Below are 57,671 nucleotides of genomic sequence, written 5' to 3'. Positions count from 1 at the left end.
GCGAGCACGACACCGCGCGCCCGGTCCCGTACCGCCGTCAGGCTCTGCGCGAGCTCGCGGTGGAAGGCCACCCCGGCGCGTTCGCAGGCGAGGAGGAGCGCGGCGGCGAGCCGGCGCGGATCGACCTGGTGGTCGCCGTCCACCCGGAGCCCGCCGCGCACTCCCGGGGCCAGCATCGGTTCGAGGCGGCGGCACTCGCGGCCGCTGAGCCACTCCGAGGTGAGTCCGCAGCGGGTCTGCAGGGCGTGCAGTTCGCGCAGGTGGGCCCGGTCGTCGGCGTCGAGGGCGACGGCGAGGGTGCCGCAGGCGCGGTAGCCGACGTCGTGGCCGGTGATCTCCTGGAGCTCGGCGACGAACGCGGGATAGCGCGCGGCGGAGGCGAGGTTGAGCCCGAGGAGGGTCTCCTCGCCGTAGTGGAGTTCGGTGACGGCGGCGAGCATCCCGGCCGCGACGTGGGCGGCGCCGCCGCCCGGGGCCGGGTCGACCACGGCGGTGCGCAGGCCGCGTCGCGCGGCCCGCCAGGCCGTGACCAGGCCGATGATGCCGCCTCCGACGACGAGGACGTCGGCGCCGCGGGCAGCGGCCCCGCGGCCGTCGGACGCCGCGGCGGACCGACCCGCGTCGGGCGTGGTGGCATCCGGTGCGTCCGTGTCGGGCGTGGTGGCATCCGGTACGTCCGCGTCGGGCGCGGTGGCATCCGGTGCGTCCGCGTCGGGCGTGGTGGCATCCGGTACGTCCGCGTCGGGCGCGGTGGCATCCGGTGCGTCCGAGGCGGGCACAGCGGTGCCCGGCACGTCCGCCGCGGATGCGGTGGTGTCCGGTGCGTCCGCCCCGGACACCCGGCCCTCGGACACATGGACTTCGGAAGAACGCATGGGCGTCCAGCCCCTCCCTTCGCCGGCATGACCCGGATCAGGTTCGTACGGTCGGAGGCCGTTCCAGCCTCCCTCTCAGCCCGGTGCGTCCGGGCTCCCGCGAGTGCTTTACGCCCGCCACACTAGCTTCCGCCTCCGGGGGGCCGCAGACCCCTCCCTTCCTGACGGTTCGTCAGATGCGTAAGGTGGTCGGGTGAGCGAGCAGAAGCAGGCACAGCAGCACGTCGTGATCGTCGGCGCCGGCATGGCGGGCGTCCAGACCGCCGTCGCCCTGCGCGAACAGGGTTTCACCGGCACCGTGACCCTCATCGGGGCCGAGCCCCACCAGCCCTACGACCGGCCCCCGCTCTCCAAGGCCGTCCTCCTCGGCAAGGCCGAGGGCTCCGCCTTCGACATCGACTTCGAGGAGCTCGGCATCGAACTCCGCCTTGGTCTCGACGTCACCGGGCTGCGCGCCGACGACCACGAGATCGACACCGAGGCCGGGCCCGTCGCGTACGACGTCCTGGTCGTCGCCACCGGCGCCCAGCCGGTCACCCTGCCCGGCACCGAAGGCGTCCCCGGGGTCCATCTGCTGCGGACCCTCGACGACGCCGTCCGCCTCGGGCCCGTCCTGGAGCGCCGGCACAGCGTCGTGGTCGTCGGCGCCGGCTGGATCGGCGCGGAGTTCGCCACTGCGGCCCGCGAGGCCGGCTGCGCCGTCACCGTCGTCGAGGCCGCCGACCGCCCCCTCGCCGGGGCCCTGCCCGCCGAGGTCACCGCCCCCATGGCCGAGTGGTACGGCGAGAACGGCGCCGAACTCCTCACCCACGCGCGCGTCCGCACCGTCGAGCCCGGTACGCCGGGCAGGGTCGTCCTCGCCGACGGCCGCGAGCTGCCCGCCGACGCCGTCGTCGTCGGCATCGGCGCGGTCCCCGCCACCGGATGGCTCACCGGCTCCGGGATCGCCCTCGACCCGAGCGGCGCCGTCACCGCCGACGAGCGGCTGCGCACCAGCCTGCCCGATGTGTACGCCGTCGGGGACTGCGCCTCCTTCCCCTCCGCCCGCTACGGGCGGCGTCTCCTCGTCCACCACTGGGACAACGCGCTCCAGGGCCCCCGCACGGTCGCCGCGACGATCACCGGTGCCGGTACGGGGGCCGAACCCGGGCCGTACGACCCCGTCCCGTACTTCTGGTCCGAGCAGTTCGGCCGCTTCGTCCAGTACGCCGGGCACCACGCGGACGCGGACGAGCTGCTCCGGCGCGGCGACCCGGCCGAGAAGACCTGGTCCGTGCTGTGGCTGCGGGCCGGGGTCCCGGTGGCCCTGCTCGCGGTCGGCCGCCCCCGCGACCTGGCCCAGGGCCGCAAGCTCATCGAGACGGCCACCGCCGTCGACCCCGTGCGCGCGGCGGACCCGTCCGTCCCCCTGAAGGCGGCGGTCGTCTAGGGCCCGACTACCGGCTGTCGGTCCGGGATGGCAGGCTTGTCCTGTGACCGAGATTGACGTAAAGATCGATGCGCTCGTCCCCGCCTGGCTCTACGTGCCCGACATCGCGGAGATGCTCGATGTCGAGGTGACGCGCGTGCGGCAGCTGATCAAGGACGGTCAGCTCATCGCCGTGCGCCGTGGAGAGAACAACGCCCTGCAGATCCCCGCCGCCTTCATCCAGGGCGACAAGATCGTCAAGGGCCTCGTCGGGCTCCTGACCGTGCTGCGGGACGACGGCTTCACCGACGAGGAGATGCTGGAGTGGCTCTTCACTCCGGACGAGAGCCTGCCGGGCACGCCCGCCCAGGCGCTCAACGAGAACCGCGGCACGGAGGTGAAGCGCCGCGCCCAGGCGCTCGCCATCTGACGCGCCACCGAAGGACACCATGAGCGGGTGTCGCGGCGCCCGGCCCCACCGCCGGGCCGCCGCGGCCCCCGTGCCACCGGTGCGGGAATCCCCGCGCCGCACCGCCGGGGTACCGCCCCGCGACACCCACGGGGAGCGCCCCCGTGCCACCGACGGGGGGAACCATCCATGCCCACGCCTCGTGAGCTGCTCGCCGACGCCCGGCTCTACCTGTGCACCGACGCCCGGAAGCGCCAGGGCGACCTGCCCGCCTTCCTGGACGCCGTGCTCTCCTCCGGCGTCGACATCGTGCAGCTCCGCGACAAGGGCATGGAGGCGGGCGAGGAGCTGGAGCACCTCGCCGTCTTCGTCGAGGCCGCCCGCCGGCACGGCAGGCTCCTCGCCGTGAACGACCGGGCCGACGTCGCCCACGCCATCGGCTCCGACGTGCTCCACCTGGGCCAGGGCGACCTGCCCGTGCCCGCCGCCCGGGCGATCCTCGGCGACGACATCCTGATCGGCCGCTCCTGCCACGCCGAGACCGAGGCGGCCGCGGCCGCCGTCGAGCCCGGCGTCGACTACTTCTGCACCGGCCCCTGCTGGCCGACCCCCACCAAGCCCGGCCGGTACGCGCCCGGCCTCGACCTCGTGCGGTACGCGGCGGGCCTGGCCCAGGACCGCCCCTGGTTCGCCATCGGCGGTATCGACGAGACGAATCTGGACGAAGTCCTGGACGCGGGCGCGCGCCGGATCGTCGTCGTCAGGGCCATCACCGAGGCCGACGACCCGGCCGCCGCGACGGCCGCCCTGGCCAAGCGGGTCCGGGAGCGCGCGGGCGAGTAGGGCCTCCGTCCGGCGGCTCGGGGGCCGTGGGGCGGCCCGGGATCCGTCGGAGGTTCGTCCAGCGATCCGCCCCGCCGACTGTCCAAAACCGTGTCCACCACTCGGACAGCGTTCACGCACCTCCGCGCGGCCCGTCTAACCTGCCCGTATGGCCCTTGGTACCGCTTCCGTCCGTTCGGACCGCGCCCGCACGGTCCGCGAGATCCTCGCCTCCGGCGGCACGTCGTACTCCTTCGAGTTCTTCGCGCCCCGGACCGAGAAGGGCGAGCAGGTCCTCTGGAACGCGATGCGCCGCGTCGAGGCGGTCGGCCCCAGCTTCGTCTCCGTGACCTACGGCGCCGGCGGGTCCACCCGGGGCGGCACCGTCAAGGCCACCCAGAAGATCGCCTCCGACACCACGCTCACCCCGGTCGCGCACCTGACGGCCGTCGACCACTCGGTCGCCGAGCTGCGCAACGTCCTCGGCCAGTACGCCGACGCCGGCATCCGCAACATGCTCGCCGTCCGCGGCGACCCGCCGGGCGACCCGCTGGGGGACTGGGTCGAGCATCCCGAGGGCGTCAAGTACGCCGCCGACCTCGTCCGGCTGATCAAGGAATCGGGCGACTTCTGCGTCGGCGTCGCCGCCTTCCCCGAGATGCACCCCCGCTCCGTCGACTGGGACACGGACATCCGGCACTTCGTGGACAAGTGCCGCGCCGGTGCCGACTACGCGATCACCCAGATGTTCTTCGACCCCGAGAACTATCTGCGGCTGCGGGACAGCGTCGCCAAGGCGGGCTGCGAGACCCCGATCATCCCCGAGGTCATGCCCGTTGTGAACGTGAAGACCCTCGGCCGGCTGCCCCAGCTGAGCAACGCCCACTTCCCCGCGGATGTGAAAGAGCGCATCCTCGCCGTCAAGGACGATCCCGCCGCTGTACGCTCCATCGGTATCGAGTTCGCGACGGAGTTCTGCGCGCGGCTGCTCTCCGAGGGTGTCCCCGGACTGCACTTCATCACGCTGAACAGCTCCACCGCGATCGAGATCTACGAGAATCTCGGACTGCACCAGCAGTCGTGACCGGTCGTACCCGCCCCGACCCGCGGCGGTGACCGTGGAGAGGGGCGGCGGGGCATGGGGTGGACGGTCCTCTACATCGCATTCGGCGTGGTCGCGCTGTGGCTGCTGGGGGAGGTGCTCCTCCAGTACAAGGCGCGACTGCGCTGGCGCGTGCTCGCCTTCTGCGGCTTCCTCGGCGTGGTCCTCGGCGTCCTGATGTCCCTGGTGGCGGTCATCATCGTCGGGGCGGTCGCCTTCGCCGTCGGCCAGACCTATGTGACGCTCTCCTTCCGCCGCGGCTTCTCCACCGGCTGGGCGCTCGGCGGCAGCCCCGGCGCGAGCCGTCGCCGCAGGTCCGGCGCCCCGCCGCAGGCCGGACCCACCCTCGAGGTCACCGAGCTCTCCTACGAGGCCCAGGACGCCCCGTACGACGGACCTGAGGGGACCGAGGCTCCGTCTCCCGCGGAGACCACCGCGGTCTACGAGCCCCTGCCGATGCCCGAGGACACGGGCCAGTACGGCGTCTACAACGGGGGCCAGGACGCGGCCCACGGCGCCTCCCAGACCCCCGGCACCGGCTACGAGACGGGCTACCAGACCGGGTACGACCCCTACGCGCCCGCCTACGACCAGCAGCAGCCCGCCTACGACTACGGTCAGCCCGCCGGGCAGCAGCAGTACGCCGCCTACTCCGACCCGTACATCGGCCCCGGCACCGACGGCCAGCAGTACGGCTCCTACTACGGCGACCCGTACGCCCCCTCGTACGCCTACGACACCCCGCCCGGCGGGGTCTGGGTCCCGCAGCAGCGCGACACCGACCAGCCGCCCCAGCCGCAGCAGCAGCCGCAGGGACCGGGACAGTACGGCTACGAGCCGCACCCGGACGACCAGCAGCAGTACCGGTACTGACCGACCGTGGGGCCCGGCACGTCCGCCGGGCCCCACGTCCGTCCCGCCCCGCGCCCGACTACTGGGAGCCGCGGAAGTCCGCGCCCTCCACGATGAACCCCGCCACCAGCGCGCCCGACATGCCCGCGTGGGCGAGCCCGCCGCCCGGGTGGGACCAGCCGCCCGCGAACCAGAGGCCCGGCAGCGGCGAGCGGTTGCCGGCCGGGAGCAGCCGTCCGCCGGCCCCGGCCAGCGCGGGCCCCGGCACCTCGGCGGCACCCGTGTCCCGCCGCACGTCCTCCGGGGTGCGGACGTGCCGCCACGACAGCCGCTCCCGCAGCCCGGGGACCGCCTGCCCGGCCGCTTCGGCCATCCGGTCGGCAAAGGCCTCCCACGCGGCCGCGTCCCGCTCGGGAGACGTGGGGACGGTCGCCGTGACCGTCACCGACTCGTGGTCCGCGTCCGGGCGCAGCGCCGGGTCGTCCGGGCGCAGCACCGTCACCGTCGGCCGCTCGCCCGCCGCGTGGACGACGGTGCGGTGGACCGCGTCCGCCTCCCGGGGGCCGCGCAGCGCCAGACAGACCGTCACCCGGCCGGTCCCGGTGACCTGGTGGTGCGGCCAGTCGTCGCCGTGGTCCCACTCGACGACGTGATCACGGTAGAGCGCGGGCACCGGGGCCCCCGAGACGACATGGTCGGCCTCGACGGTCTCTCCGCCGGCCAGGCGCACACCGACCGCCCGGCCGTCCTTCTCCAGGACGTCCTCCACGGGCGTGTCGAAGACGAACTCGACCCGCCGCTTCCGGCAGCGCTCGTACACCGCGTCGGCGAGCGCCCGCAGGCCCCCGCCCACGTACCAGCTGCCGAAGGTCTGCTCCATGTACGGCAGGACGGCGGCCGAGGCCGGGGCCGTCGCCGGATCGAAGCCGTACGACCACGCGTACGCGTCGAGGAGGGCGGCGAGCCGGGGGTCGCGCAGCTCCCGCGCCCCGACCTGCGCGAGGGTCGTCGTCGGGCGGCGCAACAGGCCCGCCTTCAGGGCCGGGTACGGCTCGCGGGCCAGCGGCGCCGGGTCCGCGGGCTGCGGCTCCTCGAGGAGCGGGCGGCGGGTGCGGTCCCAGGCCTCGCGGGCGCGGACCAGGAAGTCGCCCCAGCGCTCGCCCGCGCCGGCGCCGAGCGCGGTGTCCAGGGCGGCGACCGTGCCGGCCCGGGAGGCGTTCGGCAGGTCGACCCGGGTGCCGTCGGCGAAGACGTGCCGGCTCGCCGGGTCGACCTGCGTCAGCGTGACGCACTCCTCCAGCGGTTCCTTGCCGGTCTTCACGAACAGGTCCCGGTACACGGCGGGCAGATGCAGCAGCCCCGGGCCCGTGTCGAACGCGAACCCGTCGCGCGCGAAGCGGCCGACCGCCCCGCCGTACGTCGTCCCCCGCTCGTACACCGTCACCCGGTGGCCCGCCACGGCCAGCCGGGCCGCCGCCGCCATGGCGCCGAGTCCCGCGCCGATCACCACAATCCGTGCCATGTCAGCGACCCTATCCGGCGCCCCGGACAGTCCCGAACGGGCTCAGAAGTGTTCCGAACCGTCGCCGGACGGCGGCCGGGCGCGGGCGCGGGCCTCCATGTCGGCGAGCCGTCTCTCCTCGCGCCGCTGCGACCTGCGGCGCAGGAAACGACGGATCCGCTGGGCGAGGAAGATCAGTATCACCAGGCCGCCGATGAGCAGCACGCCCGCGATGCTCGCCGCCGCCACCGGATGGAAGAGCGCGAAGGTGACGATGGCCGCCACCCCGAGGTCCTCCGCCAGGCTCAGCGCGACATTGGAGAACGGCTCGGGCGTGGTGTTGACCGCCATCCTCGTCCCGGCCTTCACGAAGTGGCTCAGCAGGGCCGTCGAACCGCCGACCGCGCCCGCCGCCAGCTCCGGCAGCGAGCCGTTCTGTCCGGCGAGCAGGGCGCCGACCACGGCCCCCGCGATCGGCCGGATCACCGTGTGGACGGCATCCCATATCGAGTCGACGTACGGGATCTTGTCCGCCACCGCCTCGCACAGGAAGAGCACGCCGGCCGCGACGAGGACATCGGTGCGCTGCAGGGACTCGGGCACCTCGTCGGTGAGCCCGGTCGCGCCGAACAGGCCGAACAGCAGGACCACCGCGTACGCGTTGATCCCGCTCGCCCAGCCGCTGGTGAACACCAGGGGGAGTACGGACACGCCCGCGATCGTAACCAGTCTGAGTATCCGTACCTAGGGGGCGAGATGAGTAGGTACGCGGATGAGCCAGGGCCGCGGAGACGGAAGAGTGGAGTCCACGGAAGGGGCGCGGCCCCGGGAACCGCCGACACGGGGCGGCGGAACCGGGGCCGCGTGCCTGCCGCAACGGGGCACGGGGGTGTCACGGGGGACGTACGGCGAAGGCCGGTCCGGCGAGGCTCGGGGGGATCGAGCCTCGACGGACCGGCCTTCGCCGTGCCGTGGGACCGGGCCTAACGGCCGCCCACCCGGCCGTGCAGCAGTCGTGAGAGCGCCGCGTGCACGTCGTCGAGCGAACGCTCGCTCTGGAAGGCCTGCCAGTCGAGCGCCGCCACGAGCACCATCCCGACGAGCGCCGCCGCCGTCAGCTGGACGTCGATCTCGTCGCTCAGCTCACCGGCCGCGACCGCCTCCCGCAGCACCCCCTCGACCACCGCGACGGCCTCCTGGCGGACCACCAGGAGCGTGGAGTTCCAGGCCCGGTTGGTGCGCCAGAGCTCGGCCACGTACAGCTGGGTGAAGGCCGGATAGCGGTCGATGAAGACGAGACCCGCCCGGATCATCGCGTCCAGCGCGTCGACCCGGCTCCCGCCGCGCACGGCGGTCTCCTCGGCCGCCGTCCGCAGCGAGGCGGTGAGCAGCGACACCCCATGGCGCAGCAGCTCCTCGAAGAGCTCGGTCTTGCTCTTGAAGTTGTAGTAGACCGTGCCCTTGGCCACGCCGGCCCGCTCGGCGATCTCGTCCACCGTCGTCGCGGAGAAGCCCTGCTCCGCGATGAGGGTGACGGCCGCCTCGTAGAGCTTCGCGCGCGTGGCCTGGCGTCGGGTGCTGCTGCTGTCCATGGGGTCGATTCTCACAGGTGTCGCGGGTGTCACCGGCCCCGTCTCACAGGGTCAGTTCGGGGTGGAGCCGGTCGAGCGTCCAGACCTGCTTCTTGCGGGCGGACACGGCGGTCAGCGCCAGGGCGCCCAGGGTGAACGCGGCGAGCACCGCGCAGGCCTGCCAGACGGGCCCGATCCCGCCGCCCGAGATCAGCCGGCGCAGGGCCTCGACCACGTAGCTCATCGGCAGGAAGGGATGGACGGCGTTGAAGAAGCCCGGACTGGTCTGGACGGGGTACGTGCCGCCCGCCGAGGTCAGCTGGAGCATCAGCACCGCGAGGACCAGGATCCGGCCGGCCGCGCCGAAGCGGGCGTTGAGCCACTGGATGATCGCCGAGAAGCAGCAGGTGACCAGGGCGAGGAAGCCGACGGTTCCGGCGGCGCGGTCCATCTGGAGGCCGAGGCCCCAGTGCAGGACGGACATGAGGGCCGCGACCTGGAGGACGCCGATGGCCGCCACCGGGAGCCAGCCCGCGAGGGCGATCCGCCAGGCGGAGCCGCCGGCGGCCAGCGCGCGCCGGTTCAGCGGCTGGATGATCATGTACGCGACCATCGCACCGACCCAGAGGGAGAGCGGGATGAAGTACGGGGCGAAACCGGTGCCGTAGTTCGGCGCCTTGTGCAGCGACTGGGAGGCCAGCTGCACGGGGTCGGCCATGACCTCCGTACGCCGGTCGCGGTCCTGCTCGTCGTAGTCGGGGATCCGGTCGACCCCGTCCTTCAGGCCGGAGGCGAGGGTGCCCGAGCCGTCGGCCAGCTTGAACAGACCGCCGTCGAGGTCGCCCGCGCCCTTCTTGAGCTTGCCGACGCCGGTGTCGAGGTTCACGGAGCCGGTCTTGGCGCCGGAGATGCCGGTGTGCAGCTTCTCCGCGCCGGCGGCGACCTTCTTCGCGCCCGCGTTGAGCTCGTTGATCTTCCGGATGGCGTCCTCGACGTCCTCGTCGAGGTGCGGGGCGCGGCGGGCCAGCTCGTCGGCCTCCCGCGTGAGCTTCGCGAGCCGCGCGTCGAGCGTCTTGAGGTCGCCCGTGCTGCCCTTGGTCAGCTCGTGGACGTCGTCCGCGATGGTGGCGACGTCGCCGGCCGTGACCGAGGCCTCCTTGAGCTTGGCGCAGACGGTGGGGAACTCGGCGGCGGCCTCCGGGTTCGCCACGCACTCCTCCTGGTGGGCCTTGGCCAGCTCGTCGTCGGCCAGGTGCGCCGCGCCGCGGACCACCGGGGCGCGCTTCACCAGGTCGTCGAGGTTGTGGCGGACCGCGGTGGCGGAGTCCGAGACGAGCCGGGCGGTGTCGCGGATCGACCTGCCGTTGTTCGCCAGATAGGGGCGGACCTTGTCGGCGGTGCCGTTCACCTTGTCGGCGAGCGACTGCGTGCCGTTCGCGACCTTGCGGGAGCCGCTCTGCAGGTCCTTGGCGCCCTTGTCGAGCTTCTTCAGGCCGGCGGCCAGGTCGCCGCTGCCGGTCTTGGCGTCCTTGAGGCCGTTCGCCAGGTCCTTCGAGCCCTTCTTCGCCTTGTCCACGCCCTGCTTGAGGTCGCCCGCACCCTTGGCGGCCTTCGCGGTCGCGTCGTGGATGTCGGAGAAGGAGATGAAGATCTTGTCGAGGAAGGTGCGGGAGGACTTGGTGGAGGCCGCGGTGCGGACCTCGGAGAACACCGTCCGGGAGATCTGGCCGACGATGTAGTTGTTGGCGTCGTTCGTCCGCACCCGCAGGGCACCGGTCTCGGGGGAGTCGCCCGAGCTGGAGGCGATGCGCGAGCTGAAGTCGCCGGGCATGGTCAGGGACAGGTAGTACGTGCCGTCCTCGACGCCCTTGCGCGCCTCGGCGTCGCTCACCCGGTGCCAGGCGAAGGTCTTGCTGTCCAGCAGACCCTTGGTGATGTCGTCACCGGCGTTGATCTTCTTGCCGTCGGTGGTGGCACCCCGGTCCTCGTTGACGAGGGCGACGGGGATCTTGTCGAGCCTGCTGTACGGGTCCCAGAACGAGTACAGGTACAGGGCGCCGTACAGCAGGGGCAGCAGCAGGATCGCGACGAGCGCGGCGCGCGGCAGCTTTCCCCTGCCGAAGCGCTTCAGCTCAAGCGCGGCCAGTTTCGGCGAGCGCATCGGCCGCCCCCTCCTCGGTCGTGTCTTCGGTGAGATCGCTTTCGGCCTTGCCGGCCTTGTCGGACTCGGACGCCTTGCCGGACGCCGGGGCCTCGATCGCCTTGGTGCCGGCGCCGGTGCCGGTCTCGTCGGCGTCGGCGTCGGCGTCGGCAGTGGCAGCGGCCGCTGCCGCGGGCTCCGCGTCGTCGGTGCGGGCCTCGGTGGCTGTGGCGTCGGCGTCGGCAGTGGCCGCGGCTTCCGTGTCGTCGGTGCGGGCCTCGGTGTCCGTGGCGGTGGCGGCCGCCGTGGCGGCGTCGAGGGTGGTGATCCGCAGGGCGCCCTCGGGGGCCTCGCTGCAGACGGCCAGGACGGTGGTCCCCGCGTCGGCCACCGAGCGCAGCAGCGCCCAGGCCTCGGCGCGGTCGGCGTCCGAGAGCTTCAGATCCGTGTCGTCCACGGCGAGCAGCCGGGGCCGGCCGATCAGGGCCAGGGCGATCGAGAGCCGCAGGGCCTCAAGACGCTCCAGATCCCGTACGGAGGTCCGCTCGCCCTTCGGCAGGGCGGCCAGGTCGAGCCCTGCGGCCGCCACGGCCTCGTCGATCCGGGCCCGGGCCGACGCGCGCCGCTCGGACGGGCGGCGCAGGAAGGTCCGGACGGAGCCGTCGAAACGGCGCTGGAGCAGGGCCCGCTCGCCCAGGTGCTCGGCCACCGTGAAGGCGGGATCGAGCTCGCTGACGCCCGGGACGTGCCCGAGGGCGCTGATCCGGCGCACCGCGGCCATCCTCTTGGGGAGCGGCAGTCCGCCGACCTCGGCGGTGCCCTCCTTGGCCTTCATCCGCCCGGTGAGGGCGAGCAGCAGGCAGGTGCGGCCCGAGCCCGAGGGCCCCTCGATCGCCACCAGCGTGCCCGGCCCGGCGCGGAACGAGACCTCCCGGAAGGCCCAGCCGCGCGGCCCCTTCAGTCCGAATCCGTCCACGACGACGGCGGCGCCGTGCGGTCGCTCATCGGCTTCCGCTCCCACGGGCCCACCCCCCGATTCCCCTTTTGAACTGACTGGTCAGTGCAAAAGTTACCCCCGAGTCGGGTTTCCAAGCAAAACCCCAGGTCAGAAGTGCTGGGAGGGGGATTGTCAGTGGGGGCGGGCACGATGGACACATACGGCCACGAAGCCGTCACGCGACGACAGGAGGACTCGTCATGGCAAGCCCTTCCGCAGCAGCCGCGCCCCGCCGACGCCCCACCCCCGCGCAGGCGGGACCCGCGTCCGACATCCACCCCGTCCCGCGCGCCGCCGCCGCCCCGCCGGCCGCCCTCGACCTCCTCGCCAAGGCGCACGCCGGCCTCGCCGAGGCCGCCGCGCTCGACCGCCCCCACGAGCGGTTCGCCGCGGCCCACCTCGCCGCCCTGCGGGCCGCCGCCGCCGTGCTGGCCGCCCGGGCCAGGCCCGAGACCGGGTCCCGCCGCCGACAGCGGATACGGAGCGCCTGGGAGCTCCTGGCCGAGCTGGCGCCCGAGCTGACCGAGTGGTGCGCCCTCTTCGCCTCCGGAGCCGAGCGCAGGGCCCGCGCCGAGGCCGGGATCGCCGGCGCGGCGACCCGGCGCGAGGCGGACGACCTGCTCAGGGACGCCGCGTACTTCCTGCGCCTGGTCGAGCGGCTGCTCGTCCTCCAGCCGGTGCTGCCCCGGCAGCCCGGCCCGGACGAGGCCGGCGACTGACCACGCCGCGGGCCCGGGGGTGCGCCGCCGATCGAGCCGGGCCCGCGGCGTGATCGGCAAGCCACCCCCCAGGCCATAGGGTGGGGGCGTCCGTACCCGTCACCGAGGAGTCAACAGCCGTGCCGGACCCTTCCCCTGTCTTCGGTCGAGAGGCGACCTCGCGCCCGTCGCGCGCCTCCCTGCGTACCGCCGTCGTCTGGGACGTCCTCAAGGACGCCCTCGACCGCCGGGTCGAGGCCACCGGGAAGGACAGCCTCGACGTCCTCGACACCGGCGGCGGCTCCGGGAACTTCGCGGTGCCGGTCGCCCGCCTCGGTCACCGGGTCACCGTCGTCGACCCCAGCCCCAACGCGCTCTTCGCGCTGGAGCGCCGGGCCGCCGAGGCCGGGGTCGCCGACCTCGTCACCGGCGTCCAGGGCGACATCAGCGGCCTCTTCGACGTCGTCGGGCGCGAGAGCGCCGACGTGGTGCTCTGCCACGGGGTCCTGGAGTACGTCGACGACCCCGCCGAAGGCGTGCGGAACGCGGTCGCCGCGCTCCGGCCCGGCGGCAGCCTCAGCCTGCTCGCCGCCGGACTCGGCGGCGCGGTCCTGGCCCGCGCCCTCGCCGGACACTTCACCGAGGCCCGGCACGCGCTCTCCGACCCGGCGGGCCGCTGGGGCTCGGGCGACCCCGTACCCCGGCGCTTCACCGCCGAGCAGCTCGCCGAACTGGCCGACGGGGCCGGTCTGGACGTCGGCGCGGTACACGGTGTCCGGGTCTTCGCCGACCTCGTTCCCGGCGTCCTCGTCGACACCGAACCCGGCGCGGCCGAGGCCCTGCTCAAGCTGGAGGCGGCCGCCGCGGAGCTGCCCTCCTTCCACGCCATCGCCACCCAGCTGCACGTACTGGGCGAGAAGCGGGCCTGAGCTGGACGGCCACCCGTTCGGTGGTGCGGGCCGCGGCACTCCATGGAGTACGCCACAGCCCGCCCGATAACGGGCTCTGCCCCGTATGATCGGGGGACAGCATCCGGCATGACGGAGGAGGGCCTGGGGAATCAACGCCTCAGCAACCGATCCGCATGGCGGCCCGGATTGGCTATTCGGCATTGAGGGCGGGTTTCACGGGGGCGATTCCCTGCCTATCCTGAAAGGGCCGCAAACCGGTCGCCCCCGCGACCGACGACTAGGAGGACTCCGTGCCGCTCTCGGAGCACGAGCAGCGAATGCTCGAGCAGATGGAGCGAGCGCTGTACGCCGAAGATCCCAAGTTCGCGACAGCGCTCGAGGGAAGCGGACTGCGTACGTACACCCGGCGACGGGTCTACCAGGCAGTCGCCGGCTTCCTGGTGGGTATCGCGCTCCTCATGGCCGGAATGGTCGCACAGCAGATCTGGATCAGCGTGGTGGGATTCCTCGTCATGCTGGGCTGCGCGGTCCTGGCGGTCACCGGATGGCGCAAGGCGCCGAAGCCGGGTGAGCAGCAGGCCACCAGTGGTGGGACGACGGCCGGTGGCCGTCAGACCCGGCAGCGACGTTCCATGATGAACCGGATGGAAGAGCGGTGGCAGCGCCGCCGCGACGAGCAGCAGGGTGGCGGCCACTGACGGCCCCCTGAGCGGAGGCCCCGCGCAACGAATCCGACCGAGCCCTGTGGTGCCGACCACGGGGCTTCGTCGTGCCCGCCCCCTGGCCGCGTGCTACTCCGCCGAGCCGCCCCCCGGGCTTCCGCCCGCCGCCCCCCGTTGCGGGCTACTCCGCCGGGCCGACGCCCGCCCGGGCTTCCGCCCGCCGGCCCCCCACGGTGGGTGGGCGCGGGGGCGCGGCGCCGCCGGGTGGGGTGGAGGCTCGGAGGGGCCTCCACCCCACCGGGGTCAGTCGCGGCGTGGGCGGAGGGTCGCGCGGGACAGCAGGGCGTCACGGCGCCTCGACCAGCTCGTCGCCGTCTCCGACCACCGCGCCGCCGTCGACCACCGCAGCCGCGCCGCCGACCGTGGCACGAGCAGCGCGCGCAGGCGCGTCCCGCGGTCCGCCGTCGCGTGGAAGCCCGCCCGGATCCGGGCCGCCTCCTCCGCCAGACCCGAGGCCGGCCGCGGGTTCGGCGCGTACAGCGTCTCCTCCACCGCCCGGGCCACCCGGTGCACCGCGTCCGCGGCCTCGCCGCCGAGTTCGCCCAGGCGGACGATCCGGGCCGCCGTACGCCTCGGGGTCTGCGACTCGTCCGGTTCGACCCCGTAGTCCCAGGCCGTGTCGACGATCTCCTGCCAGACCGAGAGCGTGGCCCCGGCCGTACCCAGCCGGCGTGTCCGTACCCGGGTACGCCACAGCAGGGGGAGGAGGGGGACGGCGAGGACCGCGAGGACCCCGACGACGATCAGGACCACCGTCAGGGGGTTCGGGCCCCCGCCGGACGAGTCCGCGCCGGCCACCTCCTCCTCCGGGCCGCAGTCGCCGAGCCGGCGCTCCTGCGGCGTGCAGCTCGCCGAGGCGCTGGGCGCGGCGGACGGCTGCGCCGAGGCGCTCTGCTGCGGCTGGGCGGGACCGGTGGCCGTGCCCGAGGGCGTGTTGTCCTGCGTGTACGAGGGGGTGGAGCCCCGCGAGGGGGTCGGCTCGAACCGCGTCCAGCCCGCACCCTCGAAGTACAGCTCGGGCCACGCGTGCGCGTCCCGGATGCCGACCGAGACCGAGCCGTCGGTCTGCGTCGTGCCCGGCATGAAGCCCACGGCCACGCGGGCCGGGATGCCCAGGGAGCGGGCCATCGCCGCCATCGAGAAGGAGAAGTGGACGCAGAAGCCCTCCTTGTCCTTCAGGAAGCGGGAGATCGCCTGCACACCGGTGCCGGACTCGACGTCCACGTCGTAGCGGAAGCCGCCGTCCCGGGCGAACCACTCCTGGAGCTTCACCGCCTGCTCGTAGTCGTTGCGCGCGCCCTTGGTGACCTGGAGCGCGGTCGCCTTCACATCGGCCGGCAGCGAGGCCGGGATCTTGGTGTACTCGCGGAGGAGCTTCTCCGGCGCGTCCCCGGCCGCGGCCAGCTGCGCGGACGTCGGCTGGACCTCCAGGCTGGAGACGGTGTAGCGGGCGCCCTTGGTGGTCTGCTTGTCGTCGCCGACGAGCATCCGGCCGGCCGGCTCGTACCGCCAGCGGCCGTCGATGTCGACGCGGCCGGCCGGGTACGGCATCGGCAGCCACTTCTGCTCGTACCCCTCGGAGGCGACGAAGTTGCTGGTCACCTCGGTGATCCGGACGCTCTGGGAGAGTCCGTCGGGCCAGGGCAGCTGCTTGGGCACGGCCTCGATCGGGCGGGCCGATGACTTCCACGAGGTGCCGTCGAACTGGTCGAGCGCGACGAGCCGCAGATACAGGCCGGAGGTGTCGCGGGCGTTGGTCCGGTAGCGGAGGACCTCCCGGTCCTCCGGCTGGCGGAGGTTGTCCTGGAGGGAGACCAGCGGGTTCACGGCCGAGATCGTGCCGCCCCGGCCCTCACCGCCGGTTCCCTCGCCGTCGCCGTTGCCGATGAGGCCGCCGGTGAAGCCGGGCAGCGCGAACGGGACGACCATGGCGACGCCCATGGCCACGGCACCGATGCGGCGGCCGGTGCGGGCCGGGGCGAAGGTGGGGCCGCCGCCGCCCGCGACGGACGAGCCGGGCCGGGCGGAGCGCTGGGCGCCGCCGAAGACGCGGCCCCACTGCGAGAGCCGGTCGCGGCCCTCGGCGAGGAGGAGCAGCAGATAGCCGGAGGCGGCGAGGAGGAACCAGAGCCAGCCGGCGCCGCCGCCGGAGAGGCCGGCCGCCACCGAGTACAGGGCGAGCAGCGGAAGGCCGGCCGGGGCCGCCTTGCGGAAGGTGACGGCGAGGGTGTCCACCATGAGGCCGATGGCGACCACGCCGCCGACCAGCATGAGCCGGATGCCCTCGGTGTCCGGGGCGGGGATCGCGTACCGGCCGACGTCCTCGGCGCCCGCCGCGAACAGGTCGGCGGCGTGCGTGAAGACCTGCGGGCCGGGCAGGAACCAGAGGATCGCCTGCTCGCGGGCGAAGATCACGGTCAGCGCGAGGAGCGCGACGGCGAGCTGGGCGAGCAGGGTCAGCGGCCGGGCCAGCGGTGCCCGCCGGGTCAGTGTGCCCACCCCGCTCACCAGGGCGAGGACGAAGGCGGCCGTGAAGATCCAGGTCGCCGGCTTCACCAGGGGAAGCAGGGCTCCGGACGCCATCAGGGTGGCGCCCCAGGCGGCCAGGGTCAGCCGTGCGCGCCCGCTCATGACCATCCTCCGTAGGTGTCGGCGGCGGACTCGGCGCGGACTCCGGCCGCCTGCTGCCACAGGTCGGCGAGCTTGGCCGCGGGCGGTACGGCCAGCGCCGTCCAGCCCGCCTCGCGCAGCTGCCGTACCCGGTTCTCGACGGCCCCGGCGACCGCGCCGCCGGTCAGCCAGGCCCCGGAGTCCAGGACGAAGGCGACGGCCGCGCCGGTGCGGTTCCGCATCCGGGCGGTGAGGGCCGCCTGCTCCTCGTCGAGATCGCCCACGAAGGCGACGAGCAGTCCTTCGTCGCCGCCGCGCAGCAGGTCGGAGGCGCGGGAGAGACCGCCGCCGTCGGAGTGGTCGACGACCGCGAGGGTGTCCATCATCAGACCGGCCGACTCGGCCGAGTCCTGGGCGGAGCCGGCGAAGCCCTCGGTGCCCTCGCCGGGCACGGAGGTGCCGGTGTCGGTGACGAGGCGGACCGCGTAGCCGCGCTCCAGCATGTGGACCAGGGCGGAGGCGGCGCCGGAGACCGCCCACTCGAAGGCCGAGTCGGGGCCGGAGCCCTGGTAGGCGATCCGGCGGGTGTCGAGGAGGACGGTGCAGCGGGCCCGCTGCGGCTGCTCCTCGCGGCGGACCATCAGCTCGCCGTAGCGGGCGGTGGAGCGCCAGTGCACCCGGCGCAGGTCGTCACCGTGGCGGTAGGCGCGCGGAATGATGTCGTCGTCGCCGGCGAGGGCGAGCGAGCGCTGGTGTCCGTCGCCGTACCCCGAGGCCTCGCCGACGAGCTTGACCGGCGGCAGCGCCTCGGTCCGCGGGACGACGGTGAGGGTGTCGTACGCGTTGAAGGAGCGGGTCAGCTCGCACATCCCGAAGGGGTCGTTGAGCCGCAGCTGGAGCGGGCCCAGCGGGAAGCGGCCGCGCAGGTCGGAGCGGACCCGGTAGGACACCTCGCGCCGGCCGCCCGCCTCGACCCGGTCGAGGACGAAGCGGGGGCGGGGCCCCAGCATGTACGGCACGTGGTCCTGGAGCATCAGCAGCCCGGTGGGGAGCTTGGAGACGTTCTCCATCCGCAGCTGGACCCGGGCCTCGGAGCCCGCCTCCACCCGCTGCGGGGTGAGCCGGCGGGAGGCGGCGACCCGGTAGCGGGTGCGGTGCAGCACGAGGACGCAGATCAGCGGCAGCGTGGCGAGCAGCAGCCCGACGCGCAGCAGGTCGGCCTGGCCGAGGACGTACGCGCAGGCGGCGGCGGCCACTCCGGCGGCGAGGAAGGAACGGCCACGGGTGGTGAGACCGCCGAGGGCGGTCCGCAGACCGCCCCGGTCGTCCTCGTCGCCCCGCTGTCCGTCCGGCACGGCAGCGGTGGTCATCACAGCCGCCGGGCGCCGGGCTGCTGGCCGTAGAGGGGTCCGGCGGGCGGGGCCGCGGCCGGGACGGGGGTGCGCTGCAGGATGTCCTGGACGACCTGCTCGGCGGTGCGGCGGTTCAGCTGGGCCTGTGCCGTCGGCAGCAGCCGGTGGGCGAGGACGGGCGCGGCGAGTGCCTGGAGGTCGTCGGGCAGCACGTACTCGCGGCCGCTGAGCGCGGCGGAGGCCTTGGCGGCCCGCAGCAGGTGCAGGGTGGCCCGCGGGGAGGCGCCGAGCCGCAGGTCGGTGTGGGTGCGGGTGGCGGAGACGATGTCGACCGCGTAGCGGCGTACGGCGTCGGCGACGTGGACCGCGCGGACCGTCTCGATCAGCTTGAGGATGTCGTGCGCGTGGGCGACCGGCTGGAGGTCGTCCAGCGGGGAGACCGAGCCGTGCACGTCGAGCATCTGGAGCTCGGCCTCGGCGCTCGGGTAGCCGATGGAGACCCGGGCCATGAAGCGGTCGCGCTGGGCCTCGGGCAGCGGGTAGGTGCCCTCCATCTCGACCGGGTTCTGCGTGGCGACCACCATGAACGGGCTGGGCAGCTCGTAGGTCTGGCCGTCGACGGTGACCTGACGCTCCTCCATGGACTCCAGGAGCGCGGACTGGGTCTTCGGCGAGGCGCGGTTGATCTCGTCGCCGATCACGATCTGCGCGAAGATCGCGCCCGGCTTGAACTCGAAGTCCCGGCGCTGCTGGTCGAAGATCGACACGCCGGTGACGTCCGAGGGCAGCAGGTCCGGGGTGAACTGGATGCGGCGCACCGAGCAGTCGATGGACCGCGCCAGGGTCTTGGCCAGCATGGTCTTGCCGACGCCGGGGACATCCTCGATGAGGAGGTGTCCCTCGGCGAGCAGCACGGTCAGCGAAAGCCGTACGACCTCGGGCTTGCCCTCGATCACACTCTCCACCGATCTGCGCACCCGCTCCACAGTGGTGGTCAGATCAGTGAGGCTCGCTCGATCGTCATAGGTCGTCACCCGGCCCTCCTCGGCCTTCCGGAACACGGACACCTGCCCCCGTGTCATCGTCGGAGGGTGCCACACCCCAGCATTCTTGTTCGCATGGCCGGGTCGTGTCACTTGCCCGCGGACAAGTGCGAGGGAAATGCCGGGCTTTGGGTGTTTAAGCCGGGTCGGTCTCGGCGTCGGTCGCGGGATCGATCTCCCGCAGGAGGCCGGTGGTCACGTCGAAGACGAAGCCCCGGACGTCGTCGGTGCGCAGCAGGAACGGGGAGGTCCGCACCCGCTGCATCGACTGCCGTACGTCCTGGTCGACGTCGCGGAAGGCCTCGACCGCCCAGGCCGGACGCTGGCCGACCTCCATCTCCAGCTCGTGCCGGAACTCCTCGGTGAGGGACTCCAGACCGCAGCCGGTGTGGTGGATCAGCACCACGCTGCGGGTGCCGAGGGCGCGCTGGCTGATGGTGAGCGACCGGATCACGTCGTCGGTGACCACGCCGCCCGCGTTGCGGATGGTGTGGCAGTCGCCGAGTTCGAGGCCCAGGGCGGCGTGCAGGTCGAGGCGGGCGTCCATGCAGGCGACCACGGCGACACCGAGGACGGGGCGGGCGTCCATCCCCGGGTCGCCGAACGCGGCGGCGTACCGCTCGTTCGCCCCGACGAGCCGGTCGGTGACGGTGGCATCGGCGGATATGGCGCCGGCGGTGGGGTGCGCGGAGGTCGACATGGTTCCGACGTTAATGCTCACGGCCGGCCGGGGCTTGCTGTGAGGGCGGACAAAGAACATCAATGAGCCGCGTTGTGAGCTAGTCCACAGCCCTGGAGGACCGCGCCCCGAACGGGTGAGCCGTCCGGAATGTCCCGCGGGCTCTCCGGCGCCGTGCGACGCGCCAGCCGGTTGATTGACCGGCGGGTCCCGTGGACTAAAGTGACGCGAAGTTCACGGAGACAACGAGCGACTTCCGCGGTTTCTCCCCCCGTGTGTGCGGCGGTACCTACGGCTCGGCCTTCTTACCCGCTCGCCCGTACCTCCGCGCCGGATCTGAGAGGGCGCATTGAGCAACGACCGACACGTCCCGGTCATGCTCCAGCGGTGCCTGGACATGTTGGCCCCCGCCCTGCGGCGCCCCGGCGCGGTCGTCGTCGACTGCACCCTGGGCCTCGGCGGCCACAGCGAGGCACTCCTGCAGCAGTTCCCCGAGGTGCGGCTCGTCGCCCTCGACCGGGACAAGGAGGCCCTGCGGCTCTCCGGCGAGCGGCTCGCCCCGTACGGCGACCGCGCCACCCTCGTCCACGCCGTCTACGACGAGCTGCCCGAGGTCCTCGACAAGCTCGGCCTCCCCGCCGTCGACGGCGTCCTCTTCGACCTGGGCGTCTCCTCCATGCAGCTGGACGAGGCCGACCGCGGCTTCGCCTACGCGCAGGACGCCCCCCTCGACATGCGCATGGACCAGACGACCGGCATCAGCGCGGCCGAGGTCCTCAACACCTACGCACCCGGCGAGCTGGTCCGCATCCTCCGCGCGTACGGCGAGGAGAAGCAGGCCAAGCGGATCGTCTCGGCGATCGTGCGCGAGCGCGACAAGGAGCCGTTCAGCAACAGCGCCCGGCTCGTCGAGCTCATCCGCGACTCCCTGCCGCAGGCCGCCAAGCGCACCGGCGGCAACCCGGCCAAGCGCACCTTCCAGGCCCTGCGCATCGAGGTCAACCGCGAGCTCGACAGCGTCGAGAAGGCCATCCCGGCGGCCGTGAAGGCCATCGGCGTCGGCGGCCGGGTCGTCGTCCTCTCGTACCAGTCCCTGGAGGACCGGATCGTCAAGCAGGTCTTCGCGGCCGGCGCGGCCACCACCGCCCCGCCCGGCCTGCCCGTCGTCCCCGAGAAGTACCAGCCGCGCCTGAAGCTGCTCACCCGCGGCGCCGAGCTGCCCACCGAGGAGGAGGTCGCCGAGAACCGGCGCGCCGCCCCGGCCCGGCTCCGGGGCGCCGAGCGGATCCGGGAAGACGTCCTGTGAGCACGACGAAGGGGCCGCTCAAAGGGCGGGCCGCGCGGCTCGGACGGCTCATGCCGTCGGGGCCGAGCTCGGCCGCCCGCACCCCCTTCGTCCTGCTGGTCGTCGTCCTGCTCGGCGGCGGTCTGATCAGCCTGCTCCTGCTGAACTCGGCCCTCAACCAGGGCTCCTTCCAGCTCAACGAGCTCAAGGACAGGACCACCGAGCTCACCGACGAGGAGCAGGCGCTCCAGCGGGACGTGGACGACTACGCGGCCCCCGACGCCCTGGAGCGGCGGGCCCGTGAGCTCGGCATGGTCCCGGGCGGCAGCCCGGCCTTCCTGGGCCCGGACGGCAAGGTGCTCGGCGAGCCCTCGGAGGCCGTCGCCCCGAAGCCCACCCCGACGCCGAGCCGCAGGCCGACGCCGGGCGGGAAGCCCGCGCCGCCCGCCGCCACCGGCTCCCCGAAGCCGGGGACGGCCACCGGCGCTCCCGCACCGACAGCGCCCGCCCGCGCGCCCGCACCCGACCCGACGAACTCCGGCAGGTGACCCGCAAGTGCCCCCCAAGGAGCCCCCGCGCCGCCGCGTCCCCGGACCCGCCCGGCCCGCGCGCCCCCGGCCCGCCTCCGCCGGGGCCCGCACGTCCCGCCCCGCACCGCGCCCGGCCGCGAAGCGGACCGCGCCCCGGCCGCCGGCCCGCCGGCCGCGCACCATCCGGCTCGGCAGCCCCCGGCCCCGGCTGCGGCTGGTCTCCCTCGGTCTGACCCTGGTCATGACGGCCTTCGTGGTGCGGCTGCTCCAGGTCCAGGCCGTCGACGCCAGCGCGTACGCGGCGAAGGCCGACAAGTACCGCTTCCAGGAGTACACGCTCTCCGCCGAGCGGGGCGAGATCACCGACCGCAACGGCATCGCGCTCGCGGCCAGCGTCGACGCGTACGACATCACGGCCGATCCGCAGCTCTTCACGCCCGAGGTGTCCAAGGTCCCGGACGCGCCCGAGCAGGCCGCCGCCCTCCTCGCCCCCCTGCTCGGCAAGGAGCCCGCGGAGATCGCCAAGAAGCTCCGCACCCCCAAGTCCCGGTACACGCTGCTCGCCCGCAAGCAGACCCCGCAGGTCTGGAACCAGATCAAGGACCTGCGGCGCGTCTACGGGCAGAAGGCCCAGCGCTCGGCCGGCGGCACCGGCGTCAATCTCCTCGGCGGCATCCTCAGCGAGCCCAGCACCAAGCGCGTGTACCCGAACGGCGAGCTCGCCGCCGGGATACTGGGCTACGTCAACGCCGAGGGCAAGGGCGCCGGAGGCGTGGAGTCGATGCTCGACCCGGAGCTCGCCGGCAAGGACGGCAAGATCCGCTTCACCCAGTCCGGCGGCCGCCAGGTGCCCACCGCGGGCTCCCAGGGCACCCCCGCCGTCCCCGGCTCCGACATCGAGCTGACCATCGACCGGGACATCCAGTGGGCCGCCCAGCAGGCCATCACCGAGCAGGTGACGAAGTCCAAGGCCGACCGGGGCTATGTCATCGTGCAGAACACGAGGACCGGAGAGGTCCTCGCCATGGCCAACGCCCCCGGATTCGACCCCAACGACCTCTCCGCCGCCAACGCCGCCTCGATGGGCAACGCGGCCCTCCAGGACGCCTACGAGCCCGGCTCCACCAGCAAGGTCATGTCCATGGCCGCCGTCCTGGAGGAGGGCAAGGCGGCCCCCGACACCCATGTCACCGTCCCCAACCGGCTCCACCGCGGCGACCGGCTCTTCAAGGACGACATCGACCACCCGACCTGGTACCTGACGCTCAACGGCGTCCTCGCCAAGTCCAGCAACATCGGCACCATCCTCGCCACCGGCCAGCTGGGCGCCACCCAGGCCGAGTCGAACAAGGTCCTCCACTCCTACCTGCGCAAGTTCGGCATGGGCAGCCCCACCGGCCTCGACTACCCGGGCGAGACCGCCGGCATCCTGGCCAAGCCGCAGGACTGGTCCACCTCGCAGCAGTACACGATCCCCTTCGGCCAGGGCCTCTCCGTCAGCGCGATGCAGGCCGCCTCCGTGTACTCGACCATCGCCAACGGAGGCGTACGCGTCGAACCGACCCTGGTCCGCGGCACCAAGGGACCCGACGGGCGGTTCACCCCGGCGCCCAAGCCCGAGGAGTCCCGGGTCGTCAGCGAGAAGACCGCCAAGACCCTGGCCCAGATGCTGGAGTCCGTCGTCGACGACCGGGAGGGCACCGGCAACAAGGCCGCCATCCCCGGCTACCGCGTCGCCGGCAAGACCGGCACCGCCAACCGCGTCGACCCCGAGCTCGGCCGCTACAAGGGCTACACCGCCTCCTTCGCCGGGTTCGCCCCCGCCGACGACCCGCAGGTCACCGTCTACTGCGCCATCCAGAACCCCACCAAGGGCAGCTACTTCGGCGGCCAGATCTGCGGCCCCATCTACAAGAAGGTCATGGAGTTCGCCCTCAAGACCCTCCACGTCGCCCCCACGGGCAGCGAGCCCGCCCGACTGCCGGTCATGTTCGACCCCACCCCGTGACACTCCGGGAGCACCAGTGACAACGATCACCCCCCATTCCGGGAACCGGAAATCGAACTCCGGCGAGGCCCCGGGCTCTTTTGGCCCCCTGCAGGGTGCGCCCGGTACGCTCACCGCCGTGCCACACGCTGATCAGTACCGAACCGCCCCGCCCCGGCCGGAGCAGGCCCGCCCGACACCCCTGGGCGACCTGGCCGCGCAGTTGGGGGTCGACGCCCCCGGAGCCGCCGAGATCTCGGGCATCACCCACGACTCCCGGGCCGTGCGACCCGGCGACGTGTACGCGGCCCTGCCCGGTGCCCGCGCCCACGGCGCCGACTACGTCGCCCAGGCCGCCGGACTCGGCGCCGCCGCGATCCTCACCGACCCGACGGGAGCCGAGCGCGCCGCCGCCACCGGCCTCCCGGTCCTGGTCGTCGAGAACCCGCGCGGCCGGATGGGCGAACTCGCCGCCGAGATCTACGGGCGGCCCGGCGCCGACCTCCTCCAGATCGGCATCACCGGCACCTCCGGCAAGACCACCACCGCCTACCTCGTCGAGGGCGGCCTGCGCGGCTCCGGACACCACACCGGGCTCGTCGGCACCGTCGAGATGCGGATCGGCGACGAACGCATCAAGTCGGAGCGCACCACCCCGGAGGCCACCGACCTCCAGGCGCTCTTCGCGGTCATGCGCGAGCGGGGCGTCGACGCGGTCGCCATGGAGGTCTCCAGCCACGCCCTCGTGCTCGGCCGGGTCGACGGCTGCGTCTTCGACGTCGCCGTCTTCAACAACCTCAGCCCCGAGCACATGGAGTTCCACTCCGACATGGACGACTACTACCGGGCGAAGGCCGGGCTCTTCACGCCCGAGCGCAGCCGCCTCGGTGTGGTCAACCTCGACGACGCCTACGGCCGCAGGCTCGCCGGCGAGGCGACCGTCCCGGTCGTCACCTTCTCCGCCGAGGGCCGCGCCGACGCCGACTGGCGCGCCGAGGACCTCGTCCTCGGCTCCCACGACTCGACGTTCACCGCCGTCGGCCCCGCGGGGGAGCGGATCTCCGCCACCGCCCCGCTGCCCGGCCCGTTCAACGTCGCCAACACCCTCGCCGCCATCGTCACCCTCGCCGCCGCGGGCATCGACCCGAAGAGCGCCGCCGAGGGCGTCGCCGCCGTCCCCGGCGTTCCGGGCCGCCTCGAGCGGGTCGACGCGGGCCAGCCGTACCTCGCCGTCGTCGACTACGCGCACAAGACGGACGCCGTCGAATCGGTCCTGCGCTCCCTGCGCGAGGTCACCGAGGGCAAGCTGCACGTGGTCATCGGCTGCGGCGGCGACCGGGACACCACCAAGCGCGGCCCGATGGGTGCCGCCGCGGCCCGGCTCGCCGACACCGCCGTCCTGACCTCCGACAACCCACGCTCCGAGGACCCGCTCAGGATCCTCGCCGCCATGCTCGCGGGCGCCGCAGAGGTGCCCGCGGAGGAACGCGGCGAGGTGCTCGTCCTCGCCGACCGCGCCGCGGCCGTCGCGGCCGCCGTCGCCCGCGCACAGCCGGGCGACACCGTCCTCGTCGCGGGCAAGGGCCACGAGCAGGGCCAGGAGATCGCCGGGGTCGTACGCCCCTTCGACGACCGCCAGGTCCTGCGCGAGGCCATCGCCGACCGCTCGCACACCCGGGCTTCCGCGCCGGGCGGAACAGCCAGCCACCAGAACAGTCAGGGATGAAGCAGTGATCGCCCTCTCCCTCGCCGAGATCGCCGAAATCGTCGGCGGGCAGGCGCACGACATACCGGATCCGGCCGCCCGGATCACCGGGCCCGTCGTCATCGACTCCCGCGAGGTGCGGGCCGGCAGCCTGTTCGCGGCCTTCGCCGGTGAGCACGTCGACGGCCACGACTACGCGGAACGCGCCGTCGCGGCGGGTGCGACGGCCGTCCTCGCCGCCCGCCCCGTCGGCGTCCCCGCCCTCGTCGTCGACGACGTCCAGACGGCGCTCGGGGCCCTCGCCCGAGCCGTCGTCGAACGGCTCGGAACCGATGTCGTCGCCCTCACCGGCTCGGCCGGAAAGACGTCCACCAAGGACCTGATCGCCCAGGTCCTCGACCGGCACGCGCCCACCGTCTGGACGCCCGGTTCGCTCAACAACGAGATCGGCCTGCCGCTCACGGCGCTCCGCGCGAGCGACGAGACCCGGCACCTGGTCCTGGAGATGGGCGCCCGCGGCATCGGGCACATCCGCTACCTCACCGGCCTCACCCCGCCCCGTATCGGCCTCGTCCTCAACGTGGGCACCGCCCACATCGGAGAGTTCGGCGGCCGGGAGCAGATCGCCGAGGCCAAGGGCGAGCTCGTCGAAGCGCTTCCGTCGGCCGAGGACGGCGGTGTCGCGGTCCTCAACGCCGACGATCCGCTGGTCCGCGCGATGGCGAGCCGCACCAAGGCCCGCGTGATCTTCTTCGGCGAAGCGGACGAAGCGGCCGTACGGGCCGAGAACGTCCACCTCACAGAGTCCGGACAGCCTTCTTTCAGGCTTCACACACCCACCGGGTGCAGTGACGTGACCTTGCGCCTGTACGGTGAGCACCACGTGTCGAACGCGCTCGCAGCGGCCGCCGTCGCGCACGAGCTGGGCATGCCCGTCGAAGAGATCGCCACCGCGCTCTCCGAGGCGGGCACCCTGTCGCGCTGGCGCATGGAGGTCACCGAGCGTCCGGACGGCGTGACGATCGTCAACGACGCCTACAACGCGAACCCCGAGTCCATGCGAGCCGCCCTGCGCGCGCTCGCGGCCATGGGCAGGGCCGCACAGGCCCGAGGGGCTCGTACGTGGGCGGTGCTCGGCAAGATGGCCGAGCTCGGTGACGCATCGCTCGTCGAGCACGACGCGGTCGGACGGCTCGCCGTCCGGCTCAACGTCAGCAAGCTCGTGGCGGTCGGGGACAGGGAAGCGTCCTGGCTGCAACTGGGCGCATATAACGAGGGTTCGTGGGGTGAGGAGTCGGTGCACGTGTCCGACGCGCAGGCGGCTGTCGACCTGTTGCGCAGTGAGCTGCGCCCGGGGGATGTCGTCCTTGTGAAGGCTTCCAGGTCGGTCGGTCTCGAACAGGTCGCGCTGGCGCTCCTCGACACCGAGGGCGAGGTCACCGGCCGATGAGGCAGATCCTCTTCGCGGGGGCCATCGGGCTCTTCCTGACCCTGATCGGCACCCCGCTGCTGATCAAGCTCCTGGCCCGCAAGGGATACGGGCAGTTCATCCGTGACGACGGCCCGCGCGGCCACGCCGGGAAGAAGGGCACGCCCACCATGGGCGGCATCTCCTTCATCCTGGCCACGCTCATCGCGTACGCGCTGGCCAAGGTCATCACCGGTGAGGACCCGACGTACTCGGGCGCCCTGGTGCTGTTCCTGATGGCCGGCATGGGCCTCGTCGGCTTCCTCGACGACTACATCAAGATCGTCAAGCAGCGTTCGCTGGGCCTGCGGGCCAAGGCGAAGATGGCCGGCCAGCTGATCGTCGGCATCGCCTTCGCCGTGCTCTCGCTGCAGTTCGCGGATCTGCGCGGGCTCACCCCGGCGTCCACGAAGCTCTCCTTCATCACGGACTTCGGCTGGGCCATCGGACCGGTGCTGTTCGTGGTCTGGGCGCTCTTCATGATCCTGGCCATGTCCAACGGCGTGAACCTGACGGACGGCCTGGACGGCCTCGCCACCGGCGCCTCGGTGATGGTCTTCGGCGCGTACACCTTCATCGGGCTCTGGCAGTTCCAGGAGTCCTGTGCGAACGCCATGACCCTGACCAACCCCAACGCCTGCTTCGAGGTGCGCGACCCGCTCGACCTCGCCGTCGTCGCCTCCGCGCTCATGGGCTCCTGCTTCGGCTTCCTGTGGTGGAACACCTCGCCCGCCAAGATCTTCATGGGTGACACCGGCTCGCTCGCCCTCGGCGGCGCCCTCGCCGGTCTCGCCATCTGCTCCCGTACGGAGCTGCTGCTGGCCCTGCTCGGCGGCCTGTTCGTACTGATCACGATGTCCGTGGTCATCCAGGTCGGCTCGTTCAAGATGACCGGCAAGCGCGTCTTCCGGATGGCGCCGCTCCAGCACCACTTCGAACTCAAGGGGTGGTCCGAAGTCCTGGTCGTCGTCCGGTTCTGGATCATCCAGGGCATGTGCGTGATCGTGGGCCTGGGCCTCTTCTACGCGGGATGGGCATCGGAAAAGTGACAGAACAGCTCGACTGGAACGGCAAGAAGGTCACCGTCGCGGGACTCGGGGTGTCCGGCATCCCCGCCGCCCGCGTCCTGCACGGTCTCGGCGCGCTCGTCACCGTCGTCAACGACGGCGACGACGAGCGCTCCCGGGCCCAGGCCGCGGAACTCGAGGCGGAGGGCATCACCGTCCGCCTCGGCGACGGGGCCACCCTGCCGTCCGGCACCGAGCTGATCGTCACCACCCCCGGCTGGCGGCCCGACAAGCCGCTCTTCGCGGCCGCCGCGGCGGCGGGCGTGGAGATCTGGGGCGACGTCGAACTCGCCTGGCGGCTCAGGGGGCCCGGCGCGGCCCCCTGGCTCGCGGTCACCGGCACCAACGGCAAGACCACGACGGTCCGGATGCTCGCCTCGATCCTGGAGGCGGCCGGACTGCGGACCGCCGCCGTCGGCAACATCGGGGTCTCGCTCCTCGACGCCGTCCTCGGCGAGGAGCGGTACGACGTGCTCGCCGTCGAGCTCTCCAGCTACCAGCTCCACTGGGCGCCGTCCGTCCGCGTCCACTCGGGCGCCGTGCTCAACCTGGCGCCCGACCACCTCGACTGGCACGGCTCCATGGAGGCGTACGCCGCCGACAAGGGCCGCATCTACGAGGGCAACCAGGTCGCCTGCGTCTACAACGTCGCCGACAAGGCCACCGAGGACCTGGTCCGCGAGGCCGACGTCGAGGAGGGCTGCCGTGCCATCGGCTTCACCCTCGGCACCCCCGGCCCGTCCGAACTCGGCGTCGTCGAGGGCATCCTCGTCGACCGTGCCTTCGTCGAGAACCGGCAGAAGAACGCCCAGGAGCTCGCCGAGGTCTCCGACGTCCAGCCGCCGGCCCCGCACAACATCGCCAACGCCCTCGCGGCGGCCGCCCTGGCCCGCGCCTTCGGCGTCGACGCCAAGGCCGTACGCGACGGTCTGAAGGCCTTCCGGCCCGACCCGCACCGCATCGAACTGGTCGAGGAGGTCCGGGGAGTCGCGTACGTCGACGACTCCAAGGCCACCAACACCCACGCCGCGGAAGCCTCGTTGGCGGCCTACGACCCGATCGTCTGGATCGCCGGCGGCCTCGCCAAGGGCGCGACCTTCGACGAGCTCGTCCAGAAGTCGGCGAAGCGCTTGCGCGGGGCCGTCCTGATCGGCGCCGACCGTGCCCTGATCCGCGAAGCCCTGGCGCGACACGCCCCGGAAGTACCCGTGGTGGACCTCGACCGGACCGACACTGGGGCGATGTCCGAGGCGGTCCGCGAGGCGACCCGGCTCGCCCACGCGGGGGACACGGTGCTCCTCGCCCCGGCCTGTGCCTCGATGGACATGTTCACCAACTACAACAAGCGCGGCGAGGCCTTCGCGGACGCGGTCCGCGCCCTCGCCGCCACCGGGGACGCCTGACCCGACCCGTGGGAGGGTCCGGCAGGACCGGGCACGACCGGAGGGGGCAGCGACCATGCCGAGCAAGATCGCAGGGACACGCGGGCCCTCCGCCGTACGCGGCGGAGGGCGGGCCCCCGCGACCCCGCGGCGGCCCCGCGGCGGGGGCCTGCGAAGGCTCCACGAGCGGGCGCGGAAGGCCTGGGACCGGCCGCTCACGGCGTATTACGTGATCATCGGCGCGGGCATGCTCATCACCGCGCTCGGCCTCGTGATGGTCTACTCCGCCTCGATGATCACGGCACTCCGCTACGAACTCGTGCCCTCCTACTTCTTCCGGAAGCAGTTCTTCGCCGCGCTCCTGGGCACCGGACTGCTCCTGATCGCCTCACGGATGCCCGTGAAGCTCCACCGGGCCCTCGCCTACCCCATCCTGGTCGGCGCGGTCTTCCTGATGGTGCTCGTGCAGATCCCGGGGATAGGGCACTCCGTCGGCGGCAACCAGAACTGGATCTCGCTGGGCGGCCCGTTCATGCTCCAGCCCAGCGAGTTCGGCAAACTGGGGCTGATCCTCTGGGGCGCCGACCTGCTCGCCCGCAAGAACGACATGCGACTGCTCACGCAGTGGAAGCACATGCTGGTGCCGCTGGTCCCTGGTGCCTTCATGCTCCTCGGACTGATCATGCTCGGCGGCGACATGGGCACCGCGATCATCCTCACCGCGATCCTCTTCGGCCTGCTGTGGACCGCCGGAGCGCCCACCAGGCTCTTCGTCGGGGTGCTCGCGGTGGCCGGCGCCCTCGGGGCGCTGCTCATCAAGACGAGCCCGCACCGCATGGACCGGTTCCAGTGCATCGGCGCCTCCGACCCGGGCGGCGAGGGAGCCCCCTGTCTGCAGGCCGCGCACGGAATCTATGCTCTGGCGTCGGGCGGATGGTTCGGTTCCGGACTCGGTGCGAGCGTCGAGAAATGGGGCCAACTGCCCGAGGCGCACACCGACTTCATCTTCGCGGTAACCGGTGAGGAACTGGGTCTCGCGGGGACGCTGTCGGTACTCGCCCTGTTCGCGGCTCTAGGCTATGCGGGTATCCGCGTGGCCGGAGGCACGGAGGACCCCTTCGTGAGGTTCGCCGCGGGAGGTGTGACCACCTGGATCACGGCTCAGGCCGTGATCAACATCGGTGCGGTGCTCGGTCTGCTGCCGATCGCCGGTGTCCCGCTCCCGTTGTTCTCCTACGGTGGGTCGGCCCTGCTGCCGACCATGTTCGCCGTCGGGCTCCTCATCGCCTTCGCGCGACAGGAACCCGCCGCGAAAGCGGCCCTGGCCATGCGCCGCCCCGGCTGGGGTAAGCGGGCCGGGGTGAGATGGAAGTCGATGCGACGGCGCGTCAAGAAGCGCCCGTCCGGAGAGCGGTGAATTTCGGTGCATGTCGTACTTGCCGGCGGGGGGACCGCCGGCCACATCGAGCCCGCGCTGGCCCTCGCGGACGCCCTGCGCAGGCAGGACCCCAGCGTGGGGATCACGGCGCTCGGCACGGAGAAGGGTCTGGAGACCCGGCTCGTGCCCGAGCGGGGCTACGAGTTGGCCCTCATCCCGGCCGTACCGCTGCCCCGCAAGCCCACCCCCGAGCTGATCACCGTTCCCGGGCGGCTGCGCGGCACCATCAAGGCCGCCGAGCAGATCCTGGAACGCACCAAGGCGGACTGCGTGGTGGGCTTCGGCGGCTATGTGGCGCTGCCCGGCTATCTGGCGGCCAAGCGCCTCGGGGTGCCGATCGTGGTCCACGAGGCCAACGCCCGGCCCGGCCTGGCCAACAAGATCGGTTCGCGGTACGCGGCCGGGGTCGCCGTCGCCACCCCGGACAGCAAGCTCCGCAACGCCCGTTACATCGGCATTCCGCTGCGGCACACCATCGCGACCCTCGACCGGGCGCGGGTGCGCCCCGAGGCGCGCGCCGCGTTCGGGCTCGACCCGAACCTGCCGACGCTCCTCGTCTCCGGCGGCTCCCAGGGCGCCCGCCGGCTCAACGAGGTGATCCAGCAGATCGCCCCGGTGCTCCAGCGCTCCGGCATCCAGATCCTGCACGCGGTCGGCCCGAAGAACGAAATGCCGCGTGTCGACAACATGCCCGGAATGCCGCCCTACGTGCCGGTACCGTACGTGGACCGGATGGATCTCGCGTACGCCGCGGCCGACATGATGCTCTGCCGCGCCGGCGCCATGACCGTCGCCGAGCTCTCCGCCGTCGGGCTGCCCGCCGCGTACGTACCGCTGCCGATCGGCAACGGCGAACAGCGGCTCAACGCCCAGCCGGTGGTCAAGGCCGGCGGTGGACTCCTCGTCGACGACGCGGAGCTGTCGCCGCAGTGGGTGCAGGGCAACGTCCTGCCCGTACTGGCCGATCCGCACCGGTTGTACGAGATGTCCCGCGCCGCCGCCGAGTTCGGCCGCCGGGACGCCGACGATCTGCTCGTCGGCATGGTGTACGAGGCGATCGCCGCGCGCCGCCAGGCGTAGCGCGGCGGCTGAGGGCAGGAGACGCCACGTGGCAGCCGGACCGACGACCGCGGAGAAGAGCGGCGCGAGCGAGTCGAAGAGGTCGTCGAAGGGCTCGTCGGACGGTCCGTCCCGTACGGGCACCCGGAATCGAAAGTTCCGGGTGCCCGGCACCCGGGTGCTCCTCATCGCCCTGGCCGTTCTCCTGCTCGTGGCCGGCGGGATCTGGGCGCTCTACGGCTCGAACTGGTTCCGTGTAGAACGTGTGAAGACTTCCGGCACCTCGGTCCTGACCCCGCGTGAGGTCGAGGCCGTCGCCGCCGTGCCCATGGGCGCCCCGCTCGTCACCGTCGACATCGAGGCCATCGAGGCGCGGCTGCGGGAGGGACTTCCGCGCATCGAGTCGGTGGACGTCGTGCGGTCGTGGCCGCACGGAATCGGGCTGAAAGTGACGGAACGGAAGCCCGTTCTTCTGATGGAAAAGGGCGGAAAGTTCATCGAAGTGGACGCGACCGGAATGCGGTTCGCCACCGTCGACACCGCTCCCCGCGGCGTCCCCCTGCTCGTTCTCGACAGCGCCTCCTCGCCGAGTCTGCGCCGCTTCGACGCGGACCGGCTGCTCCGGGAGGCGGTGCGCGTCCGGGGTGAACTCCCGGCCGAAATCGCCCGGAACACTCGTGTCGTACGCGTCACCTCGTACGACTCCGTCACTCTGGACCTGACCAGGGGGCGCACCGTCTTCTGGGGCAGCGGCGAACACGGCCCCGTCAAGGCCCGCGTTCTCACCGCGCTCCTGAAGGCCACTCCCAAAGCGGGGCACTTCGATGTAAGTGCCCCCACAGCGCCCGCCTCGTCCGGGAGTTGACGGGAATCACCCCTGGCCAGCCCCCTGGTTGGCCAGCGCTACGGGTGATCACATAGGGTGAAAAGAAAAACGGGAGGTTCGGCGTGTTCGTTGAACGTGCGCCACTTGTCGACTTAGTGTCCTGTTCGGAAGAGTCCAGCGAACAGAGACACTGGTAACCCTAAACTTCAACGTTAGGGTTTGGGTCGGCGTTTCGGACCGTCCCAATCGGCATCCGTCGGAGCCGCGCGACCAACCGCGCAGCGACGACACGTAACTCGAGGCGAGAGGCCTTCGACGTGGCAGCACCGCAGAACTACCTCGCAGTCATCAAGGTCATCGGTGTCGGCGGCGGTGGTGTCAATGCCATCAACCGAATGATCGAGGTCGGTCTCAAGGGCGTCGAGTTCATCGCCATCAACACCGACGCGCAAGCGCTGTTGATGAGCGACGCCGACGTCAAGCTCGACGTCGGCCGTGAACTCACCCGCGGCCTCGGCGCCGGGGCGAACCCGGCCGTCGGTCGCAAGGCGGCAGAGGACCACCGTGAGGAGATCGAGGAGGTCCTCAAGGGGGCCGACATGGTCTTCGTCACCGCCGGAGAGGGCGGCGGCACCGGCACCGGCGGCGCACCCGTCGTCGCCAACATCGCGCGCTCGCTCGGCGCCCTGACGATCGGTGTGGTCACCAGGCCGTTCACCTTCGAGGGCCGCCGTCGCGCCAACCAGGCGGAGGACGGCATCGCCGAGCTCCGCGAAGAGGTCGACACCCTCATCGTCATCCCCAACGACCGGCTCCTGTCGATCTCGGACCGCCAGGTCTCCGTGCTCGACGCCTTCAAGTCGGCCGACCAGGTGCTGCTGAGCGGTGTGCAGGGCATCACCGACCTCATCACCACCCCGGGTCTGATCAACCTCGACTTCGCCGACGTCAAGTCGGTCATGTCCGAGGCCGGTTCGGCCCTGATGGGCATCGGCTCCGCCCGCGGCGACGACCGCGCGGTGGCGGCGGCGGAGATGGCGATCTCCTCGCCGCTCCTCGAGGCCTCCATCGACGGCGCCCGCGGCGTGCTGCTCTCCATCTCCGGCGGCAGCGACCTCGGTCTCTTCGAGATCAACGAGGCCGCGCAGCTGGTCAGCGAGGCCGCCCACCCGGAGGCCAACATCATCTTCGGCGCCGTCATCGACGACGCCCTCGGCGACGAGGTCCGGGTCACCGTCATCGCGGCCGGCTTCGACGGCGGCCAGCCGCCGGCCCGCCGGGACAACATCATCGGCTCGGTCTCCGCCAAGCGCGAGGAGCCGGCCCCGGCGCCCCGCCACGTCGAGACCCCCCGCCCGCTGGGCGGCCTCGGCACGGTCGCCCCGCGCGAGGAGCCGGCCCAGGTTCCGGCCGAGCCGGCGCCGGCGGTCAACGAGACCCCGCTGTCGCCCGCCCCTCCGGTCGTCCCGCCGGCCCGTCCGTACGCGGACAGCCAGGCCGAAGAGCTGGACGTCCCGGACTTCCTGAAGTGATAGGACAGCGCTTCGACGCGAACGGCGCGCACTTCGCCTTCACCGACAGGTGGGGCGGGGTGAGCGCCGTTCCGTACGAGGAGCTCAACCTCGGCGGCGCGGTGGGGGACGCCCCCGAGGCGGTACGGACCAACCGGGCGCTCGCGGCCGGCGCCCTCGGGCTCGACCCCGCGTCGGTGGTCTGGATGAACCAGGTGCACGGCGCGGACGTCGCCGAGGTCGAGGGGCCGTGGGGCACCGACGGGATCCCGTCGGTGGACGGCCTCGTCACCTCGAGGCCCGGACTCGCCCTCGCCGTCCTCACCGCGGACTGCGTCCCCGTCCTCCTCGCCGATCCGGTCGCCGGGGTCGCGGCCGCCGCCCACGCCGGGCGGCCCGGGATGGTGGCGGGCGTCGTTCCCGCCGCCGTCGCGGCCATGATCGATCTCGGCGCCGACCCCGCCCGTATCGTCGCCCGCACCGGCCCCGCCGTCTGCGGGCGTTGCTACGAGGTGCCGGAGGCCATGCGTGCCGAGGTCGCCGCGACCGAACCCGCCGCCTGGGCCGAGACGAGCTGGGGCACCCCGGCCGTCGACGTCACCGCCGGAGTCCTCGCCCAGCTCGAACGGCTCGGCGTCACGGACCGGCAGGCCAGTACGGTCTGCACCCGGGAATCCGGTGACCACTACTCGTACCGCCGCGATCGCACCACGGGGCGACTCGCGGGATATGTCTGGTTGGACTGAGAAGAGACATGACGGACCGCACGTCGGAACTCGCCGAGAACCTGGCCCGGGTGGAGGAGCGCATCGCCGCCGCCTGCGCCGCCGCCGGGCGCCCGCGGGAAGAGGTGACGCTCGTCGTGGTCACCAAGACCTACCCCGCGAGCGATGTGAGAATCCTCCACGGACTCGGCGTACGGCACGTCGCCGAGAACCGGGACCAGGACGCCGCCCCGAAGGCGGCCGCCTGTGCCGACCTTGATCTGACCTGGCACTTCGTGGGTCAGTTGCAGACCAACAAGGTCAGATCCGTGGTGGGTTATGCCGATGTGGTGCAGTCTGTCGACCGCTTGAAGCTCGTTTCCTCGCTCTCCGCGGCGGCGGAGAAGGAGGGCCGCGAGCTCGGCTGTCTCCTCCAGGTCGCGCTCGACGCCGAGTCGGGCGAGCGGGGCGCCCGCGGCGGTGTCGCACCCGACGGGATCGAGGAGTTGGCGGCCGCGGTGGACGCCGCCCCGGGGCTGCGGCTCGACGGACTCATGACCGTCGCCCCGCTCTCCGGCCCGTACGCGGGACGGCAACGCGCCGCTTTCGACAGGCTGATGGATTTGTCGACTGCCCTGCGCGCGACCCGTCCGGCTGCGAACATGGTGTCAGCAGGGATGAGTGCGGACCTCGAGGAGGCCGTCGCTGCCGGGGCGACACACGTACGCGTCGGTACGGCGGTACTCGGAGTCCGCCCGAAGCTCGGGTAACGTCGCGAAGCAAGTCGGACCACAGCAGAAAATATGGTCATTCCGCAGAACGGCGGGACGACCCGTGGATCGCGGGCACTTGGTGACGCTGCGAATTGGCCAGTATGGCGATCCACCACAGAGCGGAGGACTCAGAGAATGGCCGGCGCGATGCGCAAGATGGCGGTCTACCTCGGCCTCGTGGAGGACGATGGGTACGACGGCCGGGGCTTCGACCCCGACGACGACTTCGAACCCGAGCTGGAGCCGGAGCCCGAGCGCGACCGGCGCCACATCGCCCCTCCGCGGCAGGTGGAGCGTGAGGAACCGGTACGAGTGGTGCAGCCTCCGGCCCCCCGTGAGCCGATGTCCCATTCTGTTCCGGTACTCGCCGAAAGCGGACGTCCGGCCCGAATTGCCCCCGTGGCATCCATCACACCCGAACGTCCCAGCATGGAGAAGAACGCACCCGTGATCATGCCCAAGGTCGTGTCCGAGCGGGAGCCCTACCGCATCACCACGCTGCACCCCCGGACCTACAACGAGGCCCGTACCATCGGGGAACACTTCCGTGAGGGCACCCCGGTGATCATGAACCTCACGGAGATGGACGACACGGACGCGAAGCGACTTGTCGACTTTGCCGCCGGACTCGTCTTCGGGCTCCATGGCAGCATTGAGCGCGTGACGCAGAAGGTGTTCCTGTTGTCGCCTGCTAACGTCGATGTCACGGCGGAGGACAAGGCCCGGATCGCAGAGGGCGGATTCTTCAACCAGAGCTGAGAACACGAGAACCGGACGGACCGGTCGCGAAGCGGCCGGAACAAGTGAGAGCACGTAAGTCAGGGGAGAGGGAAACGCGGGATGGGCGTCGCACTACAGGTGGTCTACATCGTGCTGATGTGCTTCCTCGTCCTCCTGATCGTCCGACTTGTCATGGACTACGTCTTCCAGTTCGCCCGTTCATGGCAACCCGGTAAGGCGATGGTGGTCGTCCTTGAGGCCACCTACACTGTCACCGATCCACCGCTCAAGCTTCTGCGGCGACTCATCCCGCCGCTGCGTCTCGGGGGCGTGGCACTCGACCTGTCCTTCTTCGTTCTGATGATCATCGTCTACATCCTGATCTCCATCGTGAGCAACTTCGCGAGGTGAATGTGGACGATACGGTCTTGCCGACTGCCGACGACTACGTAGAGGTGAAGAAGAGATGCCGCTGACCCCCGAGGACGTGCGGAACAAGCAGTTCACGACCGTCCGCCTCCGAGAAGGCTATGACGAGGACGAGGTCGATGCCTTCCTCGACGAGGTCGAGGCCGAGCTGACCCGCCTGCTCCGCGAGAACGAGGACCTGCGCGCCAAGCTGGCCGCCGCGACCCGTGCCGCCGCGCAGAACCAGCAGCAGCAGGGGATGCGCAAGCCCCCGGAGCAGCAGGATCGTCCCGTCGGTCCCGGCGCGCCCGTGCCCGCCGCCATATCCGGACCGCCGGTCCAGCAGCAGCCGCCGCAGATGGGCCCGCCGCAGCTTCCGTCCGGTGCCCCGCAGCTTCCCGCCGGCCCGATGCAGGGTGGCCCCATGCAGGGCGGCCCCATGCAGGGTGGTCCGATGCAGGGCGGCCCGATGGGTCCCGGCCCGATGCAGGGCGGCCCCATGGGTCACCCGCAGCAGCAGATGCAGCAGCAGATGCCGCCGCAGATGCAGCAGCCGCAGCAGGGCCCCGGTGGCGACAGTGCCGCGCGTGTCCTCTCGCTGGCCCAGCAGACCGCCGACCAGGCGATCGCCGAGGCCCGCTCCGAGGCCAACAAGATCGTCGGCGAGGCGCGTTCGCGTGCCGAGGGCCTGGAGCGGGACGCCCGCGCCAAGGCGGACGCCCTTGAGCGGGACGCGCAGGAGAAGCACCGTGTCGCGATGGGCTCCCTGGAGTCCGCCCGCGCCACGCTGGAGCGCAAGGTCGAGGACCTGCGCGGCTTCGAGCGCGAGTACCGCACGCGTCTGAAGTCGTACCTGGAGTCGCAGCTGCGTCAGCTGGAGACCCAGGCCGACGACTCGCTCGCCCCGCCGCGCACCCCGGCCACGGCCTCGCTGCCGCCGGCCCCGTCGATGGCCTCGGCCGGCGCCGGTGCGCCGTCCTACGGCGGCAACGGCGGGATGGGCGGTGGACCGTCCATGGGCGGCGCCCCGTCCTACGGCGGCCAGCAGCAGATGTCTCCGGCGATGACCCAGCCGATGGCTCCGGTCCGTCCGCAGGCTCCGCAGCCGATGCAGCAGGCGCCGGCGCCGATGCGTGGCTTCCTGATCGACGAGGACGACAACTGACGGCGGGTGCTCGCGCGGTGAGCGCGTAGCCGTCGGCAGGCCGAAGGGCCGGGCCCCGGGAAACCGGGGACCCGGCCCTTCGCCGTACCCGGCCCGCCTTGTGCCGCCCCGCCGCCGCGCCGCCGCGCGGGCTGCGCCCGCCACCGCGTGGGCTGCGCCCGCGCCCCCGCCGTGTGGGCTGCGCCCGGCACCCCCGCCACCCGCCCGTGTGGGCAATCGTCCCTCCCCCAGACTCCGTCCGGGGGGGACCCCCAGGGCGGGACGGGTGGGCACACGGGACGGCGCGCTTGGCGGCGCCTCCGCTCCTCGTTCCCTGGCCCGCACCGACTGTGCGCCGCACCTGGGGTGCGGGTTCAGGCGCGGAAGCCTGGGCCCGGCAAGGGGCGCCGTTCCGTTGTGCCCACCCGTTCCGCCCCAGCGGAACAGATGCCCACAACTAGGGAGGCGGGGGCGCCAGCCCGGGTGGGTGGGCACCGCCCCGGCAGGGCGAAGGCCCGCAACGGGGTGGGCGGCCGGCTCTGGGGGTCCCCCTGGACGGAGTCTGGGGAGGAACGAATGCCCACAACGGGGGTGGGCGAATGGGTGTCGGGGGACGTAGAAGGGCCCGGCACCGGGGGTGGTGCCGGGCCCTTCTCGCGTCGCTTAGGCCTTGCGGAGGCGGAAGGTGAGGTTCAGGGAGTCGTCCGTGAACGGCTCGCCGTACGTGGCGTCCGCCTCGCCCTGCGCGTGGTCTGTCGCCAGGACCTCGTCCGCGATCAGGCCCGCGTGGGCCGTCAGGGCCTCCGCCGTCTCCGGGGAATCCGTCACCCAGCGCAGCGCGATCCGGTCCGCCACGTCCAGGCCGCTGTTCTTGCGGGCCTCCTGGATCAGGCGGATCGCGTCACGCGCCAGGCCCGCCTTGCGGAGCTCCGGGGTGATCTCCAGGTCGAGGGCGACCGTCGCGCCCGCGTCCGATGCCACCGACCAGCCCTCGCGGGGGGTCTCGGTGATGATGACCTCCTCGGGGGTGACGGTGATGTCCTCGCCGTTCACCGACAGGGTCGCCTCGCCGGACCGGAGGGCCAGCGACAGCGCCGCCGCGTCCGCCGCCGCGACGGCCTTCGCCACGTCCTGGACGCCCTTGCCGAAGCGCTTGCCCAGGGAGCGGAAGTTCGCCTTGGCGGTGGTGTCCACCAGCGAGCCGCCCACCTCCGAGAGGGAGGCGAGGGACGAGACGTTCAGCTCCTCCGTGATCTGGGCCTGGAGGTCCGCGGAGAGGGCCGCGAAGCCCGTCGCCGCCACCAGGGCCCGGGAGAGCGGCTGGCGGGTCTTCACGCCCGACTCGGCGCGCGTCGCCCGGCCCAGCTCCACCAGACGCCGCACGAGGAGCATCTGCTCCGAGAGCGTCTTGTCGATCGCCGTCGTGTCCGCCTCCGGCCAGGTCGCCAGGTGGACCGACTCGGGGGCGTCCGGCGTCACCGGCACCACCAGGTCCTGCCAGACCCGCTCGGTGATGAACGGGGTCAGCGGGGCCATCAGGCGCGTGACCGTCTCCACCACGTCGTGGAGGGTGCGGAGGGCCGCCTTGTCGCCCTGCCAGAAGCGGCGGCGCGAGCGGCGCACGTACCAGTTGGAGAGGTCGTCGACGAAGGCCGAGATCAGCTTGCCGGTGCGCTGGGTGTCGTACGCCTCCATCGCCTCGGTCGTCTCGGCGACCAGCGTGTTCAGCTCGGAGAGCAGCCACTTGTCGAGGACCGTGCGGTCGGCCGGGGCCGGGTCCGCGGCGGAGGGGGCCCAGCCGGACGTGCGGGCGTACAGCGCCTGGAAGGCCACCGTGTTCCAGTACGTCAGGAGGGTCTTGCGGACGACCTCCTGGATCGTGCCGTGGCCCACCCGGCGCGCCGCCCACGGCGAGCCGCCGGCCGCCATGAACCAGCGGACCGCGTCGGCGCCGTGCTGGTCCATCAGCGCGATCGGCTCCAGGGTGTTGCCCAGGTGCTTGGACATCTTGCGGCCGTCCTCGGCGAGGATGTGGCCCAGGCAGACCACGTTCTCGTAGGACGACTTGTCGAAGACCAGCGTGCCGACGGCCATCAGCGTGTAGAACCAGCCGCGCGTCTGGTCGATGGCCTCGGAGATGAACTGCGCCGGGTAGCGGGACTCGAAGAGTTCCTTGTTCTCGTACGGGTAGCCGTACTGCGCGAACGGCATCGAGCCCGAGTCGTACCAGGCGTCGATGACCTCGGGGACGCGGGTGGACTCCAGCGAGCAGCCCTCGGTCGGGCAGCCGAACGTCACCGCGTCGATGTACGGGCGGTGCGGTTCGAGCTGCGACTGGTCCGTGCCGGTCAGCTCGGTCAGCTCGGCGCGCGAGCCCACACAGGTCAGGTGGCCGTCCTCGCAGCGCCAGATCGGCAGCGGGGTGCCCCAGTAGCGGTTCCGGGAGAGCGCCCAGTCGACGTTGTTGGTCAGCCAGTCGCCGAAGCGGCCGTGCTTGACCGAGTCGGGGAACCAGTTGGTCCGCTCGTTCTCCGCGAGCATGCGGTCCTTGACCGCGGTCGTGCGGATGTACCAGGACGGCTGCGCGTAGTACAGCAGCGCCGTGTGGCAGCGCCAGCAGTGCGGGTAGCTGTGCTCGTACGCGATGTGCCGGAAGAGCAGCCCGCGCGCGTCCAGGTCGGCGGTGAGCGCCTCGTCGGCCTTCTTGAAGAAGACGCCGCCGACCAGCGGGACGTCCTCCTCGAAGGTGCCGTCGGGGCGGACCGGGTTCACGACCGGCAGGCCGTACGCCTTGCAGACCTTGAGGTCGTCCTCACCGAAGGCGGGGGACTGGTGGACCAGACCCGTGCCGTCCTCGGTCGTCACGTACTCGGCGTTCACGACGTAGTGGGCCGGCTCGGGGAACTCGACCAGCTCGAAGGGGCGCTGGTACGTCCAGCGCTCCATCTCGGCGCCGGTGAAGGACTCGCCGGTGGTGACCCAGCCCTCGCCGAGGGCCTTCTCGACCAGCGGCTGGGCGACGACGACCCGCTCGTCGCCGTCGGTGGCGACGACGTAGGTGACCTCGGGGTGGGCGGCGACCGCGGTGTTGGACACCAGGGTCCAGGGGGTCGTCGTCCAGACCAGGAGCGCCGCCTTGCCGGCCAGCGGGCCGGAGGTCAGCGGGAAGCGGACGTAGACCGAGGGGTCGACGACCGTCTCGTAGCCCTGGGCCAGCTCGTGGTCGGAGAGGCCGGTGCCGCAGCGCGGGCACCAGGGGGCGACGCGGTGGTCCTGGACGAGCAGGTCCTTGTCGAAGATCTGCTTCAGCGACCACCAGACCGACTCGATGTACGAGGGGTCCATCGTCCGGTACGCGTCGTCCAGGTCGACCCAGTAGCCCATGCGGGTCGTCAGCTCGGCGAACGCGTCGGTGTGCCGGGTCACGGACTCGCGGCACTTGTCGTTGAACGCGGCGATGCCGTAGCCCTCGATGTCCTTCTTGCCGGAGAAGCCGAGCTCCTTCTCGACGGCGAGCTCCACCGGGAGGCCGTGGCAGTCCCAGCCGGCCTTGCGGGCCACGTGGTAGCCGCGCATGGTCCGGAAGCGGGGGAAGACGTCCTTGAAGACGCGGGCCTCGATGTGGTGGGCGCCGGGCATGCCGTTGGCGGTCGGCGGGCCCTCGTAGAACACCCACTCGGGGCGTCCCTCGGACTGTTCGAGGGTCTTGGCGAAGACCTTGTTCTCGCGCCAGTGATCGAGCACGGCGTGCTCCATCGCGGGCAGGTCGACCTGGGCGGGCACCTGGCGGTACTGCGGCGGTGTCATCGAGTTCCTCCGGCGGACTGTCGTCGTTCCGTCGGAGGGACGAGAGCGCTGCTCCCGCGGTACCACCCTCCTTGGCCCGGGGCACGCACGCCCTGAGCCCCCTCATTGGGGTCGCGACGCCGGGTCTAGTCACCGCGGTCTCCCGCGGCTTTCTTCCGACGGCTCCGGGGTGATGCTTCACATCGGGCTCGCCCCCGGGCTCTCACCGTCCCCGGGTCGCTCATGGCTGCGTACGACGCTACTCGTCCCCATCCAAGCCTTTCGCCAGCACCAGTGTACGGGGCCCGGGGTGGGGTGGCAGACCGGTTTTCCCGTGACCCGAATGGCCATACGGGGCGGTGCGGACTTGGCGTACGGCCATGTGGGGGAGGGGCGGGACGGATTACCAGGCGGGGAGCTGGGCACAACGGAGGCAGGCCTGCCCCGAGGGGTGCGGGGGCGGGTGGGAACGGCGGCGTGCCCCGTTGCCGCGGGCCTTGGGCCGATTTATCGTCCCAGCACGATTCGCGAGCAAGATCACAAAATGTGAAGGGGCCGCGACATGGTGGCGAAGAAGACCGCCGCGAAGAAGCCCTCGGCCGCCGGTTCCACCGGTTCGGCGGAGGGCGCCAAGGACGTGGCCGGGACGAGGACGACGGTCGCGGAGCCGCCGACGGTCGCGAAGAAGACCACCGCGAAGAAGGCCGCCGTGAAGAAGACCGCCGTGAAGAAGAGCGCGGGGGAGCGGGCGGTCGCCGAGGAAACGGTTGCCCCGAAGGCCGCCGCCAGGAAGACGCCCGCCAAGAAGGCCGCGGCGAAGAAGGCGGCCGCCCCGGCGCCCGCCGCGAAGAAGCAGACAGGAGCCAGGACGGTGGCAGCGAAGAAGACCGCGGGTGGCGTCACGACCGCCGGGGACGAGGCCGCCGTGCCTCCCGCCCGGACCGGCGAGCTCGCGGTACGTCCCGGGGAGGACCCGTGGACCCCGGCCGAGGTCACCGAGGCCCGCAACGAGCTCCAGTCCGAGGTGCTGAGACTCCGCAGCGAGCTCGCGCACTCCCAGGAGGAGCTCACCGGCCTCATGCGGGACTCGGGCGACGGCGCCGGGGACGACCAGGCCGACACCGGCACCAAGAACATCACCCGCGAGCACGAGCTCGCCCTGGCGGCCAACGCGCGGGAGATGCTGGAACAGACCGAGCACGCCCTGGAACGGCTCGACGCGGGCACGTACGGCCTCTGCGAGGTGTGCGGGAAGCCGATCGGCAAGGCGCGGATGCAGGCGTTCCCCCGGGCCACGCTCTGCGTCGAGGACAAGCAGCGGCAGGAGCGGCGCGGCTGACGGCGGAGGGCGGCGCGGCCGACTGTGGTGGGCGGCGCGGCCGACGGCCGGGGGCGGCGCGGCCGGTGATCTCGGCTGCCGGTCTCGTACGCCTGTGCCGTACCCTCGGTGCACGGTCAGGCATCGAGGTCGAGGGACTCACTCACGTGGCAGAGGCGGAGCGCATCATCGGTACGCCGGATTCAGCAGGGGCCGAGGAGCCGGCCGCCTCCGACGAGACGGTGGCCGCCGACGGTACGGCCACGCCCGACGACGGTTCGGCCGCTCCCGCGGAGCGGCCGAAGGGCAGGCGCAGGATCGTCGCCCTGTTCGTCGTGGCCGTCCTCGCCTACCTGCTCGACCTGGGCAGCAAGATGCTCGTGGTCGCCAGGCTTGAGGGCCGTGAGCCGATCCGGGTGATCGGCGACTGGCTGCGCTTCGACGCCATCCGGAACCCGGGTGCGGCGTTCGGCATGGGCGAGGCCTTCACGATCATCTTCACCTGCATCGCGGCCGCCGTGATCGTCGTGATCATCCGGCTGGCGCGGAAGCTCTACAGCCTGCCCTGGGCGATCGCGCTGGGTCTGCTGCTCGGCGGTGCGCTGGGCAACCTCACGGACCGGATCTTCCGCTCCCCGGGCGTCTTCGAGGGCGCGGTCGTCGACTTCATCGCCCCCGCGCACTTCGCCGTCTTCAACCTCGCCGACTCGGCGATCGTCTGCGGCGGCATCCTCATCGTGATCCTGTCGTTCCGGGGTCTGGACCCCGACGGCACCGTCCACAAGGACTGAGCCGATCCGGCCGCGAGACCCGAGCACCTCGGGGCAAGGCATACTCGACGAGTGAGTACGAGTCCCGAGATCCGCACGCTGCCCGTTCCCGATGGCCTGGAGGGCGAGCGCGTCGACGCCGCCATCGCCCGTATGTTCGGGTTCTCCCGCACGAAGGCGGCCGAGCTGGCCGCCGCAGGGAAGGTCCAGGTCGACGGCTCCGTCGTCGGCAAGTCCGAGCGGGTGAGCGGCGGCGCGTGGCTCGAGGTCGAGATGCCGGGCGCGGCCGCACCGGTGCAGATCGTCGCCGAACCCGTCGAGGGCATGGAGATCGTCCACGACGACGACGACATCGTCGTGATCATGAAGCCGATCGGTGTGGCCGCCCACCCCAGCCCCGGCTGGACCGGCACCACGGTCATCGGCGGCCTCGCCGCCGCCGGGTACCGCATCTCCACCTCCGGCGCCGCCGAGCGCCAGGGCATCGTGCACCGCCTCGACGTCGGCACCTCCGGTCTGATGGTGGTCGCCAAGTCGGAGTACGCGTACACCTCGCTCAAGCGCCAGTTCAAGGAGCGCACGGTCGACAAGCGCTACCACGCGCTGGTGCAGGGCCACCCCGACCCGATGAGCGGCACCATCGACGCCCCCATCGGCCGGCACCCGAACCACGACTACAAGTGGGCGGTCACCGCCGACGGCAAGGCGTCCGTCACGCACTACGACCTCATCGAGGCGTACCGCTCGGCCTCGCTCCTCGACATCAAGCTGGAGACGGGCCGCACCCACCAGATCCGGGTGCACATGTCCGCCCACCGCCACCCCTGCGTCGGTGACCTCACGTACGGCGCCGACCCGACGATCGCCAAGCGCCTCGGTCTGACCCGGCAGTGGCTGCACGCCGTCCGGCTGGGCTTCGAGCACCCGGGCGACGGCTCGTGGGTCGAGTTCGCCAGCACGTACCCCGAAGACCTCCAGAAGGCCCTGGACCGGATCGCGGCGGAGAGCCAGTGAGCGCCCCGCACGCGGCGTACAGCGTCCGTGAGGCGGCCGGTCCCGAGGACCGCGAGGCCTGCTTCGCCGTGCGCCGGGAGGTCTTCGTCGGCGAGCAGGGCGTCCCGCCCGAGCTGGAGTACGACACGTACGACACCACTGCGGTGCACGTGCTCGCCGTGCGCGAGGACGGGCTGCCGCTGGGCACCGGCCGGCTCCTCTTCGGGGCGGACGCGGTCGGCAAGACCGGCGCCGACGCCTCGGTGGGCTCGCTCGGCCGGCTCGCGGTCTCGAAGGCCGCGCGTGGCCTCGGCGTCGGCGCCGCGCTCGTGCGGGGCATCGAGGACGTGGCGCGCGAGCGCGGTCTGACCGCCGTCGACCTGCACGCGCAGACCCACGCGCTCGGTTTCTACGAGCGGCTCGGCTACGAGGCGTACGGCCCCGAGTTCCCGGACGCGGACATGCCGCACCGGGCCATGCGCAGGGCTCTGTAGGGCCCGCACGGCGCCAGGAGCGCTCGGCCGCGCCCTCTGGCGCACCCGCCGCGAGCGGGCGCACACAGGGGGCAGTCGTCGTGAAAACGGACATACGTGACAGGGTGTGTCCGTGGATCAATTGGCCCTGTTGTTCTTGCTGCTGCTCGGCGCGCTGCTGACGGTCCCCCTCGGCGAGCGGCTCGGGCTGCCCGCGCCCGTCCTGATGACCCTCGTCGGGATCGGGCTGGCCGTCCTGCCCTTCGTACCGAACGTCGAGGTGCCGCCGGAGTTCATCCTTCCGCTGGTGCTGCCGCCGCTGCTCTACGCCTCCGTGCAGCGGACCTCCTGGCGTCAGTTCGCGGCCAACAGGCGGCCGATCTTCCTGCTCGCGGTCGCCCTCGTGTTCGTCACCACGGCCGCCGTCGGGGCCGTCGCCAACGCCCTCGTGCCCGGCATTCCGCTGGCCGCCGCGATCGCGCTCGGCGCCCTCGTCGCCCCGCCCGACCCGGTCGCGGCGACCGCCGTCGCCGGCTCGCTGGGGCTGCCGCGGCGGCTGGTGTCGATCCTGGAGGGCGAGGGCCTCTTCAACGACGTCACCGCGATCGTGCTATACCACGTGGCCATCGCCGCCGCGGTCAGCGGCTCCTTCTCCTGGCCCGACGCGCTCGGCGAGTTCGTCCTCTCCGCGGTGGTCGCCGTGGCCGTGGGCCTGGCGCTCGGCTACCTCTCCAACAAGCTCATCGGGCTGCTCGGCGACGCCACCCTCCAGACCGGCCTCACCCTCCTCGTGCCCTTCGTGAGCTACGTCCTCGCCGAGGAGCTGCACGGCTCCGGCGTCCTCGCCGTCCTGGTCACCGCCCTCTTCCTCGCCGAGCACGCGGCCGACGCCGACGACGTGATGGGCCGGCTCGCCGGGCAGACCTTCTGGCAGATCGTCGACACCCTCGTCACCGGCATCGCCTTCGGCCTCATCGGGCTCGAACTCGTGCATGTCTTCGGGGTGGCCGAGGGACGCGGCTGGCAGATGCTCGGCTGGGGCGCCGCCGTCGTCGGAGTGGTCGTCGGCGTCCGGCTGCTGTGGCTGCTGCCGGCGACCTGGCTGGCGAAACGGCTGCACACCCGCCGGGACATCGACGAGGAGATCCCGACCAGCTGGCGGGAGACCATCGTCATGTGGTGGGCGGGGATGCGGGGTGTGGCCTCGGTGGCGCTCGCGCTCGCCATCCCGCTCCGCACCGACGACGGCGCGCCCTTCCCCGGCCGCGACGAGATCGTCTTCATCGCCTTCTGTGTGATCATCGCCACGCTCGTCGTCCAGGGACTCACCCTGCCCTGGCTGGTGAAGCGGCTCGGCGTACGGGCCGACGCGGACGCCGAGCGGATCCTCGAGCGGGACCTCGCGATCCGGGCCGCGAAGGCCGCCAGGCGCAGGCTCAAGGAGATCGAGGAGGTGGAGGAGCTGCCGGAGGAGGTCCAGGAGCGGCTGCTGCGCGGGGCGTACGACATCGGGGCGCGGATCAGTCCGGACATGGTCGACGAGGAGCGGCGGGCGGCGTTCGTCGAGCGGACGAAGCGCTTCAAGGCGGTGCAGCGGATCCAGCGGGAGCTGATGTCGGCCGCCCGGCACGAGGTGCTCGCGGCCCGCAGCGAACCGGGCGCCGACCCGGAGGTGGTGGACCGGGTGCTGCGTCAGCTGGACGTGCGCAGCATGCGGTGAGGGGGCGCGGGCGGGGGTGGGTGGGCCGGGGGGCCTGAGTCCCGTGGGCCGGGTGGCAGGATGGGACGCATGGACATCATGCTCTTCCACTCGGCCTACGGGCTGACCCCTTCCGTCGAGGCCGCTGCCGAGCGGCTCCGTGCCGCCGGGCACCAGGTCTGGACCCCGGACCTCTACGGAGGCCGGACGGTCGGGACCGTGGAGGAGGGCGTGGAGCTCCGGGACGAGATCGGCAAGGACGAGCTGCTGAAGCGGGCGGTCCTCGCCGCCGCCCCGTACTCCGAGCGCGGACTCGTCTACATGGGCCTCTCCCTCGGGGCCTCGATCGCGCAGACCCTGGCGCTCGGCGACGAGAAGGCGCGCGGGCTGCTGCTCTTCCACGGCACCTCGGACCTCGCGGAGTCGGCCACGGTGGACGAGCTGCCCGTGCAGCTGCACGTGGCCGATCCCGACCCCTTCGAGACGCACGACTGGCTGTCGTCCTGGTACCTGCAGATGCGCAAGGCCGGGGCGGACGTGGAGATCTACCGCTACCCGGGAGCGGGGCACGTGTTCACGGACCCGGAGCTCCCCGACTGGGACGAGGAGTCGGCCGACCGGACGTGGTCGGTGGCGCTGGCCTTCCTGGACAGCCTGTAGGACCGCGGTGAACGGGTGTGGCCCCCGGGGGAGTTCCCCCGGGGGCCACACCCGTGTGGGGCCGGATCAGGCGCGGTACGCCGTCCAGTAGTCGTTCATCCGGGTCACCTGGCCCGAGGTGAACTGGTACATGCAGGCGTCGTACGTGTAGTCCATGAAGTTGTGGATCGGGTCCACGCCGGCCTTGTTGGTGCAGGTGTCACGGCCGGTCGGGCACTCGTAGGCGGGGCTCTTCTCGGCCGGGGTGTCGGCGACGCCGTCGCCGCTGCCGCTGCAGCCGCCCTGGAAGGTGTGGTAGAGGCCCATCCAGTGGCCGACCTCGTGGGTGGCGGTGTCGCCCTGGTTGTAGTTGGCCGCGGAGCCGCCCGGGAGCGAGGCGTCGAGGACGACGACACCGTCCATGGACGGGTTCGAGGCGTACGAGGACGGGAAGGTCGCCCAGCCGAGGAGGCCGCCGCCCAGGTTGGCGGTGTAGAAGTTCAGCGCGCCCGCGCCGCCCTTGCGGAGGGTCTGCTTCATCTGCTTCTCGGCGGTGGAGCCGGAGGACAGGTTGTACCAGGACGCGTTGTCCGTGTAGTCGGTGCCGGCCAGGGTGAACTGGAAGTTGGAGTTCACGTTGCCGGTGCCCTGGCCCGCGTAGGCCGCGTTCAGGACGTTCATCTGGTTGGTGATCGCGGTCGCGGAGAGCTTGCCCGTCGTACCGGAGTGGATGACGTGGAAGTAGACGGGGATGTTCACCACCGCGGCGGCTCTGTCGGCGGAGCCGCTGAGGCGGGCCTCGGAGCGGGCGGCGGACAGCTTCTTCTTGAAGTCGGCGTCCATGGCCGCGGCCTTGGCGGCCGTGACCTCGTTCGGCTCGGCGGCGTGGCCGTCGGCGCCGCGCGCCTTGCGGGCGCCGGAGAGGGCGCCGGCGTCGTCGGCGCACTCCTCGGCGGAGGCGCCGGCCAGGGTGGTGGTGCCGCTCGCGACCGGGGCGGAGAGCGGGGCAAGGGCCAGGGTTCCGGCCATGACGGCCGTACCGAGCATCCGGCGTGACATACGCGGTGATATGCGGACAAGAGCACGCATGGTGACTCCTCGTGGGGGGTGAGGGGAGGAACTTCCTCCGCCACGCCGGGGAGATTACGCGTCCATGTCAGCCACCGTTGAGGAGTGATCAAGCCCAATCATTCGGGGGGCGATTCGGGGCATCGGGAAGAAATTCTTGTGCTGTTTCCGGAGTTTGAGACCTCGACGTAACAGCGGAGGCGACGGAGGCGGGTGGTGTGTCCGGATTCGATCTCCGAAACCAGCCACCCGCCGTAGCGATGTGATCTCCCGTTAACAGAAGAGATCATGGCTGAAAAGCATCGCTCATGGGCCGTCAGGGAGCCATCAACGGACCGGCTGGTACACCCGCTCGACACGCTGCGTTCCGCTCAGCGTCCGGTACGAGCGCGCCCAGGACGTCGTCGCGGCCGGGTCCGTCTTGTCGGAGACCGTGTAGTAGTCCATCTGCGAGCGCTCGGCGGTCACGTCGAGCACGCCGTAGCCGTGGTGGTCCATGTCCACCCACTTCACGTGCCGGTTGGCGGCCTTCACGGCGCCCGCGGCCACCACCGAGAGCGTCCCCGGAGCCACGTGCAGCAGGTCGTCCAGGTTGTCCGAGGTCACCGAGGTGACCACGAACTCGGTCGCGGCGGACGCCGAGAAGGGGTACGTCGCCGCCTTCACCGGTACGTCGTTGGCCCAGGCCATGTGGATGTCGCCGGTCAGGAAGACCGTGTTGCGGATCGCCCGCGAGGTGAGGTGCCCGAGCAGCTCCTTGCGGTCGTCCGTGTAGCCGTCCCACTGGTCGACGTTGACCGCGAGCCCCTCCTTCGGCAGGCCCATCAGCTCGGCGAGCGGCTCCAGGAGGTGGGCGGGCAGGGCGCCGAAGGCGATCGGCGAGATCATCACCGAGGTGCCGACCAGCTGCCAGGTCGCGTCCGAGCCCGCGAGCCCGGACTTCAGCCAGTCAAGCTGCGCGCGGCCGGTGATGCTGCGCGCCGGGTCGTCGACCGAACCGCTGCCGGTCTTCGCCGGCGCGGAGCGGAACGAACGCAGGTCGAGGAGGTGCAGATCGGCCAGCTTGCCGAAGCGCAGCCGCCGGAAGACCGTGCCCTCGGTGGACGCGCGGACCGGCATCCACTCGAAGTAGGCCTGCTTGGCCGCGGCGACCCGGGCCGCCCAGTCGCCCTCGGCGCCGGGCGTGTGGTTCTCGGCCCCGCCCTCCCAGGCGTCGTTGGCGAACTCGTGGTCGTCCCAGATGGCGATGACCGGGTGGGCCGCGTGCAGCGCCTGGAGGTCGGCGTCCGTCTTGTAGTGGCCGTGCCGGGTGCGGTAGTCGGCCAGCGAGACGATCTCGTGGCGCGGCTCGTGCTGCCGGACGGTGTACTTCGCCTCGGGGTACGTGCCGCTGCCGTACTCGTACACGTAGTCGCCGAGGTGGAGGATCGCGTCCAGGTCGGCGCGGGCGGCGAGATGGCGGTACGCGGAGAAGTGCCCGGCCTCCCAGTTCGCGCAGGAGACCACACCGAACCGCACGCCCGGCGCGGCGGCGTCGACGGCCGGGGTGGTGCGGGTGCGGGCGGCGGGGGAGACGGCGGATCCCGCGGTGAAGCGGAACCAGTAGGAGGTGGCCGGGCGCAGGCCCCGGACGTCCGCCTTCACCGTGTGGTCGGAGCCGGCGCTCGCCGTGCTCGTGCCGGAGGCGACGATCCGCGCGAAGCCGCGGTCCTCGGCGAGCTCCCAGCCGACCTGGACGTCGGGGCCGAGGCCGGAGCCGGGCACGGCTTCGGGGGTGGGGGTGACGCGCGTCCAGAGCAGGACGCCGTCGGGCAGCGGGTCGCCGGAGGCGACGCCGTGGAGGAACGCGGGCGCCCCGGGGGCCGCGTGGGCCGTGGCGGCCGCGCCGAGGAGGGCGGGCGCGGTGACGGCGGTGACGGCGGCGGCCTTGACGACCGTGCGCCGCGTGGGGGCGGAGGATATGAAACGACTGGTCACGGGCAGTCAGATTACTGGCGGGTACGGTGGGTGGGGAGGGGCTTGCGGGAAAGTTCGCCGGATTGTCGCCCCCAGGTCGCATCCGGCCCCGCGGCGGCGGCGCTTCCGGGGGCGGCCGGCCTGACCCGGCATCAGAACGGCTTTCCCCGGGGCGGTTCCGCGGGGAGGCCGCTCGCCCCGGGAGGGACCGGCGGGACGCCGCCCTCGGGGTGGGCGGCAAGGTCCACGGGGCCGTCGGCACCAGGGGGGATTCGCCCCCGCATGCGACTTCGCTCCCTGACCCGCCGGGCGGATCAGGGAGCGAAGGAGGCCGTTCCGTACGGTCCGGGTCAGCCCTTGAGGGCCGTGCCGATCGCCGTCTCGAACTCCGGCGCGGTCATCGGCGGGTTGTCGGAGCCCGCCACCGTCACCGGCTTGCCGTCCATCTTCAGCGTCGGGGTGCCCGTCACGCCGCTGTCGTCGAAGGCCTTCGACATCTTCATCGCCCAGGCGTCGAAGGTGCCGTCCTCGACGTTCTTCTTGAACGCGGCGTTGCCCTTGAGGGCCGGCACCGAGTCCGCCACCTCGAGGAGGTAGGAGTCCTTGGCGAACTTGTCGTCGTTCTCCTCAGGGTGGAACTTCGCCGAGTAGAGCGCCGCCTTGTACTTCAGGAAGGCCTCGGGGCTCACGTCGAGGGCCGCGCCGAGCGCCGAGAGGGCGTTCTTCGAGCCCTCGCCCGTGGCGGCGTCGTCGATGAAGGTGGCACCGACGTACTTGATCTTGTACTTGCCGGCTTCGACGTCCTTCTCGACCGTGGAGCCCACGGACTGCTCGAAGGTCGCGCAGACCGGGCAGCGCGAGTCCTCGTAGAGCTCCAGGGTCTTCTTCGCGGTCGGCTTGCCGACGACGACGGTCGTGCCGTTCGTGCCCGAGGTGTTCTTCGGGGCGGTCACGGTGGTCGCCTTCGCGGCCGACTCCCACGCGGAGGGCTGGTTCGACCGGACCACCGCGTAGCCGATGCCGCCGGCCGCCGCGAGGACGGCCACGGCCGAGACGCCGACGACGAGCTGCCGGCGGGCCCGGTCCTTCTTCGCCTGGTGCTCGCGCTCGACGCGCAGACGCTCGCGGGCGGCAGCCTTGTTGGCCTGGTTGTTGCGTGCACTCATGATCGTGATCTCCGTGACGGTGAGGAATGAAGGGGTACCGCGTGCCTGGGGCGCGTCGCTCAGACGAGAGCGAGGCGCGGGCACGGCGGTCCCCGCCGTCCCACGGAGTGGGTGAGGAGCCGGGTACGGGAGGGCCGGGGCCGTCCCGCGGGCCGCCCGGCGCGCCGCGGCGCCGGACCACCGGTACGGAAGAGGGCCGCCACCAGGAGCAGCGGCCGGAACGCGAAGGCCGCCACCGCGCCGAGCAGCCGGGCGAGCGCCCGCTCCCCGCCGCGCAGCCAGACCGCCGCGAAGAGCCCGACGCCCACATGGGCCAGGAGCAGCAGCCAGGGCAGCGCCGGGTCGGGGGAGTCGAGGAGCGCGGCCGCCGTGCCGCTCTCGGGGGCGGCCACGCCGGGCAGCGGCGTGCCGACGGCGCCGCCGCAGAAGACCTCCACGCCGACCGCGCGCAGCGATCCGGCGACCGGGCCGCCTGCGGCGCCGTAACAGACGGCCTGGCCGCTGGTGAAGAGTGTGTCGGCCGCCAGTTCCAGCGGGACGAGGAGCCCGGCGATCGGGCCGAGGCCCCGCTCGCGGCCCGCGAGGGCGTACGCCACCGCGAAGACGCCGACGGCGACCGGGACGACCGTCCCGAGCGGCAGCGGCACGCGTGAGAGCAGCACGTGGGACGCCACGGACAGCGTCACGACCAGAGCCGTGAAGAACGCCGCCCGCAGCGCCCTCAGCTGCGTCCCTGCCATGTCCATCGTCGTGGAGTGTGCCATGCCGGTCCGTAAAACGCCCTTAAAGGCAGTCTGTGAACGGCCCCGGAGGCCCCGGGAATCCCCGTGGGCCCCGGGAATCCCCGTGGGCCCCGGGAATCCCCCGAGGGCCCCGGGAATCCCCCGAGGGCCCCGGGAATCCGCCGTGGCCCCGGGAATCCGCTACAGCCCCGGGATCCGGCCGTTGCGGAAGAGGTCCACGAAGATCTGGTGGTCGGCCCGCGCCCGCGCCCCGTACGTGTGGGCGAAGTCCACCAGGAGCTCCGCGAAGCCGTCCTCGTCGGCGGCGATCGCCGCGTCGATGGCCCGCTCCGTCGAGAACGGCACCAGCGAGTGCCCGCTGGAGTCGTCCGCCGCCGCGTGCATGGTGGCCGTCGCCCGGCCCAGGTCGGCGACGGTGGCCGCTATGTCCTGCGGGTCGTCGATGTCCGACCAGTCGAGGTCCACCGCGTACGGCGAGACCTCCGCGACCAGCTGCCCGGCGCCGTCCAGCTCCGTCCAGCCGAGCCACGGGTCGGCGTGCGCCTGGAGCGCCCGCTGCGAGATCACGGTGCGGTGGCCCTCGTGCTGGAAGTACTCCCGCACCGCCGCGTCCGTCACGTGGCGGGAGACCGCCGGGGTCTGCGCCTGCTTGAGGTAGATCACGACGTCGTTCTCCAGGGCGTCGCTGTTGCCCTCCAGGAGGATGTTGTACGACGGGAGACCGGCGGAGCCGATGCCGATCCCGCGCCGCCCGACGACGTCCTTGACCCGGTACGAGTCGGGGCGGGCCAGGCTGGACTCCGGCAGGGTCTCCAGGTAGCCGTCGAAGGCCGCCAGGACCTTGTAGCGCGCGGCCGCGTCCAGCTCGATCGCGCCCCCGCCCGCGGAGAAGCGGCGCTCGTAGTCCCGGATCTCCGTCATCGACTCCAGGAGCCCGAAGCGGGTCATGGAGCGGGCGTCGCGCAGCGCGTCGAGCAGCGCGCCCTCGGCCGTGTCCAGCGTGAACGGGGGCAGCTCGTCGTTCTTCGCGCCGGTCGCGAGGGCGTGGATCCGCTCCCGGTAGGAGGCGGCGTAGATCCGGACCAGGTGGCTGATCTGCTCGTCGCTCAGCGCCTTCGCGTAGCCGATGAGGGCGAGCGAGGCCGCGAGCCGCTTGAGGTCCCAGGTGAAGGGGCCGACGTACGCCTCGTCGAAGTCGTTGACGTTGAAGATCAGCCGTCCGTTGGCGTCCATGTACGTGCCGAAGTTCTCGGCGTGCAGGTCGCCGTGGATCCAGACCCGGCCGGTGCGCTCGTCCAGGTAGGGCCCGACGGCGTGGTTCCCGTCCGCCCGCCCGGCGCTCTCCCGCTCCTGGTCGGCGTAGAACAGACAGGCCGTGCCCCGGTAGAAGGCGAAGGCCGAGCCGGCCATCTTCCGGAACTTGACGCGGAAGGCCGCGGGGTCGGCGGCGAGGAGCTCGCCGAAGGCGGTGTCGAAGACGGCGAGGATGTGCTCACCGCGCTCCGTGGCGGTGGGCTGGGGGACCGACATCGAGGTGCCTCCTGGTACCGGACGTGCTGCAAGACTGTTCATGACAATTTGGACAGGTGTTCCGTGTCTCTCAACGCGCGACCCTAGCCGCGAGTGCCCGACGCCTGTCAGTCCGGAGACGTAGACTTCCACGCTGTCCCCCCAGACTGTCCGCAGCCTGTCGACTCCTGTTTTCCGGAGGCCTCCCGCCGTGACCAAGCCGCCCTTCACGCACCTCCACGTCCACACCCAGTACTCGCTGCTGGACGGTGCCGCGCGGCTGAAGGACATGTTCAACGCGTGCAACGAGATGGGCATGACCCACATCGCGATGTCGGACCACGGCAACCTGCACGGGGCGTACGACTTCTTCCACACGGCGAAGAAGGCCGGGGTCACGCCGATCATCGGCATCGAGGCGTACGTCGCCCCCGAGTCGCGGCGGAACAAGCGGAAGATCCAGTGGGGGCAGCCGCACCAGAAGCGGGACGACGTCTCCGGTTCCGGTGGTTACACCCACAAGACGATCTGGGCGGCCAACGCCACCGGACTCCACAACCTCTTCAAGCTCTCCTCCGACGCGTACGCCGAGGGCTGGCTGCAGAAGTGGCCCCGGATGGACAAGGAGACCATCTCCCAGTGGTCGGAGGGGCTCATCGCCTCCACCGGCTGCCCCTCGGGCGAGCTGCAGACCCGGCTCCGGCTCGGCCAGTTCGACGAGGCGCTGAAGGCCGCCTCCGAGTACCAGGACATCTTCGGCAAGGACCGGTACTTCCTGGAGCTGATGGACCACGGCATCGAGATCGAGCGCCGGGTCCGCGACGGACTCCTGGAGATCGGCAAGAAGCTCGGCATCCCGCCGCTCGTCACCAACGACTCGCACTACACGTACGCGCACGAGTCGACCGCGCACGACGCCCTGCTCTGCATCCAGACCGGCAAGAACCTCTCCGACCCGGACCGCTTCCGCTTCGACGGCACCGGCTACTACCTGAAGTCCACGGACGAGATGTACGCCATCGACTCCTCGGACGCCTGGCAGGAGGGCTGCCGCAACACCCTCCTGGTCGCCGAGCAGATCGACACCACCGGCATGTTCGTCGAGAAGAACCTCATGCCGAAGTTCGACATCCCGGAGGGCTACACCGACACGACCTGGTTCCGCGAGGAGACCATGCGGGGCATGCACCGCCGCTTCCCCGGGGGCATCCCCGAGGACCGCATGAAGCAGGTCGAGTACGAGATGGACACGATCATCTCGATGGGCTTCCCCGGCTACTTCCTCGTCGTCGCCGACTTCATCATGTGGGCGAAGAAGCAGGGCATCGCCGTGGGCCCCGGCCGAGGCTCCGCGGCCGGCTCGATCGTCGCGTACGCCATGGGCATCACCGACCTCGACCCGATCCCGCACGGACTGATCTTCGAGCGCTTCCTCAACCCCGAGCGCGTCTCGATGCCCGATGTCGACATCGACTTCGACGAGCGTCGGCGCGTCGAGGTGATCCGGTACGTGACGGAGAAGTACGGCTCCGACAAGGTCGCCATGATCGGCACGTACGGCAAGATCAAGGCGAAGAACGCCATCAAGGACTCCGCGCGCGTCCTGGGCTACCCCTACGCCATGGGCGACCGGCTCACCAAGGCCATGCCCGCCGACGTCCTCGGCAAGGGCATCGACCTCAACGGCATCACCGACCCCTCGCACCCGCGCTACAGCGAGGCCGGCGAGATCCGCGCGATGTACGAGAACGAGCCGGACGTCAAGAAGGTCATCGACACCGCCCGGGGCGTCGAGGGCCTGGTCCGGCAGATGGGCGTCCACGCGGCCGGCGTGATCATGTCCAGCGAGCCGATCGTCGACCACGCGCCCATCTGGGTGCGGCACACCGACGGCGTGACCATCACGCAGTGGGACTACCCCCAGTGCGAGTCGCTCGGCCTGATCAAGATGGACTTCCTGGGTCTCAGGAACCTCACGATCATGGACGACGCCGTCAAGATGGTGAAGGCCAACAAGGGCATCGACCTCGACCTGCTGGCCCTGCCGCTGGACGACCCCAAGACGTACGAACTGCTCTGCCGCGGTGACACCCTCGGCGTCTTCCAGTTCGACGGCGGACCCATGCGTTCGCTGCTGCGGCTGATGAAGCCCGACAACTTCGAAGACATCTCCGCCGTCTCGGCCCTGTACCGGCCGGGCCCGATGGGCATGAACTCGCACACGAACTACGCCCTGCGCAAGAACAAGCAGCAGGAGATCACCCCGATCCACCCCGAGCTGGAGAAGCCGCTCGAAGAGGTGCTCGCGGTCACCTACGGCCTGATCGTGTACCAGGAGCAGGTGCAGAAGGCCGCCCAGATCATCGCCGGGTACTCCCTCGGCGAGGCCGACATCCTCCGACGCGTGATGGGCAAGAAGAAGCCCGAGGAGCTGGCGAAGAACTTCGTCATCTTCCAGGAGGGCGCGAAGAAGAACGGCTACACCGACGAGGCCATCCAGGCGCTCTGGGACGTGCTGGTCCCCTTCGCCGGCTACGCCTTCAACAAGGCGCACTCCGCCGCATACGGCCTGGTCTCCTACTGGACCGCCTACCTCAAGGCGAACTACCCCGCCGAGTACATGGCCGGTCTGCTCACCTCGGTCAAGGACGACAAGGACAAGTCCGCCGTCTACCTCAACGAGTGCCGCCGGATGGGCATCAAGGTCCTCCCGCCGAACGTGAACGAGTCCGAGTCGAACTTCGCCGCCCAGGGCGACGACGTGATCCTCTTCGGCCTCTCCGCCGTCCGCAACGTCGGCACGAACGTCGTCGAGTCGATCATCAAGTCGCGCAAGGCGAAGGGGAAGTACTCGACCTTCCCCGACTTCCTCGACAAGGTCGAGGCCGTCGTCTGCAACAAGCGGACCATCGAGTCGCTGATCAAGGCCGGCGCCTTCGACGAGATGGGCCACACCCGCAAGGGCATGGTCGCCCACCACGAACCGATGATCGACAACGTGGTGGCGGTCAAGCGCAAGGAGGCCGAGGGACAGTTCGACCTGTTCGGCGGCATGGGCGACGAGTCCGCCGACGAGCCCGGCTTCGGCCTGGACGTCGAGTTCTCCGACGTCGAGTGGGAGAAGTCCTACCTGCTCGCCCAGGAGCGCGAGATGCTCGGCCTGTACGTCTCCGACCACCCGCTCTTCGGCATCGAGCACGTCCTGTCCGACAAGACGGACGCGGCGATCTCCCAGCTCACCGGCGGCGAGCACTCCGACGGCGCGGTCGTCACCATCGGCGGCATCATCTCCGGCCTCCAGCGGAAGATGACCAAGCAGGGCAACGCCTGGGCCATCGCCACCGTCGAGGACCTCGCCGGCTCCATCGAGTGCATGTTCTTCCCGGCCACCTACCAGCTGGTCTCCACCCAGCTCGTCGAGGACACGGTCGTCTTCGTGAAGGGCCGGCTCGACAAGCGCGAGGACGTGCCCCGGCTCGTCGCCATGGAGCTGATGGTCCCCGACCTGTCGAACGCCGGGACCAACGCTCCGGTGATCCTCACCATCCCCACCGTCAAGGTGACCCCGCCGATGGTCACCCGCCTCGGCGAGATCCTGGGCCACCACAAGGGCAACACCGAGGTACGGATCAAGCTCCAGGGCCCCCGGACCACGACCGTGCTGCGCCTCGACCGGCACCGGGTGCAGGCCGATCCGGCGCTCTTCGGCGACCTGAAGGTGCTGCTCGGCCCGTCCTGCCTGGCCGGCTGACCGACCGTCCCGCCCGGCCGCCGGGCGGGACCTCCCGCACACGCGCAAGGGGCGCGCCCCGGGGCACCGGGCCGCCCCCTTGCCCGAAGCCGTGGGCGGGC

47 protein-coding genes and 1 riboswitch (1 of these 48 running past the window's edge) are annotated in these 57,671 nt (G+C 71.9%); of the genes, 31 read left to right on the top strand and 16 right to left on the bottom strand.

The window, feature by feature from the left end; translation table 11 throughout:
• A protein-coding gene (gene thiO, locus ACFQ79_RS20640) for a glycine oxidase ThiO (protein WP_383585516.1) crosses the window boundary here: on the bottom strand, positions 1–875 show its 5' portion. It extends 589 nt beyond the left edge of the window; 875 of the gene's 1,464 nt are visible here — the first part of the coding sequence; it begins with the start codon at positions 873–875; the stop codon falls past the left edge of the window.
• Positions 873–986, bottom strand: a riboswitch (TPP riboswitch). Its footprint overlaps the gene before it by 3 nt.
• Before the next feature lie 82 nt (positions 987–1,068).
• Between thiO and ACFQ79_RS20635 the strand changes: the two genes are divergently transcribed.
• From ACFQ79_RS20635 to ACFQ79_RS20615, 5 genes are all read left to right on the top strand, one after another.
• Complete coding sequence (locus tag ACFQ79_RS20635) at positions 1,069–2,304, top strand: NAD(P)/FAD-dependent oxidoreductase (protein WP_383585514.1); 1,236 nt, start codon at positions 1,069–1,071, stop codon at positions 2,302–2,304.
• Positions 2,305–2,347: 43 nt separating this feature from the next.
• On the top strand, positions 2,348–2,713 hold the full coding sequence (locus tag ACFQ79_RS20630; protein ID WP_073916749.1) for an Rv2175c family DNA-binding protein: 366 nt from the start codon (positions 2,348–2,350) through the stop codon (positions 2,711–2,713).
• 168 nt (positions 2,714–2,881) lie between these two features.
• Positions 2,882–3,535, top strand: a complete 654-nt coding sequence (gene thiE, locus ACFQ79_RS20625; RefSeq protein ID WP_383585511.1) for a thiamine phosphate synthase — start codon at positions 2,882–2,884, stop codon at positions 3,533–3,535.
• A gap of 148 nt (positions 3,536–3,683) precedes the next feature.
• The gene (gene metF / locus ACFQ79_RS20620) at positions 3,684–4,598 is read left to right on the top strand and encodes a methylenetetrahydrofolate reductase [NAD(P)H] (RefSeq protein ID WP_266965113.1); all 915 of its coding nucleotides are present in this window, start codon (positions 3,684–3,686) and stop codon (positions 4,596–4,598) included.
• Between the two features lie 54 nt (positions 4,599–4,652).
• Positions 4,653–5,489 (top strand): hypothetical protein, encoded by an 837-nt coding sequence (locus tag ACFQ79_RS20615; protein WP_383585508.1) that lies wholly within the window; start codon positions 4,653–4,655, stop codon positions 5,487–5,489.
• 58 nt (positions 5,490–5,547) lie between these two features.
• Here ACFQ79_RS20615 and ACFQ79_RS20610 read toward each other — a convergent pair whose 3' ends face one another.
• The 5 genes from ACFQ79_RS20610 to ACFQ79_RS20590 form a co-directional block, all read right to left on the bottom strand.
• The gene (locus ACFQ79_RS20610; RefSeq protein WP_383585505.1) at positions 5,548–6,990 is read right to left on the bottom strand and encodes a phytoene desaturase family protein; all 1,443 of its coding nucleotides are present in this window, start codon (positions 6,988–6,990) and stop codon (positions 5,548–5,550) included.
• Between the two features lie 42 nt (positions 6,991–7,032).
• A complete protein-coding gene (locus ACFQ79_RS20605) occupies positions 7,033–7,680 on the bottom strand; it encodes a DUF4126 domain-containing protein (RefSeq protein WP_383585502.1) in 648 nt (215 codons plus the stop codon).
• A 272-nt stretch (positions 7,681–7,952) separates the two neighbouring features.
• On the bottom strand, positions 7,953–8,561 hold the full coding sequence (locus tag ACFQ79_RS20600) for a TetR/AcrR family transcriptional regulator (RefSeq protein ID WP_383585499.1): 609 nt from the start codon (positions 8,559–8,561) through the stop codon (positions 7,953–7,955).
• 43 nt (positions 8,562–8,604) lie between these two features.
• A complete protein-coding gene (locus ACFQ79_RS20595; RefSeq protein WP_383585497.1) occupies positions 8,605–10,701 on the bottom strand; it encodes a YhgE/Pip family protein in 2,097 nt (698 codons plus the stop codon).
• Positions 10,673–11,701, bottom strand: a complete 1,029-nt coding sequence (locus ACFQ79_RS20590) for an ATP-binding cassette domain-containing protein (RefSeq protein ID WP_383585495.1) — start codon at positions 11,699–11,701, stop codon at positions 10,673–10,675. The genes ACFQ79_RS20595 and ACFQ79_RS20590 overlap by 29 nt, the downstream gene beginning before the upstream one ends.
• 176 nt (positions 11,702–11,877) lie before the next feature.
• Between ACFQ79_RS20590 and ACFQ79_RS20585 the strand changes: the two genes are divergently transcribed.
• The 3 genes from ACFQ79_RS20585 to ACFQ79_RS20575 all read left to right on the top strand — a co-directional run bounded on the left by ACFQ79_RS20585 (position 11,878) and on the right by ACFQ79_RS20575 (position 13,984).
• A complete protein-coding gene (locus tag ACFQ79_RS20585; RefSeq protein ID WP_383585493.1) occupies positions 11,878–12,396 on the top strand; it encodes an SAV_6107 family HEPN domain-containing protein in 519 nt (172 codons plus the stop codon).
• Positions 12,397–12,515: 119 nt separating this feature from the next.
• Positions 12,516–13,304, top strand: coding sequence for a class I SAM-dependent methyltransferase (locus ACFQ79_RS20580; RefSeq protein WP_383585491.1), 789 nt, complete (start codon positions 12,516–12,518; stop codon positions 13,302–13,304).
• Between the two features lie 272 nt (positions 13,305–13,576).
• Positions 13,577–13,984, top strand: a complete 408-nt coding sequence (locus ACFQ79_RS20575; protein ID WP_383585488.1) for a DUF3040 domain-containing protein — start codon at positions 13,577–13,579, stop codon at positions 13,982–13,984.
• A gap of 267 nt (positions 13,985–14,251) precedes the next feature.
• Here the strand turns inward: ACFQ79_RS20575 and ACFQ79_RS20570 are convergent, their stop codons facing one another.
• The 4 genes from ACFQ79_RS20570 to ACFQ79_RS20555 all read right to left on the bottom strand — a co-directional run bounded on the left by ACFQ79_RS20570 (position 14,252) and on the right by ACFQ79_RS20555 (position 19,713).
• Positions 14,252–16,639, bottom strand: a complete 2,388-nt coding sequence (locus ACFQ79_RS20570; RefSeq protein WP_383585486.1) for a DUF3488 and DUF4129 domain-containing transglutaminase family protein — start codon at positions 16,637–16,639, stop codon at positions 14,252–14,254.
• Positions 16,636–17,988, bottom strand: coding sequence for a DUF58 domain-containing protein (locus ACFQ79_RS20565; protein WP_383585484.1), 1,353 nt, complete (start codon positions 17,986–17,988; stop codon positions 16,636–16,638). Before ACFQ79_RS20565 ends, ACFQ79_RS20570 begins: the two co-directional genes overlap by 4 nt.
• Positions 17,988–19,004, bottom strand: a complete 1,017-nt coding sequence (locus tag ACFQ79_RS20560; protein WP_383585539.1) for an AAA family ATPase — start codon at positions 19,002–19,004, stop codon at positions 17,988–17,990. The genes ACFQ79_RS20565 and ACFQ79_RS20560 overlap by 1 nt, the downstream gene beginning before the upstream one ends.
• A 145-nt stretch (positions 19,005–19,149) precedes the next feature.
• Positions 19,150–19,713, bottom strand: coding sequence for a beta-class carbonic anhydrase (locus ACFQ79_RS20555; RefSeq protein ID WP_383585482.1), 564 nt, complete (start codon positions 19,711–19,713; stop codon positions 19,150–19,152).
• Between the two features lie 328 nt (positions 19,714–20,041).
• Here ACFQ79_RS20555 and rsmH point away from each other — a divergent pair, with 328 nt between their 5' ends.
• The 16 genes from rsmH (at position 20,042) to ACFQ79_RS20475 (ending at position 37,720) form a co-directional block, all read left to right on the top strand.
• The gene (gene rsmH / locus ACFQ79_RS20550; RefSeq protein ID WP_383585479.1) at positions 20,042–20,998 is read left to right on the top strand and encodes a 16S rRNA (cytosine(1402)-N(4))-methyltransferase RsmH; all 957 of its coding nucleotides are present in this window, start codon (positions 20,042–20,044) and stop codon (positions 20,996–20,998) included.
• Entirely contained in the window at positions 20,995–21,525 is a 531-nt protein-coding gene (locus tag ACFQ79_RS20545) for a septum formation initiator family protein (RefSeq protein ID WP_383585477.1), read from the top strand. The genes rsmH and ACFQ79_RS20545 overlap by 4 nt, the downstream gene beginning before the upstream one ends.
• Positions 21,526–21,532: 7 nt before the next feature.
• On the top strand, positions 21,533–23,515 hold the full coding sequence (locus ACFQ79_RS20540) for a peptidoglycan D,D-transpeptidase FtsI family protein (RefSeq protein WP_383585475.1): 1,983 nt from the start codon (positions 21,533–21,535) through the stop codon (positions 23,513–23,515).
• A gap of 16 nt (positions 23,516–23,531) precedes the next feature.
• Positions 23,532–25,220 (top strand): UDP-N-acetylmuramoyl-L-alanyl-D-glutamate--2,6-diaminopimelate ligase, encoded by a 1,689-nt coding sequence (locus ACFQ79_RS20535; protein WP_383585473.1) that lies wholly within the window; start codon positions 23,532–23,534, stop codon positions 25,218–25,220.
• A gap of 4 nt (positions 25,221–25,224) precedes the next feature.
• The gene (gene murF / locus ACFQ79_RS20530; protein WP_383585471.1) at positions 25,225–26,649 is read left to right on the top strand and encodes a UDP-N-acetylmuramoyl-tripeptide--D-alanyl-D-alanine ligase; all 1,425 of its coding nucleotides are present in this window, start codon (positions 25,225–25,227) and stop codon (positions 26,647–26,649) included.
• A complete protein-coding gene (mraY, locus tag ACFQ79_RS20525; protein WP_229314049.1) occupies positions 26,646–27,716 on the top strand; it encodes a phospho-N-acetylmuramoyl-pentapeptide-transferase in 1,071 nt (356 codons plus the stop codon). Before murF ends, mraY begins: the two co-directional genes overlap by 4 nt.
• Positions 27,698–29,137: a UDP-N-acetylmuramoyl-L-alanine--D-glutamate ligase gene (gene murD, locus ACFQ79_RS20520; RefSeq protein WP_383585468.1), complete on the top strand. Its 1,440-nt coding sequence runs from the start codon at positions 27,698–27,700 to the stop codon at positions 29,135–29,137. The genes mraY and murD overlap by 19 nt, the downstream gene beginning before the upstream one ends.
• 55 nt (positions 29,138–29,192) lie before the next feature.
• On the top strand, positions 29,193–30,533 hold the full coding sequence (ftsW, locus tag ACFQ79_RS20515; RefSeq protein WP_383585465.1) for a putative lipid II flippase FtsW: 1,341 nt from the start codon (positions 29,193–29,195) through the stop codon (positions 30,531–30,533).
• Positions 30,534–30,539: 6 nt separating this feature from the next.
• Positions 30,540–31,634: an undecaprenyldiphospho-muramoylpentapeptide beta-N-acetylglucosaminyltransferase gene (gene murG / locus ACFQ79_RS20510; protein ID WP_030314515.1), complete on the top strand. Its 1,095-nt coding sequence runs from the start codon at positions 30,540–30,542 to the stop codon at positions 31,632–31,634.
• A 28-nt stretch (positions 31,635–31,662) separates the two neighbouring features.
• A complete protein-coding gene (locus tag ACFQ79_RS20505; RefSeq protein ID WP_383585462.1) occupies positions 31,663–32,478 on the top strand; it encodes a cell division protein FtsQ/DivIB in 816 nt (271 codons plus the stop codon).
• A 278-nt stretch (positions 32,479–32,756) separates the two neighbouring features.
• On the top strand, positions 32,757–33,971 hold the full coding sequence (ftsZ, locus tag ACFQ79_RS20500; protein WP_383585459.1) for a cell division protein FtsZ: 1,215 nt from the start codon (positions 32,757–32,759) through the stop codon (positions 33,969–33,971).
• Positions 33,968–34,696, top strand: coding sequence for a peptidoglycan editing factor PgeF (pgeF, locus tag ACFQ79_RS20495; RefSeq protein WP_383585456.1), 729 nt, complete (start codon positions 33,968–33,970; stop codon positions 34,694–34,696). Before ftsZ ends, pgeF begins: the two co-directional genes overlap by 4 nt.
• A gap of 8 nt (positions 34,697–34,704) precedes the next feature.
• Entirely contained in the window at positions 34,705–35,424 is a 720-nt protein-coding gene (locus ACFQ79_RS20490; protein ID WP_383585453.1) for a YggS family pyridoxal phosphate-dependent enzyme, read from the top strand.
• Positions 35,425–35,562: 138 nt separating this feature from the next.
• Positions 35,563–36,186 carry a cell division protein SepF gene (locus tag ACFQ79_RS20485; protein ID WP_030314526.1) on the top strand — a complete coding sequence of 208 codons (624 nt, stop codon included), beginning with the start codon at positions 35,563–35,565 and terminating at the stop codon, positions 36,184–36,186.
• 81 nt (positions 36,187–36,267) lie between these two features.
• A complete protein-coding gene (locus ACFQ79_RS20480) occupies positions 36,268–36,558 on the top strand; it encodes a YggT family protein (protein WP_148004504.1) in 291 nt (96 codons plus the stop codon).
• 55 nt (positions 36,559–36,613) lie between these two features.
• Positions 36,614–37,720: a DivIVA domain-containing protein gene (locus tag ACFQ79_RS20475; protein ID WP_030314528.1), complete on the top strand. Its 1,107-nt coding sequence runs from the start codon at positions 36,614–36,616 to the stop codon at positions 37,718–37,720.
• Between the two features lie 642 nt (positions 37,721–38,362).
• Here ACFQ79_RS20475 and ileS read toward each other — a convergent pair.
• The gene (gene ileS, locus ACFQ79_RS20470; protein WP_383585450.1) at positions 38,363–41,506 is read right to left on the bottom strand and encodes an isoleucine--tRNA ligase; all 3,144 of its coding nucleotides are present in this window, start codon (positions 41,504–41,506) and stop codon (positions 38,363–38,365) included.
• Positions 41,507–42,047: 541 nt separating this feature from the next.
• Between ileS and ACFQ79_RS20465 the strand changes: the two genes are divergently transcribed.
• The 6 genes from ACFQ79_RS20465 (at position 42,048) to ACFQ79_RS20440 (ending at position 47,398) form a co-directional block, all read left to right on the top strand.
• Positions 42,048–42,824 carry a TraR/DksA family transcriptional regulator gene (locus ACFQ79_RS20465; RefSeq protein ID WP_383585447.1) on the top strand — a complete coding sequence of 259 codons (777 nt, stop codon included), beginning with the start codon at positions 42,048–42,050 and terminating at the stop codon, positions 42,822–42,824.
• A 146-nt stretch (positions 42,825–42,970) separates the two neighbouring features.
• Complete coding sequence (gene lspA / locus ACFQ79_RS20460; protein WP_383585444.1) at positions 42,971–43,594, top strand: signal peptidase II; 624 nt, start codon at positions 42,971–42,973, stop codon at positions 43,592–43,594.
• 51 nt (positions 43,595–43,645) lie between these two features.
• Positions 43,646–44,587 (top strand): RluA family pseudouridine synthase, encoded by a 942-nt coding sequence (locus tag ACFQ79_RS20455; RefSeq protein ID WP_073916813.1) that lies wholly within the window; start codon positions 43,646–43,648, stop codon positions 44,585–44,587.
• Positions 44,584–45,060 (top strand): GNAT family N-acetyltransferase, encoded by a 477-nt coding sequence (locus tag ACFQ79_RS20450; RefSeq protein WP_383585441.1) that lies wholly within the window; start codon positions 44,584–44,586, stop codon positions 45,058–45,060. Before ACFQ79_RS20455 ends, ACFQ79_RS20450 begins: the two co-directional genes overlap by 4 nt.
• Before the next feature lie 112 nt (positions 45,061–45,172).
• Positions 45,173–46,759, top strand: a complete 1,587-nt coding sequence (locus tag ACFQ79_RS20445; protein WP_383585438.1) for a Na+/H+ antiporter — start codon at positions 45,173–45,175, stop codon at positions 46,757–46,759.
• A gap of 69 nt (positions 46,760–46,828) precedes the next feature.
• Complete coding sequence (locus tag ACFQ79_RS20440) at positions 46,829–47,398, top strand: dienelactone hydrolase family protein (protein ID WP_383585436.1); 570 nt, start codon at positions 46,829–46,831, stop codon at positions 47,396–47,398.
• Between the two features lie 66 nt (positions 47,399–47,464).
• Here the strand turns inward: ACFQ79_RS20440 and ACFQ79_RS20435 are convergent, their stop codons facing one another.
• From ACFQ79_RS20435 to ACFQ79_RS20415, 5 genes are all read right to left on the bottom strand, one after another.
• Positions 47,465–48,436 carry a zinc metalloprotease gene (locus ACFQ79_RS20435; protein ID WP_383585433.1) on the bottom strand — a complete coding sequence of 324 codons (972 nt, stop codon included), beginning with the start codon at positions 48,434–48,436 and terminating at the stop codon, positions 47,465–47,467.
• A 336-nt stretch (positions 48,437–48,772) separates the two neighbouring features.
• Positions 48,773–50,422, bottom strand: coding sequence for an alkaline phosphatase D family protein (locus ACFQ79_RS20430; RefSeq protein WP_383585431.1), 1,650 nt, complete (start codon positions 50,420–50,422; stop codon positions 48,773–48,775).
• A gap of 329 nt (positions 50,423–50,751) precedes the next feature.
• The gene (locus tag ACFQ79_RS20425) at positions 50,752–51,567 is read right to left on the bottom strand and encodes a DsbA family protein (protein WP_383585428.1); all 816 of its coding nucleotides are present in this window, start codon (positions 51,565–51,567) and stop codon (positions 50,752–50,754) included.
• 59 nt (positions 51,568–51,626) lie between these two features.
• Positions 51,627–52,313 carry a hypothetical protein gene (locus tag ACFQ79_RS20420; RefSeq protein ID WP_383585536.1) on the bottom strand — a complete coding sequence of 229 codons (687 nt, stop codon included), beginning with the start codon at positions 52,311–52,313 and terminating at the stop codon, positions 51,627–51,629.
• Between the two features lie 177 nt (positions 52,314–52,490).
• Positions 52,491–53,840: a DUF2252 domain-containing protein gene (locus ACFQ79_RS20415; RefSeq protein ID WP_383585425.1), complete on the bottom strand. Its 1,350-nt coding sequence runs from the start codon at positions 53,838–53,840 to the stop codon at positions 52,491–52,493.
• Between the two features lie 190 nt (positions 53,841–54,030).
• On the opposite strand from ACFQ79_RS20415, the gene dnaE reads away from it, so the two are divergent.
• Positions 54,031–57,570: a DNA polymerase III subunit alpha gene (dnaE, locus tag ACFQ79_RS20410; protein ID WP_383585423.1), complete on the top strand. Its 3,540-nt coding sequence runs from the start codon at positions 54,031–54,033 to the stop codon at positions 57,568–57,570.
• Positions 57,571–57,671 lie beyond the last annotated feature (101 nt).

The organism is Streptomyces sp. NPDC056480 (assembly GCF_042795405.1).
Taxonomy (GTDB): domain Bacteria; phylum Actinomycetota; class Actinomycetes; order Streptomycetales; family Streptomycetaceae; genus Streptomyces.
Note: the sequence above shows the minus strand (reverse complement) of the source record. Positions and strands in the feature narration are given on the sequence as shown.

Coding starts and splice junctions, on each gene's coding strand:
- thiE (WP_383585511.1), top strand. CDS start 2,882: ATGCCCACGCCTCGTGAGCTGCTCGCCGACGCCCGGCTCTACCTGTGC.
- metF (WP_266965113.1), top strand. CDS start 3,684: ATGGCCCTTGGTACCGCTTCCGTCCGTTCGGACCGCGCCCGCACGGTC.
- ACFQ79_RS20615 (WP_383585508.1), top strand. CDS start 4,653: ATGGGGTGGACGGTCCTCTACATCGCATTCGGCGTGGTCGCGCTGTGG.
- ACFQ79_RS20610 (WP_383585505.1), bottom strand. CDS start 6,990: ATGGCACGGATTGTGGTGATCGGCGCGGGACTCGGCGCCATGGCGGCG.
- ACFQ79_RS20600 (WP_383585499.1), bottom strand. CDS start 8,561: ATGGACAGCAGCAGCACCCGACGCCAGGCCACGCGCGCGAAGCTCTAC.
- ACFQ79_RS20595 (WP_383585497.1), bottom strand. CDS start 10,701: ATGCGCTCGCCGAAACTGGCCGCGCTTGAGCTGAAGCGCTTCGGCAGG.
- ACFQ79_RS20585 (WP_383585493.1), top strand. CDS start 11,878: ATGGCAAGCCCTTCCGCAGCAGCCGCGCCCCGCCGACGCCCCACCCCC.
- ACFQ79_RS20570 (WP_383585486.1), bottom strand. CDS start 16,639: ATGAGCGGGCGCGCACGGCTGACCCTGGCCGCCTGGGGCGCCACCCTG.
- ACFQ79_RS20565 (WP_383585484.1), bottom strand. CDS start 17,988: ATGACCACCGCTGCCGTGCCGGACGGACAGCGGGGCGACGAGGACGAC.
- ACFQ79_RS20555 (WP_383585482.1), bottom strand. CDS start 19,713: ATGTCGACCTCCGCGCACCCCACCGCCGGCGCCATATCCGCCGATGCC.
- mraY (WP_229314049.1), top strand. CDS start 26,646: ATGAGGCAGATCCTCTTCGCGGGGGCCATCGGGCTCTTCCTGACCCTG.
- murD (WP_383585468.1), top strand. CDS start 27,698: ATGGGCATCGGAAAAGTGACAGAACAGCTCGACTGGAACGGCAAGAAG.
- ftsW (WP_383585465.1), top strand. CDS start 29,193: ATGCCGAGCAAGATCGCAGGGACACGCGGGCCCTCCGCCGTACGCGGC.
- ACFQ79_RS20490 (WP_383585453.1), top strand. CDS start 34,705: ATGACGGACCGCACGTCGGAACTCGCCGAGAACCTGGCCCGGGTGGAG.
- ACFQ79_RS20485 (WP_030314526.1), top strand. CDS start 35,563: ATGGCCGGCGCGATGCGCAAGATGGCGGTCTACCTCGGCCTCGTGGAG.
- ACFQ79_RS20480 (WP_148004504.1), top strand. CDS start 36,268: ATGGGCGTCGCACTACAGGTGGTCTACATCGTGCTGATGTGCTTCCTC.
- ACFQ79_RS20475 (WP_030314528.1), top strand. CDS start 36,614: ATGCCGCTGACCCCCGAGGACGTGCGGAACAAGCAGTTCACGACCGTC.
- ileS (WP_383585450.1), bottom strand. CDS start 41,506: ATGACACCGCCGCAGTACCGCCAGGTGCCCGCCCAGGTCGACCTGCCC.
- ACFQ79_RS20465 (WP_383585447.1), top strand. CDS start 42,048: ATGGTGGCGAAGAAGACCGCCGCGAAGAAGCCCTCGGCCGCCGGTTCC.
- ACFQ79_RS20440 (WP_383585436.1), top strand. CDS start 46,829: ATGGACATCATGCTCTTCCACTCGGCCTACGGGCTGACCCCTTCCGTC.
- ACFQ79_RS20435 (WP_383585433.1), bottom strand. CDS start 48,436: ATGTCACGCCGGATGCTCGGTACGGCCGTCATGGCCGGAACCCTGGCC.
- ACFQ79_RS20425 (WP_383585428.1), bottom strand. CDS start 51,567: ATGAGTGCACGCAACAACCAGGCCAACAAGGCTGCCGCCCGCGAGCGT.
- ACFQ79_RS20420 (WP_383585536.1), bottom strand. CDS start 52,313: ATGGACATGGCAGGGACGCAGCTGAGGGCGCTGCGGGCGGCGTTCTTC.
- ACFQ79_RS20415 (WP_383585425.1), bottom strand. CDS start 53,840: ATGTCGGTCCCCCAGCCCACCGCCACGGAGCGCGGTGAGCACATCCTC.